We start from the raw sequence: 57,448 nt of genomic DNA on the forward strand, positions 1-57,448 counted from the left end.
GAGACCGCCAAGTGACAGCCAAGTAAGGAAACGGTCGGAAATGCGCAGAGGACGTCGGCTCTCGATCGACGTCGGGGATGCCCGGATCGGGGTCGCGTCGTGCGACCCCGATGGGATTCTCGCCACACCGGTGGAGACCGTCCCCGGCCGGGACATCCCCGCCGCCCACCGCCGGTTGCGTCAGCTGGTGGAGGAGTACGAACCCATCGAGGTCGTCGTCGGACTCCCTCGTTCCCTCAAGGGGGGCGAGGGCCCGGCCGCGGTCAAGGTCCGCGCCTTCGCCCAGGACCTGGCCAAAGGCATCCAGCCCGTACCGGTGCGCCTGGTGGACGAGCGGATGACGACCGTGACGGCCAGTCAGGGACTACGTGCCTCGGGCGTGAAATCCAAAAAGGGCCGGGCCGTCATCGACCAGGCCGCGGCCGTCATCATTCTCCAGCAGGCCCTCGAATCCGAACGGGTGTCAGGTAAAGCACCCGGCGAGGGCGTCGAAGTGGTCATCTGATCGCGATACGGTAACGTTCCGCGCGATGCGGCGGTGTTCGAACAGCCACCGCACAGCAAGAGGCGGAACGGAAGCCGGTCCACGGGTCGCGCGACCGTCGGCCTCGCGGCTCTAGGGGATCGATGACTGAGTATGGCCGGGGCGCAGGCTCCGAACCGTGGCATCCGGAGGACCCGTTGTACGGGGACGGCGGATGGGGAGGGCAGCAGACCCACGCGGGTCAGCAGCCCCCCTACGGCGGCCAGCCACAGCAGCAGTACCCGCAGCCGCAGTACGGCGACTGGACCCAGGAGCAGCAGCCCGGGTACGGCCAGCAGCAGCACCAGTACTACGACGAACAGGGCCGATCGCACTACGGCCAGCAGTACGCCGGACAGGAGCAGCAGTACGCGGCGCAGGCCCAGCAGCAGTACCCCCAGGGTGGCTGGGATGCGACCGGCACCCATGGCCATGTCCCGTACGCCGCCGACCCGGGCGACCCCTACGGCCAGCAGGCCGCGGCCTACGGTGCACAGCAGCCCGACTTCTACGGCACCGAGGACGCCTACCCGCCGCCCCAGCCGCCCGGCCGCAGGCGCCCCGAGCCGGAACCGGAGCCGGAGCCGGGCCCGCGGACGGGTCCGGGCCCCGACCCGGAGACCGGCTGGGACCCGGGCGAGGACCAGGGCGAGCACGCCTTCTTCGCGGGCGGCGGCGATGACGAGGATGACGACGACGAGGCGGAGAGCCGGTCCGGCCGTGGTGACCGCCGTGGCCGAAAACCGGTCAAGAGCAAGAAACGCCGCACCGGCTGCGCCTGCATGGTGGTGGTGCTCGTCTTCGGCGGAGGCCTCGGCACCGTCGGATATTTCGGCTACAAGTTCTACCAAAATCGTTTCGGCGCGGCCCCGGACTATGCGGGCAGCGGCACCAGCGCGAAGGTGACCGTCGAGATCCCCAAGGGCGCGGGAGGCTGGGAGATCGGCCGCCGTCTGCAGGAGGCCGGGGTCGTCAAGAGCGCCGATGCGTTCGTGCACGCACAGAAGGAGATCCCCAAAGGGGGAACCATTCAGGCCGGCGCCTATCTCATGAAGAAGGAGATGTCCGCCGCGAGTGCCGTGCAGCTGATGCTCGATCCGAGCAGTCAGAGCAATGTGCTCGTCAAGCCGGGCGAGCGCAATTCCGAGGTATACCAGGCCATCGACAAACAGCTCGACGTTTCCGCGGGTTCGACACAGAAGTTCGTCAAGACGTCCTACAAGACGCTCGGCCTGCCGAGCTGGGTACAGGCCGGCAGCGGTGTCAGGGACCCGCTGGAGGGCTTCCTCTACCCGGGTACCTATCCGGCCGCCAAGGGCATGAAGCCCGACGCCGTCCTGAAACAGATGATCACCCAGGCCAAGTCCAGGTACGCCGCCTACGACCTGCCGGGCAAGGCGAAGGCGCTCGGCCTGCAGAACGCATTCCAGCTCGTCACGGTCGCGAGCCTGGTCCAGGCGGAGGGCAAGACCCACGACGACTTCCGCAAGATGGCGGAAGTGGTCTACAACCGCCTCAAGCCCACCAACACCGAGACGAACCAGCTGCTGCAGTTCGACTCGACGTACAACTACCTCAAGGGCACGAGCAATATCCGTATCTCCGAGAAGGAGATCCACGGCAACCTGAACCCGTACAACACCTACACCCACAAGGGCCTTCCGCCCGGTCCGATCGGCAACCCCGGTGAGGACGCGATGAGGGCGGCGCTGAATCCGACGCACGACGGCTGGATCTATTTCGTGGCGACCGACGGCGTGAGCAACACCGAATTCGCCAAGACGTTGGCAGAATTCAACAAGCTCAAGGACAAGTTCAATGAAAGCTCGGGCAACTGACGCCCGCCGGGCCGCCGTGCTCGGTTCGCCCATCGCCCACTCCCTCTCGCCGGTGCTGCACCGGGCGGCCTACGACGCGCTCGGGCTCACCGACTGGTCGTACGACCGCTTCGAGGTCGACGAGGCCGCCCTGCCCGGCTTCCTCGAAAAGCTCGGTCCGCAGTGGGCGGGGCTGTCGCTGACCATGCCGCTCAAGCGGGCGGTCATCCCGCTGGTGGACGAGGTCAGCGAGACCGCCGCCTCGGTCGACGCCGTCAACACGGTGGTCTTCACCGAGGACGGACGCCGCCTCGGGGACAACACCGACATCCCAGGCATAGTTGCCGCCCTGCGTGAGCACGGCATCGAACAGGTCGACTCCGCCGCGATCCTCGGCGCCGGTGCCACCGCCTCCTCGGCGCTGGCCGCGCTCGCCCGGATCTGCACCGGCGAGGTCGTCGCCTATGTCCGCAGCGAGGCCCGCGCCGCCGAGATGCGCCGGTGGGGCGAACGGCTCGACGTCGACATCCGCACGGCGGACTGGGCGGACGCGGAGCAGGCCCTGAGCGCCCCCCTGGTGATCGCCACCACCCCCGCCGGCACCACCGACGCCCTCGCCGCCGCCGTACCCGAGCGTCCCGCCACCCTCTTCGACGTGCTCTACGACCCCTGGCCCACCGAGCTGGCCGCCCGCTGGTCCATGTTCGGTGGCGCCGTCGTCAGCGGCCTCGATCTGCTGGTCCACCAGGCCGTCCTCCAGGTCGAGCAGATGACCGGCCGCTCCCCGGCCCCCCTGGAGGCCATGCGGCACGCCGGTGAGAAGGCACTCGCGGCCCGCTGAACCCGCCTGCGCGTGCCGTCCGCGCGTCCCGCCTGCTGGACCACCGGCCGGACACCCGCCCCGGACGTGGGAGGATCGGAGGTGGCGGACCGGGGTCGCGCACCCGGTAGCGCCGTCGCCGTGCGCGAGGACGTGCGTACGCAGGGCAGTACCGGGCGCGAACACTGAGGAGCACCGTTGAGCAGGCTGCGTTGGCTGACCGCGGGGGAGTCCCACGGTCCCGCACTTGTCGCGACGCTGGAGGGGCTTCCCGCCGGCGTGCCGATCACCACGGAGATGGTGGTCGACCACCTGGCGCGGCGGCGGCTCGGCTATGGCCGCGGTGCACGGATGAAGTTCGAGCGCGACGAGGTCACGTTCCTGGGCGGCGTCCGGCACGGCCTCACTCTCGGCTCCCCGGTCGCGATCATGGTGGGGAACACCGAGTGGCCCAAGTGGGAGCAGGTCATGGCGGCCGACCCGGTCGACCCGGAGATCCTCGCCGGCCTCGCCCGCAACGCGCCGCTGACCCGGCCCAGGCCCGGCCACGCCGACCTCGCCGGCATGCAGAAGTACGGCTTCGACGAGGCCCGGCCGATCCTGGAGCGTGCCTCGGCCCGCGAGACCGCCGCCCGCGTCGCGCTCGGCGCCGTCGCCCGCTCCTACCTGAAGGAGACGGCCGGCATCGAGATCGTCTCCCACGTCGTCGAGCTGGCCGCCGCGAAGGCCCCCTACGGCGTCTACCCGACCCCGGCCGATGTCGAGAAGCTGGACGCCGACCCGGTGCGCTGCCTGGACGCCGACGCGTCGAAGGCGATGGTCGCGGAGATCGACCAGGCCCACAAGGACGGCGACACCCTCGGCGGTGTGGTCGAGGTGCTGGCCTACGGCGTCCCGGTCGGCCTCGGCTCGCACGTGCACTGGGACCGCCGGCTGGACGCCCGCCTGGCCGCCGCCCTCATGGGCATCCAGGCGATCAAGGGCGTCGAGGTCGGCGACGGCTTCGAGCTGGCCCGGGTGCCCGGCTCCAAGGCCCACGACGAGATCGTCACCACCCCCGAGGGCATCAAGCGGGCCACGGGGCGCTCCGGCGGCACCGAGGGCGGCCTGACCACCGGCGAGCTGCTGCGGGTGCGTGCCGCGATGAAGCCGATCGCCACCGTGCCGCGGGCCCTGCAGACCATCGACGTGTCCACCGGTGAGGCCGCGCAGGCCCACCACCAGCGCTCCGACGTGTGCGCCGTCCCGGCCGCCGGCATCGTCGCCGAGGCCATGGTGGCGCTCGTCCTCGCGGACGCGGTCGCGGAGAAGTTCGGCGGCGACTCCGTCCCCGAGACCCACCGGAACGTGCAGTCCTACCTCGACAGCCTCCGGATCCGGTGACCGCGATGCCTGCGGTCGTACTGGTCGGCCCGATGGGTGTGGGCAAGTCCACCGTCGGGCGGCTGCTGGCCGAGCGGCTCGGCACCGGCTTCCGGGACACCGACGACGACATCGTCGCGGCCGAGGGCCGCACCATCGCCGAGATCTTCCTGGACGACGGCGAGGACGCCTTCCGCGCGATCGAGAAGCGGGCGGTGCACGCCGCGCTCGGCGGGCACGAGGGCGTCCTCGCGCTCGGCGGCGGGGCGGTCCTCGACGCGGACACCCGCGCGCTGCTCGCAGGGCACCGGGTGGTGTACCTCTCGATGGACGTCGAGGAGGCCGTCAGGCGGACCGGTCTCAACGTGGCCCGCCCCTTGCTGGCGGTCAACCCGCGCAAGCAGTGGCGCGAGCTGATGGAGGCCCGTCGCCATCTGTACGAGGAGGTCGCCACCGCCGTCGTGCCGACCGATGGCCGTACCCCCGAAGAGGTCACCCGAGCAGCGTTGGACGCACTGGAGTTGAAGGAAGCATGAGCGAGGCAGTCACCCGGATCCAGGTCGCCGGCACCGCGGGCACCGACCCCTACGAGGTGCTGGTCGGCCGGCAACTCCTGGGCGAACTGGGCGGGTTGATCGGCCCGAGGTCCAAGCGGGTCGCGGTGATCCACCCGGAGGCGCTCGCGGAGACCGGCGACGCCCTGCGCGCCGACCTGGCCGAGCAGGGGTACGAGGCCGTCGCCATCCAGGTGCCCAACGCCGAGGAGGCCAAGACCGCCGAGGTCGCCGCCTACTGCTGGAAGGCGCTCGGCCAGTCCGGCTTCACCCGCACCGACGTCATCGTCGGCGTCGGCGGCGGCGCGACCACGGACCTGGCCGGCTTCGTGGCGGCGACCTGGCTGCGCGGGGTGCGCTGGATCGCCGTCCCCACCACCGTGCTCGCCATGGTGGACGCGGCCGTCGGCGGCAAGACCGGGATCAACACCGCCGAGGGCAAGAACCTGGTGGGTGCCTTCCACCCGCCGGCCGGAGTCCTGTGCGACCTGGCCGCGCTGGACTCGCTGCCGGTCAACGACTACGTCTCCGGTCTCGCCGAGGTCATCAAGGCCGGCTTCATCTCCGACCCCGTGATCCTCGACCTGATCGAGTCGGACCCCGAGGCCGCCCGGACCCCGGCGGGCCCGCACACGGCCGAACTGATCGAGCGCTCGATCCGGGTGAAGGCCGACGTCGTCTCCTCGGACCTGAAGGAATCCGGTCTGCGCGAGATCCTCAACTACGGCCACACCCTCGGCCACGCCATCGAGAAGAACGAGCGCTACAAGTGGCGCCACGGCGCGGCCGTCGCGGTCGGCATGCACTTCGCCGCCGAACTCGGCCGTCTCGCGGGCCGTCTGGACGACGCCACGGCGGATCGCCACCGCACGGTCCTGGAGTCGGTCGGCCTGCCCCTGCACTACCGCTACGACCAGTGGCCCAAGCTGCTGGAGGCGATGAGGGTCGACAAGAAGTCCCGGGGCGACCTGCTGCGCTTCATCGTCCTCGACGGCCTGGCCAAGCCCACCGTCCTGGAGGGCCCGGACCCCGCGGTCCTGCTCGCCGCCTACGGAGAAGTGGGCCAGTAGGTACCCCGCTGTTCCTTCCGTCCGATTCCCCTCACGGACCGGGCACTTCGGACCGCCCCCGGTCGTTTCACCAAACGACGGCCGGGGGCGGTACCGTTCGGTAGGGAGCGGGCCTCGTACCCGCCTCCCAGCACCAAATGTGTGTACGAGATGGAGTGGCAACGGATGCAGCACGCAGTGGGGCCTCCGCTGCCGCCGCCCCACCAGCCGGGGCAGGGACCGCAGGCCGGCTGGGCGCCGGCCGCACACCACCCGGGCCCGCACCCGGGAGCCCCCCAGGGTCCCGCACCCCTGCCACCGACGCCACCCGCGCCGGGCTTCCCGCCCACGCCCGACACCACCGGTCATGTACCGCTGCCGCCCGGCGGCCCGGTCGGCGTGCCCACCGCACCCCCGGCCGCCGTCCCGGTCCCGGACCCGACGACCACCACCCTGGCCGTGCTGCTGATCGGCCCGGCGGGCGCGGGCAAGACCAGCGTCGCCAAGTACTGGGCCACCCGGCGCCGGGTGCCGACCGCCCACATCAGCCTGGACGACGTACGCGAGTGGGTCCGCTCGGGCTACGCGAACCCGCAGTCGGGGTGGAACGACAATTCCGAGGCCCAGTACCGTCTCGCCCGTCGCACCTGCGGTTTCGCCGCGCGGAACTTCCTGGCCAACGGCATCTCCTGCATCCTGGACGACGCCGTCTTCCCGGACCGCCCCGTGGTCGGCCTCGGTGGCTGGAAGCGTCATGTCGGCCCCGGCCTGCTCCCGGTCGTCCTCCTCCCGGGCCTCGACATCGTCCTGGAGCGCAATGCGGAACGCAGCGGAAACCGCCGCCTCACGGACGAGGAGGTGGCCCGCATCCACGGCCGCATGGCCGGCTGGTACGGCTCGGGCCTGCCGATCATCGACAACTCCCAGCTGGACGTCCCCGGCACGGCCCAGGTCCTGGACGACGTCCTGGCGAGAGCGATAGCCAGCCCGCCGAGCTGGTGAACAGGGGCAACCGGTCCTGCACAGGCGCGCGGGGGAACGGCACGCCAAGCCCCCCGCCGGCCCGCACCCGGCGTACAACTGCACCGCCCTCCGACCCCACTCGGCCCTCACCAATACGCACAAGCCGGACAAAACTCCTACGCTCGTCTCATGTCAGAGGTGTACGCGACCCGCCGGGCCCGGCTCAGGGAGCGCTGCAACGCGGCCGGCGCCGCGGCTGCGCTCATCTCCCTCCCCGCCAATGTGCGCTATCTCGCCGGCGCGGCCCCACACAACGCCGTCCTCCTGCTGGGGCGGCGCCAGGATCTGCTGGTCTGCGCCGGCCCGCCGGAGGACCGGCCGACGGAGGGCCGTCCCGACGAGGCCCTGGCGCTGCACGTCCTGCCCTCGCCCGGCGGCGACACCGCGGTCGCGGCGGCGGGCCTCGCCGCAGGTCAGGGCGCTGAGTCCCTCGCCGTGGAGGAACATCACCTCACCGTCGCCCGGCACCGGGCCCTGTGCTCCGTCGCCCCGAGGCTGCGCCTCGCCGACCTCGGCGCGGCCGTCGAGCAGCTCAGGGTGGTCAAGGACGAGGAGGAGATCTCCTGCCTGCGGATCGGCGCCGAGATCGCCGACCAGGCGCTCGGCGAGCTGCTGGAGTCGATCCTGGTCGGCCGCACCGAGCGACACCTGGCGCTGGAGCTGGAGCGGCGCCTGGTCGACCACGGCGCCGACGGGCCGGCCTTCCCGACCTCCGTGGCCACCGGTCCGCACTCCGGCCGCCGCGGCCACCGCCCCACCGACCGCCGTGTGGAGGAGGGCGACTTCCTCTCCGTCTGCCTGGGCGCCACCTATCGCGGCTACCGCTGCGAGATCGGCCGCACCTTCGTCATCGGCACCTCGCCCGCCGACTGGCAGATCGAGCTGTACGACCTGGTCTTCGCAGCCCAGCGCGCCGGGCGCGAGTCCCTGGCGCCCGGCGCCGCCTACCGTGACGTCGACCGTGCTGCGCGCCAGGTGCTGGACTCCGCGGGCTATGCGGAAGCCCTTCCTCCGCTGACCGGACACGGCGTCGGCCTCGAAATCGACGAGGACCCGCAGCTGGCCCCCGCGGCCATGGGTAAACTGGACGCCTGCGTGCCGGTCACCGTCGAACCCGGGGTTCACCTCCCGGGCCGGGGCGGCGTCCGGATCGATGACACGCTCGTCGTGCGCCCTGAGGCGGACGGCGGACCCGAGCTACTCACCATCACGACCAAGGAGCTGCTCGCGCTCTAGCCTCGCGCTGTGCGCATGCCCCGGGGTCGTACGTCAGTCCAGGAGATTCCGCAACCGTGGCTTCCACGAACGACCTCAAGAACGGCATGGTGCTCAAGCTCGAAGGCGGCCAGCTCTGGTCCGTCGTCGAGTTCCAGCACGTCAAGCCCGGCAAGGGCCCGGCCTTCGTGCGCACCAAGCTGAAGAACGTGCTCTCCGGCAAGGTGGTCGACAAGACCTTCAACGCCGGTGTCAAGGTCGAGACCGCCACTGTCGACAAGCGCGACATGCAGTTCTCGTACATGGACGGCGAGTACTTCGTCTTCATGGACATGGAGACCTACGACCAGCTGCACATCGACAAGAAGGCTGTCGGCGACGCCGCCAACTTCCTGATCGAGGGCTTCACCGCCACCGTCGCGCAGCACGAGGGCGAGGTCCTCTTCGTCGAGCTGCCCGCCGCCGTCGAGCTGGTCATCGCCGAGACCGAGCCGGGCGTCCAGGGTGACCGCTCCACCGGCGGCACCAAGCCCGCCACGCTGGAGACCGGCCACCAGATCCAGGTGCCGCTCTTCATCACCACCGGCGAGAAGATCAAGGTCGACACCCGCACCAGCGACTACCTCGGCCGGGTGAACAGCTAACCGTGGCTGCTCGCAACACGGCCCGCAAGCGCGCCTTCCAGATCCTCTTCGAGGGCGACCAGCGCGGCGCCGACGTCCTGACGGTCCTGGCGGACTGGATCCGGCTCTCCCGGAGCGACACCCGGCAGCCGCCGGTGAGCGAGTACACGATGCAGCTGGTCGAGGGCTACGCGGAACACGTGCAGCGCATCGACGAGCTGATCGCCCAGTACGCGGTCGACTGGACGCTCGACCGGATGCCGGTCGTCGACCGGAACATCCTGCGTCTGGGCGCGTACGAGCTGATCTGGGTGGACGAGACTCCGGACGCCGTCGTCCTGGACGAGATGGTGCAGCTGGCGAAGGAGTTCTCCACGGACGACTCGCCCTCGTTCGTGAACGGCCTGCTGGGCCGTCTGAAGGAGCTGAAGCCGACGCTGCGCCGCGAGGCGTGAGCCGCGGTACGACAAACGCCGGAGGGCCTGCAGCGTGCGCTTGCTGCAGGCCCTCCGGCGTTGGTGTGCCCTGACGCCGTCCGAGTGCGGCAGAGGGGCCGCTGCGGGCCGTGCGGGGCCGTTCGCGCAGTTCCCGCGCCCCTGGAGGGTGCTCCTTCGCCACGCCGCACCGGCGAACGGCATGTGTATGCGCCGCACGGTGCACCGGCGGCCGCCGGCGTACGCGTGGGCTGCGCGGCGGCACCGGCGGTCGGTGTGCACCTGTGCCGGACGGGCGGCTCGCCTGCGCTGCGCCGCACGGCGCCCGGGCGGTCGGTGTGCACCTGTGCCGCACGGGCGGTCGGTCTGCGCAGGCGCCGCGCGGGTGCACGGCAGGCGCAAAAACGCCGCCGGGGCGCCCGGACCCCTATGGTTCCGGCCACCCCGGCGGCACGTTTCTGCTGTGGTGCTGAGCGGGCTCAGGCCTCTTCGTGCGTGGCCACGGCGCGGCGCGCGTCCGCGTCGAGAACACCCCAGCTGATCAGCTGCTCGGTGAGCACCGAGGGGGACTGGTCGTAGATGACGGCGAGTGTGCGCAGGTCGTCCTGGCGGATCGACAGTACCTTGCCGTTGTAGTCGCCGCGCTGCGACTGGATGGTCGCCGCGTACCGCTGCAGGGGACCCGCCTTCTCGGCGGGCACGGTGGCCAGCCGCTCCAGGTCGAGGACCAGCTTCGGCGGCGGCTCGGCGGCGCCGCCCGGCGTGGTGCCCGGAAGCAGCTCCTGCACCGGGACACCATAGAAATCGGCCAGTTCGGCCAGGCGCTGCACGGTCACGGCGCGGTCACCGCGCTCGTACGAACCGACCACCACGGCCTTCCAGCGACCCTGTGACTTCTCCTCGACACCGTGGAGGGAAAGGCCCTGCTGGGTGCGGATGGCCCGGAGCTTGGCCCCGAGCTGTTTGGCGTATTCGCTGGACATATAGCTCCCCGGACACTGTGTCGACGCGGTCGGCTGGGATTCCCGCCGCGCGGCTGGTAACTCACTGTGAGGTTACGCAGCGTGACTCTCCTGCGTCAAGCCGAATGGTCCACCCCGACTCTTCCGTGGTAGTGGCTGCCGATTGCGCCAAGTGGGTGATCGGGGTGCGCCGGGGACCTGCTACGGTGGATGGCGCAAATCCGACGTCCTTTAAGGTCCGTCCCGTGAGGCGGAGAAGGAGGTCCGTTTCATATGGACACGCATGCACAACAGCCCGCGTCCGATGCACGGCCCGTTCTGGAAGGCCCTGACATCGCACGGGTGCTGACCCGTATCGCCCACGAGATCGTCGAGCGCGCCAAGGGCGCCGACGACGTGGTGCTCCTCGGCATTCCGACCCGCGGCGTCTTCCTCGCCCAGCGGCTCGCCGCGAAGCTGGAGCAGATCACCGACCGCAAGGTCCCCGTCGGCTCGCTCGACATCACCATGTACCGCGACGACCTGCGCATGCACCCGCCGCGTGCGCTGGCCCGCACCGAGATCCCCGGTGACGGCATCGACGGCCGTCTGGTCGTCCTCGTCGACGACGTGCTCTTCTCGGGCCGCACCATCCGCGCCGCCCTCGACGCACTGAACGACATCGGGCGCCCGCGCGCGGTCCAGCTCGCGGTCCTGGTCGACCGCGGCCACCGCGAACTGCCCATCCGCGCCGACTACGTCGGCAAGAACCTCCCCACGTCGCTGCGGGAGACGGTCAAGGTCCAGCTCGCCGAGGAGGACGGTCGCGACACCGTGCTGCTCGGTGTGAAGCCGACCGGCCAGTAGCAAGTCGGGCGCGCACGGCCGCTTCGGCGTGCCGACACGTGTACCGGTTTGCCCCACTGTGCCCGCTGGGGACATCCCCCGGACCCCCGGATCCCGAATGAACTGCCTTACGGAGCCTGACAGATGCAGCGTCATCTCATCTCGGCCGCCGACCTCACCCGCGACGACGCCGTCCTGATCCTCGACACCGCCGAGGAGATGGCCCGGGTCGCCGACCGGCCGATCAAGAAGCTGCCGACCCTGCGCGGCCGCACGATCGTCAACCTCTTCTTCGAGGACTCCACCCGCACGCGGATCTCCTTCGAGGCCGCCGAGAAGCGGCTGTCCGCGGACGTCATCAACTTCACCGCCAAGGGCTCCAGCGTCTCCAAGGGCGAGTCCCTGAAGGACACCGCCCAGACCCTGGAGGCCATGGGCGTCGACGCCGTCGTCATCCGGCACGGCGCCTCCGGGGCCCCCTACCGCCTCGCCAACTCCGGCTGGATCGACGCCGCCGTCATCAACGCCGGCGACGGCACCCACCAGCACCCCACCCAGGCCCTCCTCGACGCCTTCACCATGCGCCGCCGGCTCGTCGGCAGGGACGCCGGCCTCGGCAAGGACCTGTCCGGCAAGCGGATCACCCTCGTCGGCGACGTCCTGCACAGCCGCGTCGCCCGCTCCAACGTGGACCTGCTGCACACCCTCGGCGCCGAGGTCACCCTGGTCGCCCCGCCCACCCTGGTGCCGGTCGGCGTCGGGACCTGGCCGTGCGAGGTGTCGTACGACCTCGACAGCACGCTGCCCAAGTCCGACGCGGTGATGATGCTCCGCGTCCAGCGTGAGCGCATGAACGCCGCCTTCTTCCCGACCGAGCGCGAGTACTCGCGGCGCTACGGCCTCGACGGCGACCGCATGGCGAGGATGCCCGAGCACGCCATCGTGATGCACCCCGGGCCGATGGTCCGCGGCATGGAGATCACCGCCGAGGTCGCCGACTCCGAGCGCTGCACCGTCGTCGAGCAGGTCGCCAACGGCGTCTCCATCCGGATGGCCGTCCTGTACCTGCTGCTCGGTGGCAACGAGCCCGCCGTCGCCCACCCGTCGCCCGCCACCGCCCCCGAATCGAGGGGCCCCGCGCCCGCCTCCGAATCCCGTACCGAGGAGAAGTAAGACCCATGAGCAAGATCCTGATCCGTGGTGCGAAGGTGCTCGGCGGCGAACCGCAGGACGTACTGATCGACGGCGAGACCATCGCCGAGGTGGGCACCGGGCTGTCCGCCGAGGGCGCCGAGGTGGTCGAGGCCGCCGGCAAGGTGCTGCTGCCGGGCCTGGTCGACCTGCACACCCACCTGCGCGAGCCGGGCCGCGAGGACTCCGAGACCGTGCTCACCGGCACCCGGGCGGCCGCGAGCGGCGGCTACACGTCGGTCTTCGCCATGGCCAACACCTTCCCGGTCGCCGACACCGCCGGTGTGGTCGAGCAGGTCTGGCGGCTCGGCCAGGAGCACGGCTACTGCGACGTGCAGCCCATCGGTGCCGTCACCGTCGGCCTGGAGGGCAGGAAGCTCGCCGAGCTGGGCGCCATGCACGAGTCCGCCGCCGGCGTCACCGTCTTCTCCGACGACGGCAAGTGCGTGGACGACGCCGTGATCATGCGGCGGGCGCTGGAGTACGTGAAGGCCTTCGGCGGTGTCGTCGCCCAGCACGCGCAGGAGCCCCGGCTGACCGAGGGCGCCCAGATGAACGAGGGCGTCGTCTCCGCCGAGCTGGGCCTGGGCGGCTGGCCGTCCGTCGCCGAGGAGTCGATCATCGCCCGGGACGTCCTGCTCGCCGAGCACGTCGGCTCCCGCGTCCACATCTGCCACCTGTCGACCGCCGGCTCGGTGGAGATCGTCCGCTGGGCCAAGTCCCGCGGCATCGACGTCACCGCCGAGGTCACCCCGCACCACCTGCTCCTGACGGACGAGATGGTGCGCACGTACAACCCGGTCTACAAGGTCAACCCGCCGCTGCGCACCGAGCGCGACGTGCACGCCCTGCGCGAGGCGCTCGCCGACGGCACGATCGACATCGTCGCCACCGACCACGCCCCGCACCCGCACGAGGACAAGGACTGCGAGTGGGCCGCGGCCGCCATGGGCATGGTGGGCCTGGAGACCGCGCTGTCGGTGGTCCAGGAGACCATGGTCGACACGGGCCTGCTGGACTGGGCCGGCGTCGCCGACCGTATGTCCGTCAAGCCCGCGCAGATCGGACGGGCCACCGGGCACGGCCGTCCCGTCTCGGCCGGTGAGCCCGCCAACCTCACCCTCGTCGACACGGCATACCGTGGCCAGGTGGACCCCGCGGGCTTCGCCTCGCGCAGCCGCAACACCCCGTACGAGGGACGCGCGCTGCCGGGCCGTGTCACCCACACGTGGCTGCGGGGCAAGGCGACGCTCGTCGACGGGAAGCTCACGTGACACCTGTAATCCTGCTGGCCGAGGCCGAGAAGTCGGCCGAGGTCACCCACTGGGGAGCCCGCATCGGCTGGCTCGTCGGCCTCGCGCTCTTCGTCGCGCTCATCTACTGGCTGATGCGCGAGGGCTGGACCTGGCGCGGCACGCTCCAGAGCGACCTTCCCGAGCTGCCCAGCGCGCCGGACGAGCCCGGTGCGGCCAGACTGACGATGAGCGGCCGCTACCACGGCTCGACCACGGCCGGGCAGTGGCTGGACCGCATCGTGGCCCATGGCCTCGGCACCCGCAGCCGCGCCGAGCTGACCCTCACGGACGCGGGCCTGGAGGTCGTACGCCCCGGGGCGAGGGACTTCTTCGTCCCCGTCGGCGCGCTGCGCGAGGCCCGGCTGGACAAGGGCATCGCCGGCAAGGTCCTCACCGAGGGCGGACTGCTGGTGGTGACCTGGGAGCACGGCGACAAGCTGATCGACTCCGGCTTCCGCTCCGACCACGCGGCCGAGCACACCGAATGGGTCGACACCCTGAACCACATGATCAACGACACGGAAGGCGCACGATGACGACCTCCACCAGGGGAGCCGCCAAGGTTCCCGCCGTACTCGTCCTGGAGGACGGCCGCACCTTCCGCGGCCGCGCCTACGGGGCCGTGGGGGAGACCTTCGGCGAGGCCGTGTTCTCCACCGGCATGACCGGCTACCAGGAGACCCTGACCGACCCGTCGTACGACCGCCAGATCGTCGTCGCGACCGCCCCGCAGATCGGCAACACCGGCTGGAACGACGAGGACGACGAGTCCCGCCGCATCTGGGTCTCCGGCTACGTCGTCCGCGACCCCGCGCGCGTGCCCTCCAACTGGCGCGCCAAGCGCTCCCTGGACGACGAGCTGGTCGCCCAGGGCGTGGTCGGCATCTCCGGGATCGACACCCGCGCCCTCACCCGCCACCTGCGCGAGCGCGGCTCCATGCGCGCCGGCATCTTCTCCGGCGAGGCGATCGCCGACACGGGCGAGCTGGTCGAGCGCGTGCAGGCCCAGCCGCACATGAAGGGCGCGAGCCTCTACGAGGAGGTCGCGACCAAGGAGGCGTACGTCGTCCCCGCGATCGGCGAGAAGAAGTTCACCGTCGCCGCCGTCGACCTCGGCATCAAGGGCATGACCCCGCACCGGATGGCCGAGCGCGGCATCGAGGTGCACGTGCTCCCCGCGACGGCCACGCCGGACGACATCTACGCCGTCGCCCCGGACGGCGTCTTCTTCTCCAACGGTCCCGGCGACCCGGCCACGGCCGACGGCCCGGTGGCCCTGATGACCGCCGTCCTGGAGCGCAGGACCCCGCTGTTCGGCATCTGCTTCGGCAACCAGATCCTCGGCCGCGCCCTCGGCTTCGGCACCTACAAGCTGAAGTACGGCCACCGGGGCATCAACCAGCCGGTGCAGGACCGTACGACCGGCAAGGTGGAGGTCACCGCGCACAACCACGGCTTCGCCGTGGACGCGCCGCTCGACAAGGTCAGCGAGACGAGGTTCGGGCGTGCCGAGGTCTCCCACGTCTGCCTCAACGACGACGTCGTGGAGGGGCTGCACCTGCTCGACCAGCCGGCCTTCTCCGTCCAGTACCACCCCGAAGCGGCAGCGGGCCCGCACGACGCCGCCTACCTCTTCGACCGTTTCGTATCCCTGATGGAGGGCCAGCGTGCCTAAGCGCACCGATATCCAGTCCGTCCTGGTCATCGGCTCCGGCCCGATCGTCATCGGCCAGGCCGCCGAGTTCGACTACTCCGGCACCCAGGCGTGCCGCATCCTGCGCGCCGAGGGCCTCAGGGTCGTCCTGGTCAACTCCAACCCGGCGACGATCATGACCGACCCGGAGATCGCCGACGCCACCTACGTGGAGCCGATCACCCCCGAGTTCGTCGAGAAGATCATCGCCAAGGAGCGCCCCGACGCCCTGCTGCCCACCCTGGGCGGCCAGACGGCCCTGAACACCGCCATCTCGCTGCACGAGAACGGTGTCCTGGAGAAGTACGGCGTCGAGTTGATCGGCGCCAAGCCCGAGGCGATCCACAAGGGCGAGGACCGCGAACTCTTCAAGGGCGTCGTCGAGGCCGTCAACGCCAAGATCGGCCACGGTGAGTCCGCCCGCTCGGTCATCTGCCACAGCATGGACGACGTGCTCGCGGGCGTCGACACGCTCGGCGGCTACCCCGTCGTCGTCCGCCCGTCCTTCACCATGGGCGGCGCCGGCTCCGGCTTCGCGCACGACGAGGAGGAGCTGCGCCGCATCGCGGGCCAGGGCCTCACCCTCTCGCCGACCACCGAGGTGCTCCTGGAGGAGTCCATCCTCGGCTGGAAGGAGTACGAGCTGGAGCTGATGCGCGACAAGCACGACAACGTTGTGGTCGTCTGCTCCATCGAGAACTTCGACCCCATGGGCGTGCACACCGGCGACTCGATCACCGTCGCGCCCGCGATGACGCTCACCGACCGCGAGTACCAGGTGCTGCGCGACGTCGGCATCGCGATCATCCGCGAGGTCGGTGTCGACACCGGCGGCTGCAACATCCAGTTCGCGGTGAACCCCGAGGACGGTCGCGTGATCGTCATCGAGATGAACCCGCGCGTCTCGCGCTCCTCGGCGCTCGCCTCCAAGGCGACCGGCTTCCCGATCGCCAAGATCGCCGCCAAGCTGGCCGTCGGCTACACCCTGGACGAGATCCCGAACGACATCACCAAGGAGACCCCGGCCTCCTTCGAGCCCACGCTCGACTACGTGGTCGTCAAGGCCCCGCGCTTCGCCTTCGAGAAGTTCCCGCAGGCCGACTCCACGCTGACCACCACCATGAAGTCGGTCGGCGAGGCCATGGCCATCGGCCGCAACTTCACCGAGGCCTTCCAGAAGGCGCTGCGCTCGCTGGAGAAGAAGGGCAGCCAGTTCACCTTCGTCGGCGAGACGGGTGACAAGGACGCCCTGCTGCGCGAGGCCGTGCGTCCCACCGACGGCCGGATCAACACGGTCATGCAGGCCATCCGCGCCGGTGCCACGCCGAAGGAGGTCTTCGAGCACACGAAGATCGACCCGTGGTTCGTGGACCAGCTCTTCCTGATCAAGGAGATCGCGGACGAGCTGGCCGAGGCGCCCGAGCTGACCGCCGGCCTGCTCGCCGAGGCCAAGCGGCACGGCTTCTCCGACCAGCAGGTCGGCGAGATCCGCGGGCTGCCCGAGGACGTCGTCCGCGAGGTCCGGCACGCCCTCGGCATCCGCCCGGTCTACAAGACGGTCGACACCTGCGCCGCCGAGTTCGCCGCGAGGACGCCGTACTTCTACTCCTCCTACGACGAGGAGAGCGAGGTCGCGCCCCGCGAGAAGCCCGCGGTGATCATCCTGGGCTCCGGCCCGAACCGCATCGGCCAGGGCATCGAGTTCGACTACTCGTGCGTCCACGCCTCCTTCGCGCTGTCCGACGCCGGGTACGAGACCGTGATGGTCAACTGCAACCCGGAGACCGTCTCCACCGACTACGACACCTCCGACCGGCTGTACTTCGAGCCGCTGACGCTGGAGGACGTGCTGGAGATCGTCCACGCGGAGTCCCTCGCGGGCCCGATCGCGGGCGTGGTCGTGCAGCTGGGCGGCCAGACCCCGCTGGGCCTCGCACAGGCCCTGAAGGACAACGGCGTGCCGATCGTGGGCACCTCGCCCGAGGCGATCCACGCCGCCGAGGACCGCGGCGCCTTCGGCCGCGTCCTCGCCGAGGCCGGCCTGCCGGCGCCCAAGCACGGCACGGCGACCACCTTCGCCGAGGCCAAGGCCATCGCCGACGAGATCGGCTACCCGGTCCTGGTCCGCCCGTCCTACGTCCTGGGCGGGCGCGGCATGGAGATCGTCTACGACGAGACCCGCCTCGCCTCCTACATCGCCGAGTCGACCGAGATCAGCCCCTCCCGGCCGGTCCTCGTCGACCGCTTCCTGGACGACGCCATCGAGATCGACGTCGACGCCCTGTACGACGGTGAGGAGCTGTACCTCGGCGGCGTCATGGAGCACATCGAGGAGGCCGGCATCCACTCCGGCGACTCGGCGTGCGCCCTGCCCCCGATCACGCTGGGCGGCTTCGACATCAAGCGCCTGCGCGCCTCCACCGAGGCCATCGCCAAGGGCGTCGGCGTGCGCGGCCTGATCAACATCCAGTTCGCGATGGCGGGCGACATCCTCTACGTCCTGGAGGCCAACCCGCGCGCCTCCCGGACCGTCCCCTTCACCTCGAAGGCGACCGCGGTGCCGCTCGCCAAGGCCGCCGCCCGCATCTCGCTGGGCGCGACCATCGCCGAGCTGCGCGCCGAGGGCCTGCTGCCGCGGACCGGCGACGGCGGCGAGCTGCCGCTGGACGCGCCGATCTCCGTCAAGGAGGCCGTCATGCCGTGGTCGCGCTTCCGCGACATCCACGGCCGCGGCGTCGACACCGTCCTGGGCCCGGAGATGCGCTCCACCGGCGAGGTCATGGGCATCGACTCCGTCTTCGGCACGGCCTACGCCAAGTCGCAGGCGGGCGCCTACGGCCCGCTGCCCACCAAGGGCCGCGCCTTCATCTCCGTCGCCAACCGCGACAAGCGCTCGATGATCTTCCCGGCCCGCGAGCTGGTCGCGCACGGCTTCGAGCTGCTCGCCACCTCCGGCACGGCCGAGGTCCTCAAGCGCAACGGCATCAACGCCACCGTCGTGCGCAAGCAGTCCGAGGGCACGGGCCCGAACGGCGAGCGGACCATCGTCCAGCTCATCCACGACGGCGAGGTCGACCTCATCGTCAACACCCCGTACGGCACCGGCGGCCGTCTCGACGGCTACGACATCCGTACGGCGGCCGTGGCGCGCTCCGTGCCCTGCCTCACGACCGTCCAGGCGCTCGCGGCGGCGGTCCAGGGCATCGACGCCCTCAACCACGGCGACGTGGGCGTCCGCTCGCTGCAGGAACACGCGGAACTCCTGACCGCGGCCCGCGACTAACGCGTCGCCCAGAGGACGATTGCACACCGCGGGCCGTCTGCGGCCGGTCGCGCCCACGCGGCGAAGCCGCATGCCGAGCCCGCCCCGCGCCCCCAGGGGCGCGGATCCCGCTCCGCTGCCTACGAGGGGGGACTCCGGAAACGGTGTCCCCCCTCCGTGTGAGGACATTCGATGTACCACCTCTTCTTCCGCCTCGTCTTCCGGAGGATGGACCCGGAGCAGGCCCACCACCTGGCCTTCCGCTGGATCCGCCTCGCCGTCCGCATCCCCGTGCTGCGCACCTTCGTCGCGGCCGTGCTCGCCCCCCGGTACAAGGAACTGCGCACCGAGGCCTTCGGGCTGCGCATGCACGGCCCCTTCGGGCTGGCCGCCGGCTTCGACAAGAACGCGGTCGCCGTCGACGGCATGTCGATGCTGGGCTTCGACCACGTCGAGATCGGCACGGTCACCGGCGAGGCCCAGCCCGGCAACCCGAAGAAACGGCTGTTCCGGCTCGTCGCCGACCGGGCGCTGATCAACCGCATGGGCTTCAACAACGACGGCTCCCTCACGGTCGCCGCGCGTCTGGCTTCCCGCGAGGCCGTCTTCAGGACCGTCGTCGGCGTCAACATCGGCAAGACCAAGGCCGTCCCGGAGGCGGAGGCCGTCGGCGACTACGTGAAGTCCGCCGAGCGGCTCGCGCCGTACGCCGACTACCTGGTCGTGAACGTCTCCTCGCCGAACACGCCGGGCCTGCGCAACCTGCAGGCCACCGAGGCGCTGCGCCCGCTGCTCGGCGCCGTCCGCGAGGCCGCCGACCGTACGGTGGCCAACCGGCGCGTCCCGCTGCTGGTGAAGATCGCCCCCGACCTCGCCGACGAGGACATCGACGCGGTCGCCGACCTGGCCGTGGAGCTGGGCCTGGACGGCATCATCGCCACCAACACGACCATCGCCCGCGAGAGCCTCGGCCTGAAGTCCGGCCCCTCGCTGGTGAAGGAGACCGGCGGGCTCTCCGGCGCGCCCCTGAAGGCACGCTCCCTGGAGGTCCTGCGCCGCCTGTACGCGCGCGTGGGCGACCGGATCACCCTGGTGGGCGTGGGCGGCATCGAGACCGCCGAGGACGCCTGGCAGCGCATCCTGGCCGGTGCCACGCTGGTCCAGGGCTACAGCGCCTTCATCTACGAGGGCCCGTTCTGGTGCCGCGCGATCCACAAGGGCCTCGCCGCGCGCCTGCGCACCAGCCCGTACGCCACCCTCGCCGACGCCGTCGGCGCCGACGTGAGGAAGCCCGCATGACCTCGTACGAGCCCTTCGGAGCCCGTTTGCGCCGCGCGATGGACGAGCGCGGCCCGCTGTGCGTCGGCATCGACCCGCACGCCTCGCTGCTCGCCGAGTGGGGTCTGAACGACGACGTGGCCGGTCTGGAGCGGTTCAGCCGCACGGTCGTGGAGGCGGTGGCCGACCGGGTCGCCGTCATGAAGCCGCAGAGCGCCTTCTTCGAGCGGTTCGGCTCGCGCGGCGTCGCCGTCCTGGAGAAGGCGGTCCAGGAGGCGCGGGCAGCCGGCACCCTGGTCGTCATGGACGCCAAGCGGGGCGACATCGGCTCGACCATGGCCGGGTACGCCGAGGCCTTCCTGCACCCGGACGCCCCGCTGTTCTCCGACGCCCTGACCGTCTCGCCCTACCTCGGCTACGGCTCGCTCAGCCCTGCGGTCGCGCTGGCCAGGCAGAGCGGCGCCGGGCTGTTCGTCCTGGCCCTGACCTCGAACCCGGAGGGCCCAGAGGTCCAGCACGCGGTCCGTGCCGACGGGCGCACGGTGGGCGCGACCATGCTCGCCCACCTGGCCGCCGAGAACGCGGGCGAGGAGCCGCTGGGCTCCTTCGGAGCAGTCGTCGGCGCCACCGTGGGCGACCTGTCCACGTACGACCTGGACATCAACGGTCCGCTGCTGGCGCCCGGAGTCGGGGCACAGGGGGCGACCCCGGCCGACCTTCCCAAGGTCTTCGGAGCCGCGGTGCGCAACGTCGTCCCGAACGTCAGCCGGGGTGTGCTGCGGCACGGTCCCGACGTCGGGGCGCTGCGCTCGGCCACGGAGCGCTTCGCGGAGGAGATCCGGACCGCCGCCACCGGCGGCTGAGGTGTCCGCGGGACGCCCCGGCGGGAGGGTGCCGGGGCGACTTGAGTGTGAATACATCCTCAAATCGAGGGCAATTTGTCTCAAATGTCCGTCCTGACGGCGGCTGACCAGTACTTTTCCGGAGTTCTCGCTGACTCTGGCGGACTTGCCCGCTAGTCTCCGAGCAGTGGGGGCACCTCCCACGCCCTCAAGGCAGTGGGGGAGAACGGGCAGCGTGTTGCTCGTAGCTCCCCAGGTGTGGGGCGACTAGGTTCCTCACCGGTCCGTATCCGACAGTTCGACATCCGAGGTGACGTAGGCGTGGCTCTTCCGCCCCTTACCCCTGAACAGCGCGCAGCCGCGCTCGAAAAGGCCGCCGCGGCTCGCCGGGAGCGGGCCGAGGTCAAGAATCGACTCAAGCACTCCGGCGCCTCCCTGCACGAGGTCATCAAGCAGGGCCAGGAAAACGACGTCATCGGCAAGATGAAGGTCTCCGCCCTGCTCGAGTCGCTGCCGGGCGTGGGCAAGGTCCGCGCCAAGCAGATCATGGAGCGTCTGGGCATCTCCGAGAGCCGCCGCGTGCGCGGTCTCGGTTCCAACCAGATCGCTTCGCTGGAGCGTGAGTTCGGCAGCACCGGCGCCTGAGTCCGGCCGCAGCCGGACCGGGAGTCCCGGGCACTCCGGGATTGCTGGAATAATCGCTGCATGAGTGAACGTCCGCGGCTGACCGTGCTCTCCGGCCCCTCCGGGGTCGGCAAGAGCACGGTCGTCGCCCATATGCGCAAGGAACACCCCGAGGTCTGGCTCTCGGTATCGGCGACCACCCGCAAGCCGCGACCCGGCGAGCGGCACGGAGTCCACTACTTCTTCGTCACCGACGACGAGATGGACAAGCTGATCGCCAACGGCGAGCTGCTGGAGTGGGCCGAGTTCGCCGGCAACCGCTACGGCACGCCCCGTGCGGCCGTGCTGGAGCGGCTGGAGAAGGGCGAGCCCGTCCTGCTGGAGATCGACCTCCAGGGTGCCCGCCAGGTCCGCGAGTCGATGTCCGACGCGCAGCTGGTGTTCCTGGCTCCGCCCTCCTGGGAGGAGCTGGTGCGCAGGCTCACCGGCCGGGGCACCGAGCCGCCCGAGGTCATCGAGCGCCGCCTGGAGGCGGCCAGGACCGAGCTGGCGGCCGAGCCGGAGTTCGACGAGACCCTGGTCAACACCTCCGTCAAGGACGTGGCGAGCGAGCTGCTAGCCTTGATGGACGTTGTGTGATCGTGACTGCTGCACGCAAGTGCACGTACACCGGTCCCACCGACTGATTCTTTCCCATCCATCGGAAGGTAGAGCGTGTCCTCTTCCATCACCGCGCCCGAGGGCATCATCAACCCGCCGATCGACGAGCTTCTCGAGGCCACCGACTCGAAGTACAGCCTCGTGATCTACGCGGCCAAGCGTGCCCGCCAGATCAACGCGTACTACTCGCAGCTCGGCGAAGGTCTCCTCGAGTACGTCGGTCCGCTCGTGGACACCCACGTGCACGAGAAGCCGCTCTCGATCGCCCTGCGTGAGATCAACGCGGGTCTGCTGACCTCCGAGGCCATCGAGGGCCCGGCGCAGTAGTACTTTCAGAACGCAGTAGCTTTATCCACAGGCCCGGCAGCACGTCTGCCGGGCCTGTGGTGTGTGATGGTCTCGTAGGTGTGGTCTCGTACGCCGCCGAGCGTGCCGAGCAGGGGAGAGACGGTGGACAAGCCGAGGGTCGTGCTGGGGGTCAGTGGCGGAATCGCCGCGTACAAGGCCTGTGAGCTGCTCAGAAGGTTCACGGAGTCGGGCCATGACGTGCGCGTGGTGCCCACCGCCTCCGCGCTGCACTTCGTGGGCGCCGCCACCTGGTCGGCCCTGTCCGGCAACCCGGTCTCCACCGAGGTCTGGGACGACGTCCACGAGGTCCCGCACGTCCGCATCGGCCAGCAGGCCGACCTGGTCGTGGTGGCCCCGGCCACCGCCGACATGCTCGCCAAGGCCGCCCACGGCCTCGCCGACGACCTGCTGACCAACACACTCCTCACCGCCCGCTGCCCGGTCGTGTTCGCGCCCGCGATGCACACCGAGATGTGGGAGCACCCCGCCACCCAGGAGAACGTCGCCACGCTGCGCCGCCGCGGCGCCGTCGTCATCGAGCCCGCCGTCGGCCGCCTCACCGGTGTCGACACCGGCAAGGGCCGGCTGCCCGACCCGACGGAGATCTTCGAGGCCTGCCGCCGTGTGCTCGCCCGGGGTGTCACCGAGCCGGACCTCGCCGGCCGCCACGTCGTCGTCTCGGCAGGCGGCACGCGCGAGCCCCTCGACCCCGTCCGCTTCCTCGGCAACCGCTCCTCCGGCAAGCAGGGCTACGCCCTCGCCCGTACGGCCGCGGCCCGCGGCGCCCGGGTGACCCTGATCGCGGCCAACGCCGGACTGCCGGACCCGGCCGGAGTCGACGTCGTCCCCGTGGGTACGGCCGTTCAACTGCGTGAAGCGGTCCTGAAGGCCGCGGCGGACGCCGACGCCGTCGTCATGGCCGCCGCCGTGGCCGACTTCCGCCCGTCGACGTACGCGGCCGGGAAGATCAAGAAGAAGGACGGCCAGGACCCCGCCCCGATCGTGCTGGTGCGGAATCCGGACATCCTCGCGGAGATCTCGGCCGACCGGGCCCGCCCGGGACAGGTGGTCGTCGGGTTCGCCGCCGAGACGGACGACGTCCTGGCCAACGGCCGCGCAAAGCTGGCCCGCAAGGGCTGTGACCTGCTCGTGGTGAACGAGGTGGGGGAGCGCAAGACCTTCGGTTCCGAGGAGAACGAGGCCGTCGTGCTGGGTGCCGACGGCAGTGAGACCCCCGTACCGCATGGCCCGAAAGAAGCCCTCGCCGACATCGTCTGGGACCTGGTGTCCGCCCGGCTGGGCTGATCGGGTTCCGCCGTCCGGGGCGAAGAGTTTCGGCCGTTCGGCGGGTGTTTCCCGCAGGCCGTCGGACCCGGCAATGTCGCGTGGTGCCCTCTGGCCAAGGTCACCGGCATTGTGCAGAATGCCCGTGCCGCAGGTCACAGCGCTCCCGAGAGGCGAGACAGGTGGGCCGGTGGCACGGTGCGACCCGTAAACTGTTCTCGGACGACGCCAGGCGCAGCCCTGTGCCCGTCCGCAAATGATCAGCCAGCAGCCGCTGCAACCCCAGGGAGCGTTGTGTCCCGTCGCTTGTTCACCTCGGAGTCCGTGACCGAGGGTCACCCCGACAAGATCGCTGACCAGATCAGCGACACCATTCTCGACGCGCTTCTGCGCGAGGACCCGACCTCCCGGGTCGCCGTCGAAACCCTGATCACCACCGGCCTGGTGCACGTGGCCGGCGAGGTCACGACCAAGGCCTACGCGGACATCGCGACCCTGGTCCGCAGCAAGATCCTGGAGATCGGCTACGACTCCTCGAAGAAGGGCTTCGACGGCGCCTCCTGCGGCGTGTCGGTGTCGATCGGCGCACAGTCCCCGGACATCGCGCAGGGCGTCGACACGGCCTACGAGAACCGGGTCGAGGGTGACGAGGACGAGCTCGACCGCCAGGGCGCGGGCGACCAGGGCCTGATGTTCGGCTACGCCTCCGACGAGACGCCGACCCTGATGCCGCTGCCGATCTTCCTGGCGCACCGTCTGTCGAAGCGGCTGTCCGAGGTCCGCAAGAACGGCACGATCCCCTACCTGCGCCCGGACGGCAAGACGCAGGTCACCATCGAGTACGACGGCGACAAGGCCGTGCGTCTCGACACCGTGGTGGTCTCTTCGCAGCACGCCAGCGACATCGACCTGGAGTCGCTGCTGGCTCCCGACATCCGCGAGTTCGTCGTCGAGCCGGAGCTGAAGGCGCTCCTGGAGGACGGCATCAAGCTGGACACCGAGGGCTACCGTCTGCTGGTCAACCCGACCGGGCGTTTCGAGATCGGCGGCCCGATGGGTGACGCGGGTCTGACCGGCCGGAAGATCATCATCGACACCTACGGCGGCATGGCCCGTCACGGTGGCGGCGCCTTCTCGGGCAAGGACCCGTCCAAGGTGGACCGTTCCGCGGCGTACGCGATGCGCTGGGTCGCCAAGAACGTCGTGGCGGCGGGGCTGGCCTCGCGCTGCGAGGTCCAGGTCGCCTACGCCATCGGCAAGGCCGAGCCGGTGGGTCTGTTCGTGGAGACCTTCGGTACCAACAAGGTCGAGACCGAGAAGATCGAGAAGGCGATCGACCAGGTCTTCGACCTCCGTCCGGCCGCGATCATCCGCGACCTCGACCTGCTGCGCCCGATCTACGCCCAGACGGCGGCGTACGGCCACTTCGGCCGCGAGCTGTCCGACTTCACCTGGGAGCGCACGGACCGCGTGGACGCCCTGCGTGAGGCCGTGGGCCTGTAGGCACGGCACGGCTCTTCTCGTCGAGGCCCGGTTCCCCCTCGGGGAGCCGGGCCTCGACGTGTCCCGGGGTGTTTCCGGCGTCCGTGGCATCTCCGGCGTGTCCGGGGCATCCCCGGCAGGACCGGAAAACGGCTCGCACCGGGGGCCGCCGGCCCTCTACGGTGATGATCTCCCGGTGCGCCGGCTGCGGTTACTTCGGTGGAGCGCGCCTCGTGCGTGCGGTGAATCTGGAACGTGCTCGCCGCTGCCGAACAGATCTCGGGAGGCCGACGCCCGCCCGGTGCGAAGGACGCGGGTACTTCCGGGTTGTCCCCTCGCAGGTTCGAATCCTGCTGCCGGCCCCATGCGGACCGGTATGGCCGAGCGGCCCAAGGCAGAAGCGCCGAACGGCACCCCGCTGCCGACCGGGATCTCGGGCGGGCGTCGGCGGCCGGCTCCTCTGTCAGTGCCGTTTGGTAAGAATGCAAGCGTGAGCAGCGAGAACGGGCAGGGGGACCGCGGCGCCGAGGGCGCGCCGCCGGAACAGCTCGCGCTCATCCGCGAGAGCGTGCGCGAGGCCAAGGTGCCGCGGGCCAAGCCGCGCACCTGGCGCGGCGCCGCCCTCGCCAAGGACCGGCCCGTCGCCCGCGTGCTCGTGGACAAGGGCGTGCTGCACTTGGATCGGTACTTCGACTACGCCGTGCCCGAGGAGCTGGACGCCGAGGCGCAGCCCGGGGTCAGGGTGCGGGTGCGGTTCGGGGCCGGGCGGCACCGGGTGCGCGAGGGGCGCCGCGAGGGCGGCGGGCTCATCGACGGATTCCTCATCGAGCGCCGGGCCGAGTCCGACTACTCGGGGCCGCTGGCCGCTCTCGCCCAGGTCGTGTCGCCCGAGCCGGTGCTGAGCGAGGAGTTGCTCGGGCTCGCGCGGGCCGTCGCCGACCGGTACGCGGGAAGCCTCGCCGATGTGCTCCAGCTGGCCGTGCCGCCGCGCAGTGCCCGCGCCGAGCGGCGGCCGTCGCCCGCACCCCTGCCGGCACCGGCCGCCCCCGGCACCGGATCCTGGGCGCGGTACGAGCACGGAGCCGCCTACCTGGAGTCGCTGGCCTCGGGGGGAGCACCCAGGGCCGTGTGGAACGCCCTGCCGGGGCCGCTGTGGAGCGAGGAGCTGGCCCGGGCCGTCGCGGCGACGCTCGCCTCGGGACGCGGCGCGCTCGTCGTCGTACCGGACGGACGGGCCGCCACGCGGGTCGATGCCGCGCTCACCGAGCTGCTCGGCGAGGGGCGGCATGTGCTGCTCACGGCGGACGCCGGCCCCGAGAAGCGGTACGCGCAGTGGCTCGCGGTGCGGCGGGGAGCCGTACGGGCCGTGGTCGGGACGCGGGCGGCCATGTTCGCCCCCGTGCAGGACCTGGGGCTCGTCGCCATCTGGGACGACGGGGACGACAGCCACAGCGAGCAGCACGCTCCTCAGCCGCACGCGCGCGATGTGCTCCTGCTGCGGGCGGGCCTGGACAAGTGTGCGTTCCTGGTGGGGAGCTGGAGCTGCACCGTCGAAGCCGCGCAGCTGGTGGAGAGCGGCTGGGCGCGGCCCCTGGTCGCCGCGCGGGAGCAGGTGCGGCGGGCCGCGCCCGTGGTGCGTACGGTCGGGGACGACGACCTGGCCCGCGACGAGGCCGCCCGTGCGGCCCGGCTGCCCACCCTCGCCTGGCAGGTGGTCCGTGAGGGGCTCCAGCACGGGCCGGTGCTGGTGCAGGTGCCCCGGCGGGGCTATGTGCCGCGCCTGGCCTGCGCCCAGTGCCGGGCGCCCGCCCGCTGCCGGCACTGCGCCGGACCGCTGCAGGCCCAGGACGCGGGCGCGCTGCTGTGCGACTGGTGCGGTCGCGAGGAGAGCGCCTGGCACTGCCCCGAGTGCGGGGGCTTCCGGCTGCGGGCGCAGGTCGTCGGGGCGCGCCGGACCGCCGAGGAGCTGGGGCGGGCCTTTCCCGCCGTACCGGTGCGCACCTCGGGGCGGGAACACGTACTGGACACCGTGCCGGGCGCGCCCGCCCTGGTCGTGAGCACCCCAGGGGCCGAGCCCGTCGCCGAGGGCGGTTATGCCGCCGCCCTGCTGCTGGACGGCTGGGCGATGCTCGGGCGGCCCGATCTGCGGGCCGGAGAGGACGCGCTGCGCCGGTGGATCGCGGCCGGGGCGCTGGTGCGGCCGCAGACGGAGCGCGGGACCGTGGTCGTCGTCGCCGAGCCGACCCTCAGGCCCGTGCAGGCGCTGGTGCGCTGGGACCCCGTGGGGCATGCGGTGCGCGAGCTGGCCGAGCGGGCCGAGCTGGGGTTTCCGCCGGTGTCGAGGATGGCGGCCGTGTCCGGGACGCCGACCGCGGTCGCCGAGTTCCTGTCGGCTGTCGAACTGCCGCCGGACGCGGAGGTGTTGGGTCCTGTGCCGGTGCCGCCCACGCTGCCGGGCCGGGCCCGCAGGCCCGGTGCGCCGCCCCCCGGGGAGCACTGGGAGCGGGCACTCGTCCGGGTGCCGCCGGGCAGCGGGACCGCGCTGGCCGCTGCCCTGAAGACCGCTCAGGCGGCACGGATGGCGCGGGGGAGCGGGGAGCCGGTGCGGGTGCGGGTCGATCCACCGGACATCGGCTGAGGGCTGCCCGCGGACGAGCGGGGGGCCGACAGGCGGGAACGGTGTACGGCTGCCACCAGTGACGGTGGTTCGGCAGGCAGGAGCGGCGTACGGTTGCCCTCCCGGAGGACTCCCGGGAGGGCAGGGTGTGCGGGCGGGTCAGCCGTTGCGCGGGCCGGGGAAGGCCGTCGGCCGTGCCTCGTCGCGGAGCGTCGGGCTGCCCGCCGTCGGCTGCGTCGGCATGGAGCGGGCCGCGGGGACCGTCGGCACCGTCGGCATCGTGGGCAGGCCGGCGGTCACGTTGAGCGTGCGCGTGCCGTTGGGCTCCGTGGCGCGGTCGGCCTCGGCGGCAGCCTGGGTCGCGGCGCGACGGGCGCCGTAACGGCGGTGCACCGCCTGCTTGGTGACCCCGAGTGCCGAGCCCACCGCGTCCCAGGAGAAGCCGAGTGAGCGGTCGAAGTCCACGGCGGCCGTGACCAGGGTTTCGACGCTGTCCCGGAGTTCCTGGGCGAGGCGGACCGTCGGGGCGGGCGCGCGCCCGTAGACGACGAAGCCCGTGGACGGGCCGGAGCGGCGCGGGCGGTAGACGTTGCCCAGCTGGGCGGTGAGCGTGCGCAGCGCGTCCACCTGGCGGCGGACCCGCTCGATGTCCCGCACCAGCAAGTGCAGGCTGGCCCGGGCCTGGGCGTCGTGGGTTGCGTGGTCGGCCATGAACAAGCCTCTCGAACCGGCGTTGAAAGGAATTGGGCCGCGAAAGCGGCCCTATGTGGTCAACTTTTTCTTGACCAACGCGTGGGCGCTCGGCTGGTCACGGTGTGGGGGCGTATGGGCATATGCGTACGCCGTCCTCGCGCCCGCGCACCACCCGTTCCCGCGCGGCATACAGGCCGGACGACCTGCGAGGGAGTTCGCCGGCGGCGGCCCTCCCCCGCCGTCGTCCGTATCGCCGGCGCAGGTGTCATCCGTGGCTGTCATGGCACGAGCGTTGTGGCGTAGGTGCCGCCCGGGGTGGTCAATCTGCCGGTGCAGTTTCCCTCCGCCGTTGCGTCGGCGCGTCGGCGTTCGGTGCGGGAGGCACCTCGGGTCGTCACGTCGCCGGTGCGGGTGGCACCTCGGGTCGTCACGTCGCCGGTGCGGGAGGCGGCCGCGGTCGCCATCTCCTTGTCGGCGCTGCCGTCATAGACTGGTGCGCTGCCCGTCCAACCCCCGTCCGAGAGGCCCGATCCCGCATATGAAGCTTGTCTTCGCCGGTACCCCCGAGGTCGCCGTTCCCGCTCTGGACGCCCTGATCGCCTCCGGACGGCACGAGGTGGCCGCCGTCGTCACGCGGCCCGACGCGCCGGCCGGGCGGGGGCGCAGGCTGGTCGCGTCGCCCGTGGCCGAGCGGGCGGAGGAGGCCGGTATCGAGGTGCTCAAGCCCCTCAAGCCGCGCGACCCGGAGTTCCTGGAGCGGCTGACGGAGATCGCCCCCGACTGCTGCCCCGTCGTCGCCTACGGCGCCCTGCTGCCCCGGGTGGCCCTGGACATCCCCGCGCACGGCTGGGTCAACCTGCACTTCTCGCTGCTGCCCGCCTGGCGGGGGGCCGCGCCCGTGCAGCACGCCCTCATGGCCGGCGACGAGATCACGGGCGCCGCCACCTTCCTCATCGAGGAGGGGCTCGACTCCGGGCCGGTCTACGGCACCGTCACCGAGGAGATCCGGCCCACCGACACCAGCGGCGACCTGCTCACCCGGCTCGCCTTCGCGGGCGCAGGCCTGCTCGCCGCGACCATGGACGGCATCGAGGACGGCACCCTGAAGGCCGTTCCCCAGCCCGCCGAGGGCATCACCCTCGCGCCGAAGATCACTGTCGAGGACGCCCAGGTGGACTGGGCGACGCCCGCACTGCGGATCGACCGGGTCGTGCGCGGGTGCACGCCCGCGCCGGGCGCCTGGACCACCTTCCGCGGGGAGCGGCTCAAGCTGATCCACGTCACACCGGTGCCCGAGCGGACCGACCTCGCCCCGGGGCAGCTGGTGGTCGGCAAGAACAGCGTGCACGTGGGCAGCGGGTCGTACGCCGTCGAGCTGCTGTGGGTGCAGGCGCAGGGCAAGAAGCCGATGCGCGCCGCCGACTGGGCGCGCGGGGTGCGCATCTCGGAGGGCGAGCGGCTGGGCGGCTGAGGCCCCGAAAGGCGGGGGTGACGGTGTTCCGACGTACGCTGGGATGCGCACCCCCTTCTTCACATCCGGAGCACCTTTTCGTGAGCGAGCAGTCCCGGCGGCCGCGCAGGCCCGCCAAGCCCTACCGCCGTCCCCAGAAGGACCCCGTGCGCATCCTCGCCTTCGAGGCACTGCGCGCCGTGGACGAGCGGGACGCGTACGCCAACCTCGTGCTGCCGCCGCTGCTGCGCAAGGCGCGGGAGAAGGAGGGACCCGAAAAGTTCGACGCGCGGGACGCCGCCCTCGCCACCGAGCTGGTCTACGGGACGCTGCGCCGGCAGGGGACGTACGACGCCGTGATCGCCGAGTGCGTCGACCGGCCGCTGCGTGAGGTGGACCCGCCGGTCCTCGACGTGCTGAGCCTCGGCGCGCATCAGCTGCTCGGGACGCGGATCCCGACACACGCCGCCGTGTCCGCCTCCGTCGAGCTGGCGCGGGTGGTGCTCGGCGACGGGCGGGCCAAGTTCGTCAACGCCGTGCTGCGCAAGATCGCGCAGCACGACCTCGACGGATGGCTGGAGAAGGTCGCGCCGCCCTACGACGAGGATCCCGAGGACCATCTCGCCGTCGTGCACTCGCATCCCCGCTGGGTCGTCTCCGCGCTGTGGGACTCCCTCGGCGGCGGCCGGGCCGGTATCGAGGACCTGTTGCAGGCGGACAACGAGCGGCCCGAGGTGACCCTAGTGGCACGGCCGGGCCGGGCCACCACCGAGGAACTGCTGCGCGAGGACTCGGCCGTTGCGGGCCGCTGGTCGCCCTATGCCGTGCGGCTCGCCGAGGGCGGTGAGCCGGGCGCCGTCGACGCCGTGCGCGAGGGGCGGGCCGGTGTGCAGGACGAGGGCAGCCAGCTGGTCGCCCTCGCGCTGGCCAACGCCCCGATCGAGGGTCCCGACGAGAAGTGGCTCGACGGGTGCGCCGGTCCCGGCGGCAAGGCCGCGCTGCTGGCCGCCCTCGCCGCCGAGCGCGGGGCCGCACTGCTCGCCTCCGAGAAGCAGCCGCACCGTGCGGGCCTGGTGGCGAAGGCCCTGGACGGCAACCCGGGGCCGTACCAGGTCATCGCCGCCGACGGGACCCGGCCGCCGTGGCTGCCCGGCACCTTCGACCGCGTGCTGATGGACGTGCCGTGCACCGGCCTCGGCGCGCTGCGCCGGCGCCCCGAGGCCCGGTGGCGGCGGCGCCCCGAGGACCTGGACAGCTTCGCGCCGCTCCAGCGCGCCCTGCTGCGCACCGCGCTGGACTCGGTACGCGTCGGCGGGGTCGTCGGCTACGCCACCTGCTCGCCGCACCTCGCCGAGACCCGGTCCGTCGTCGCCGACCTGCTCAAGCAGTACCCGGACGCCGAGCTGATCGACGCCCGGCCGCTGCTGCCCGGCGTCCCCGCGCTCGGCGACGGCCCGGACGTCCAGCTGTGGCCGCATGTGCACGGCACGGACGCGATGTACCTGGCGCTCCTGCGCCGCACCGGCTGACGGCACGAACGAACGGCGGCCCCGGGAAGGTACCGGCGGCGGCCTCCGTGAGTACGGGCGGACGGCTCCGGGAGGTACGGGCGCCGGCCTCCGCCTACGCTCGGGGGGTCCGCACACGCTGGGGTCGCCATGGTCCTCGATCTGCTGCTGATCGCCCTTGCCATCACGCTCGATCCGCTGCCGCTCACCGCGTTCGTCCTGGTGGTGGCCTCGGCGAAGGGCGTGTGGAAGGGGCTCGTCTTCATCCTGAGCTGGCTGGCGTGCCTGGTCGCCGTGATCGCCATGGTCCTGGCGCTGACCGGCGGACATCCCCCGGCACCGAGATCGACGCCGTCGACGGCCGTGCTGGCGGCGAAGCTGGCGATCGGGGTGGGACTCGTCGTCTACGGCGAGTACCGACGGCGGCGGATGGTCGCCGAACGTTCCCACCACCGCGCACCGGAGCCGCCCAGCCTGACGTCCGAACTCGACCGCAGCACGGTGTGGACCTCGGCGGGCCTGGCCGTGCTGCTGCAGCCCTGGGGCATGGTCGCGGCGGGGGCGACGACGGTGGTGTCCGCGGACCTGTCCCACCCGGTGACCTGGCTCGTCCTCTTCTCCTTCTGCCTGCTCGCCACGGCGAGCCTGCTGGCCGTCGAACTGTACGTGGTGCTCGCGCCGGAGCAGGCCAAGCCCCGTCTGCTCAAGCTGCGTGCCTGGATGAAGGAGCACCAGCAGCAGGCGATCGTGATCCTCTGTCTCGGCCTCGGGCTCTGGCTCACCGGAAAGAGCATCTACCAGCTCACCGCGTGAGGGAGTGCGCCGCGGGCCGTTGTCCACAGGCGCCCGCCAACCGTCCGATAAATGTGATGAAAGGGCCTCACCTGTGGACAGGCGCGAACATCAGTGCCCCGGACATGGCAGTCTTGGGTCATGGCCGCGCAGATCAACCCCAGCATCCTGTCCGCCGACTTCGCCCGTCTCGCCGACGAGGCGAAGGCGGTCGAGGGAGCCGACTGGCTCCACGTCGACGTCATGGACAACCATTTCGTCCCGAACCTCACGCTCGGCGTGCCGGTGGTGGAGTCGCTGGCCCGTGCGACGGGTACGCCGCTGGACTGCCACCTGATGATCGAGAACCCCGACCGCTGGGCGCCGCAGTTCGTGGAGGCGGGCGCGTCCTCCGTCACCTTCCACGTGGAGGCCGCCGGTGCGCCCGTGCGACTCGCCCGGGAAATCCGCGCCAAGGGTGCCCGCGCCTCCATGGCGCTCAAGCCCGCGACGCCGATCGAGCCGTACGAGGACCTCCTCCCGGAGCTCGACATGCTGCTGATCATGACGGTCGAGCCGGGCTTCGGCGGCCAGGCCTTCCTGGACATCATGCTTCCCAAGATCCGCCGCACCCGTGAGCTGATCTCCAAGCACGGTCTCCAGCTGTGGCTGCAGGTCGACGGCGGTGTCTCCGAGTCCACGATCGAACGGTGCGCGGAGGCGGGAGCGGACGTCTTCGTCGCGGGCTCGGCGGTGTACGGGGCCCAGGACCCGGCTCAGGCAGTGCGTGCCCTGCGCGCCCAGGCGGACGCGGCCACCGCCAAGGCGTCCTGGGCATGCGACCACTGAGCCACAGCTACGTGAACGCTTGAAGGAGCGGCGCCCATCAGGGCGGATCAGTTGCGCCGAATCTGCAAGGATGAACGGCGAATCCAGAATGTGAACAGCAGTGAGGAGATCGCCGTGTCGGGTATGTCGGCGGGCCGGTCAGCCATGCGGATGGGACCCGCTGAGCTGGTGCAGGCGGCGGCCATGGCCCGCCGCTTCTACCTCGAGGGGAAGTCCAAGATCCAGATCGCCGAGGAGTTCGGCGTGAGCCGCTTCAAGGTGGCCCGGGTCCTGGAGACGGCCCTCGAACGGGATCTCGTACGTATCGAGATCCGTGTGCCGGCCGAGCTGGACGCCGAGCGCTCCGACGCGCTCCGCGCCCGCTACGGCCTCAGGCACGCCGTCGTGGTCGAGTCCCCGGCCGAGGCGGAGGAGACTCCCGACCCCGAGAACCTCGGCGAGGTCGCCGCCGACCTGCTCGGCGAACTCGTCAACGAGGGGGACGTGCTCGGGCTGGCCTGGGGCCGGTCCACCATCCACATGGCAGCGGCCCTCGACCGGCTGCCGCCGTGCACGGTGGTGCAGCTGACGGGCGTGTACGACGCGGGGACCGCCGAACGCGGCTCGGTGGAGGCGGTGCGCCGCGCCGCCCAGGTGTCGGGGGGCGACGCGCACCCCATCTACGCGCCGATGCTGTTGCCGGACGCGGCCACCGCGGTGGCGCTGCGCCACCAGACCGGGATCGCCCGGGCCTTCGAGTACTTCGACAAGGTCACGGTCGCCTGCGTCTCCATCGGCTCCTGGGAGCCGGGCATCTCGACGGTGCACGACATGCTCAGCGACGAGGAGCGCGCGCACTACGCCTCGCTCGGCGTCGCCGCCGAGATGTCCGCGCACCTCTTCGACGCCGAGGGGCGCCGGGTCGGGCGGGACCTGGGGGAGCGGTGCATCACGGTCAAGGCCGACCAGCTGCGCCGTATCCCGGAGGTCGTGGCGATCGCCGGCGGGCAGCGCAAGGCGACCGCGATCGATGCGGTGCTGCGCTCCGGGCTGGTCACCAGCCTGGTCACGGACACCTCGGCCGCGGACTACCTGATGACGGCGGGACCGACGCCGAAGCCCGCGCTCAGCCGCGCGGATCCCGACGGGGTCTGAGAGTGGGTCGCGGCGACGCCGTGACGGGACGGCCGTGGCAGCATCGACGCCATGCTGCTGCGGTTCGTCCCCCCGCCGGTGCTGCGCCGCGTCCCCCGGGCGCTCGCGGGGCTGCTGGTCTGTCTCTGCGTCCTGCTGACGGGGTGCTCGGCGCACACCGGCACCGCGACGGCCCCGAGCGTGTCCACCCCGTCGTGGGCCCGGGGCATGGCCACGGTCGAGGCGTCCGGGCTCCCGGCCGAGGCCCGGCAGACCCTCGCCCTGATCGACCGGGGCGGGCCCTATCCGTACGCCAGGGACGGGATCGTCTTCGGCAACTTCGAGCGGCTGCTGCCCGAGCACCGGCGCGGCTACTACCACGAGTACACGGTGAAGACACCGGGCTCCCACGACCGCGGGGCACGGCGCATCGTCACCGGGCAGGGCGGGGAGATCTACTACAGCGATGATCACTACAAGTCGTTCCGGGCGGTGCTGAGATGAGCGAAGACCTGGCGGGCCGGCTCACGGTCACCCTCGACCTCGCGGGGGTCACGGACAAGACGGGCCTGATGGACCGGACGGCCCGGGCCCTGGCACTGCCCGACTGGTTCGGGCGGAACTGGGACGCACTGGTCGACTCCCTCTCCGACCACACGGTGTGGCCGCAGGACGCCGTCGAGCAGGGGCTGCTGGTCGTCGTGCGCGGCTGGCGGCCGTACGCCGAGGCGCAGCCGGCCGAGTGGCGCACCGCGCAGGACGTGTTCGCCGAGGCGGTCGACCGCACCCCGGCGCTGACCGTCGTCCTGGCTCTTGGAGGATCCTCCTAGACCGCCTCCGACCAGCCTGGATGTTCTGTGGGGGCGTGACACGGCCCCGGCCATGGGAGAATGAAGTACGTGCTCTTTTCCCCCTGGCGCACCCGTCGGGGGGGTCGCCTCTGATCGACTGGGATGTGCAGCACGTGCGATTCCTCAATGACATCCAGCCCGCGTACGACCTGACGTACGACGACGTGTTCATGGTGCCGAGCCGCTCCGCGGTCGGCTCGCGTCAGGGCGTGGACCTCGGCTCGCCGGACGGCACGGGCACCACGATCCCGCTCGTCGTCGCCAACATGACCGCCATCGCCGGCCGCCGGATGGCGGAGACGGTCGCCCGGCGCGGCGGCCTGGTGGTCATCCCGCAGGACATCCCGATCGACGTGGTCACCGAGGTCGTCTCCTGGGTCAAGAGCCGCCACCTGGTGCTGGACACCCCGATCGTGCTGGCCCCGCACCAGACCGTCGCCGACGCCCTGGCCCTGCTGCCCAAGCGGGCGCACAACGCGGGTGTGGTCGTCGACGAGGAGAACCGGCCCGTCGGTGTCGTCACCGACGCGGACCTGAGCGGCGTGGACCGCTTCACCCAGCTCGAAGTGGTCATGTCCCGGGACCTGCTGCTGCTCGACGCCGGCATAGAGCCGCGCGAGGCCTTCAACACCCTCGACGCGCACAACCGCCGCTACGCCCCCGCGGTCGACGAGGACGGCAGGCTCGCCGGCATCCTCACCCGCAAGGGCGCGCTGCGCGCCACGCTGTACACCCCGGCCGTCGACGCGCGGGGCAAGCTGCGCATCGCCGCTGCCGTCGGCATCAACGGCGACTTCGCGGGCAAGGCCAAGCAGCTGCTCGACGCGGGCGTGGACACGCTCGTCATCGACACCGCGCACGGCCACCAGGAGTCGATGATCAGCGCCATCAAGCTGGTGCGCGCCCTGGACCCGCAGGTGCCGATCGCCGCCGGCAACATCGTCTCCGCCGAGGGCGTCAAGGACCTCATCGACGCGGGCGCGGACATCATCAAGGTCGGTGTCGGCCCCGGCGCCATGTGCACCACGCGCATGATGACCGGCGTGGGCCGCCCGCAGTTCTCCGCCGTCCTGGAGTGCGCCGCCGAGGCGAAGAAGTACGGCAAGCACGTGTGGGCCGACGGCGGCGTCCGGCACCCGCGCGACGTGGCCATGGCCCTCGCGGCCGGCGCGTCCAACGTGATGGTCGGCTCCTGGTTCGCGGGCACCTACGAGTCCCCGGGCGACCTCCAGCAGGACGCGGGCGGCCGCCTCTACAAGGAGTCCTTCGGCATGGCCTCCGCGCGTGCCGTGGCCAACCGCACCTCGGACGAGTCCGCGTACGACCGGGCCCGCAAGGCGCTGTTCGAGGAGGGCATCTCCACCTCCCGGATGTTCCTCGACCCGGCCCGCCCGGGCGTCGAGGACCTGATCGACTCGATCATCGCGGGCGTCCGCTCCTCCTGCACCTACGCCGGTGCCGGTTCGCTGGAGGAGTTCGCCGAGAAGGCCATCGTCGGCATCCAGAGCGCGGCCGGCTACGCCGAGGGCAAGCCGCTGCACGCCAGCTGGAACTGACCCGGCCCCCCTTCCTCGCGGCCCCCGCCGTTCCCCTTCCGGGAACGGCGGGAGCCGTCTGCGTGCACGGGGTCGCGGGGAGTCCGAAAAGAGGTGAACCGTGGCCTGAAGAGATGTACGTGCAACGGTCGACAGCCCACGCGCAACGATTTGTCATACGGGCCCGATGAACGCAATGATCATGCAGGGACGCGCAAGGTTGCTGCATTACGCCCGTGAAGGCCCGCCTCATAGGGTGCTGCGCTGTACGTGGTGTGGCGGGGACCCCGCTCGGTGGGTTCCTGCCCTTGCAGGCCTCTGCCGGTCCCCACCCGTCCTGACCGGCATCGAACAAGGAGCCAGCGCGTGCTCGACCAAGGCGCACCCCCGCAGAACCGGACAACGGCCGCCCCCGCATCCCCGGGCGTGGCCGCGCGGCTGATGCGTCGCAAACCCGTGGAACGCCTGGTCGCAGAGGGCGGCCAGGGCGAGGGAGGGTCGCTGAGGCGTTCTCTCGGGCTGTGGCAGCTGACCATGATCAGCATCGGTGCCACCCTCGGAACCGGCATCTTCGTCGTCCTCGGCAACGCCGTTCCGGAGGCTGGTCCCGCGGTCACCCTGGCCTTCGTGATCGCCGGCCTCACGGCGCTGTTCTCGGCCCTGTCGTACGCCGAGCTGGCGGGCAGCATCCCGGTCGCCGGTTCCTCGTACTCGTATGCGTACGCAACGCTGGGTGAGCTGGTCGCGTGGGTCTGCGGCTGGTGCCTGGTGCTGGAGTACGGCGTCTCGGTGGCCGCTGTCGCGGTCGGCTGGGGCGAGTACCTGAACGAGCTGCTCGACGGCACCATCGGTGTCACCATCCCGAGCGCCCTGTCCTCGGCCCCGGGTGAGGGTCACGGCATCATCAACCTCCCCGCGCTGATCGTCGTCCTCCTGGCGATGGTGTTCCTGCTCGGCGGCGCGCGTGAGTCCGCCCGCGCCAACACGATCATGGTCTGCGTGAAGATCGCTGCCCTGGTGCTGTTCTGCGCGGTCGGTTTCATGGGCTTCAAGTCCGGCAACTACCGCGACTTCATGCCGCTCGGCATGTCCGGGGTCAGCGCCGCCGGTGCCACGCTGTTCTTCTCGTACATCGGCTTCGACGCCGCCTCCACCGCCGGTGAGGAGGCGAAGAACCCCAAGCGGGACCTGCCGCGGGCGATCATGCTGTCGCTGATCATCGTGACCGCGCTGTACGTGCTCGTCGCGGGCGTCGCCGTCGGCGCCTGGAACTGGAAGAAGTTCGACGGTTCGGAGGCAACCCTCGCCGCGATCATGAACGATGTGACCGGCCAGACCTTCTGGGGCACCCTGCTCGCGCTCGGTGCGGTCATCTCCATCGCCAGCGTGGTGCTCACCGTGCTCTACGGCCAGACCCGCATCCTCTTCGCGATGTCGCGCGACGGCCTGGTGCCGAAGGCGCTCGGCAGGGTCCACCCGAAGACCGGCGCTCCTCGCCTGAACACGGTGGTCGTGTCCCTCTTCTGCGGTGTGCTCGCCGCCCTCATCCCGCTGGGCAAGCTCGTCGACGCCACCAGCATCGGCACGCTGTTCGCCTTCGGCCTGGTCAACATCGCGGTCGTCGTCCTGCGGTACAAGCGGCCGGAGCTGGAGCGCACGTTCAGGGTGCCGTTCGGACCGGTCCTGCCGGTGCTGGGCTTCGTGTTCTGCGCGTACAACATGTTCAGCCTCGACACCGTCACCTGGGCCGTCTTCGGATGCTGGATGGCCGTCGGGCTCGTGTTCTACTTCGTATACGGCTATCGCCGTTCCCGTCTCGCGACCGCTGAGGACGTCGCGGCGGCAGAGAAGTGACCGACCCGAAGAAGTGAACCACCCCCTGTGCTGAACGATCTCGACGAACGCATCGTGCACGCCCTCGCCGAGGACGCCCGCCGCTCCTACGCGGACATCGGGCAACTGGTCGGCCTGTCCGCGCCCGCCGTCAAACGGCGCGTGGACCGGCTGCGGGCCACCGGAGCCATCACCGGATTCACCGTGCGGGTGGATCCGGCGGCACTCGGCTGGGAGACCGAGGGCTACATCGAGATCCACTGCCGGCGCAACACCTCGCCGGAGACCATCCAGCGGGGCCTGGAGCGGTACCAGGAGGTCGTGGCCGCGTCGACCGTCACCGGCGACGCGGACGCGATCGCCCAGGTCTTCGCGTCCGACATGCGTCACTTCGAGCGGGTCCTGGAGCGGATCGCCGGGGAGCCGTTCGTCGAGCGGACCAAGTCGGTGCTGGTGCTGTCGCCGCTGCTGCGCCGGTTCTCCTCGGGGGCGCCCGGCTGAGGGCTGATGTCAGCGGCGGATTCCAGCTCGTGGGGCACCGGCCGTCGCCGGGTGCGGGTCCGTCGTGGTTTCTCGCGCAGTTCCCCGCGCCCCTGAGGTGCTGCGGCACAGCGCCCCCGACGGGCGGGGGAACTGCGCGACCAGCCACGGAGCACCCGCGCCCGGCGACGGTCAGTGCCCCGCCCACTGCGGCTGCCGACAGTGCCTGCCCGCTCCGGCGACAGCCAGTGGCTCGCCCGCTGCGGCGGCCCTGCTGCCCTACTCCGCGGTCTTTCTCGCCAGCGCGTTGTTCCCGATCGAGTTGTGCACGCTGAAGGTCACCGCGTCCGAGCGGTAGCGGTCGTCCGACCACTCCACCGGGCGCCCTTCGCGGGTGGTCGTCACCCGCCGCACCCGCAGCAGTGGGCTCGTGCGCCGGACGGCGAGCAGCTCGGCGTCCTGGGCGCCCGCCGCCACCGCGTCGATGACGTGCTCGCCGTAGGCGAAGACCAACCCCGTGTCGTCGTACAGCCGTTGGGTGACCGACGGGCAGTCGGGCTCGATCAACTCGACCGCCGGAGCGATCCAGTCGGCGTAGACCGTGCGCTCCAGCAGCACCGGCTCGCCGTCCAGACCGCGCACCCGCAGTACCTGCAACACCCGTGTTCCGGATGTCAGTTGGAGCCGTACGGTGTCCTCCTGCGTGGCCGGGCGGTACTCCTGCGCCACCACGTGCCCGGTGGCCTCGCGGCCCATGGCCCGTGCCCACTGGGCGAAGCTGCGCAGTTCCTCGAAGCTCTGGCTGCGGCGGCTGGCCAGCACCACGCGCCGGGCGCCCTGGCGGGAGCCGATCAGGCCCTCGGCGGTGAGGGTCGCGACGGCCTGGCGGACCGTGCCGCGCGAGACGCCGTAGTGCGCCGCAAGCTCCGACTCCGAGGGCAGCCGGCTGCCGACCGTGTACTCCTCGCGGTCGATCGCACGCCGCAGCTCGTCGGCGATCTCCTCGTGTCGTGCGGTCATGCTTCCCCTCTGCTCAGGTAGCTGTGCACAGCGTGACCAGCCTAATCGAGACCTGAGTGTGATCTGTAGCGGTCTGGATTGTGCAGACAAGTTGGGGCCAAAGTTTCGTCACGGTTTACGGACAGGACACCTGCGACGGGCGTACTGTGACGCAACTTGTTCAGACAAGTTCTCCGTACTTCTCGCTTCGCACCGCATCGAACCCCGTGCGCACCCCTGGAGAGACCGTGACCGTGTCCCTGCCGAGAAACGCCGTCCTCGGCGGCTCCCTCGCCGTCGTCGCCGCCCTCGCGCTGAGCGCCTGCGGCGCCGCCCCCGACAACGCGTCCAGCAAGACCAAGGACGGCAAGAACGCCGCCACCGCCACCTCGGCCGCCGACTTCGGCGGCGTCGACGCCCTCGCCAAGGCCGCCAAGAAGGAGGGCACGCTGCACATCATCGCCGTGCCCCGTGACTGGGCGAACTACGGCGCCATCATCGACGGCTTCCAGAAGAAGTACGGCATCAAGATCGAGGACGAGAGCCCCGACGGCTCCAGCCAGGACGAGATCAACGCCGTCACCTCCCGCAAGGGCCAGGACCGCACCCCCGACGTCCTGGACCTCGGCAGCTCCTTCGCCCTCAGCGCCGCCCAGCAGGGCCTGCTCGCGCCCTACAAGGTGGCCTCCTACGGCGACATCCCCGAGGGCCAGAAGGACCCGCAGGCCCGCTGGTTCAACGACTACGGCGGCTACATCTCCATCGGCTGCGACGCCAAGCGCGTCAAGGCCTGCCCGACCAGCTTCAAGGACCTCCTCAAGCCCCAGTACAAGGGCCAGGTCGCGCTCAACGGCAACCCGACCAAGTCCGGCTCCGCCTTCGGTGGTGTCTACGCGGCCGCGCTCGCCAACGGCGGCTCCTTCGACAGCATCCAGCCCGGCCTCGACTTCTTCGCCAAGCTGAAGAAGAACGGCAACTACACGCCGGTCGAGTCCACCCCGGCCACCGTCGAGAAGGGCGAGACGCCCATCAGCATCGACTGGGACTACCTGAACGCCGGCTACGCCGACGAGTTCAAGTCCAAGGGCGTGGACTGGAAGGTCACGATCCCGAGCGACGGCCAGTACGCCCAGTACTACTCCCAGGCCATCAACAAGGACGCCCCGCACCCGGCGGCCGCCCGCCTGTGGCAGGAGTACCTCTACAGCGCCGAGGGCCAGAACCTGTGGCTCAAGGGCTACGCCCGCCCGGCGCTGATGGCCTCGCTGGAGAAGGCCGGCACGCTCGACAAGACCTCCGCCGCCAAGCTGCCGAAGGTCACGGGCACGCCGTCCTTCCCGACCGAGGCCCAGCAGAGCAAGGCCAAGACGGTCATCGCTCAGGGCTGGGGTAAGGCCGTCTCCGGATGACCGCCGCTCTCCCGCGTGCGGACGTGGCGCCCGTCGCTTCGGCGAAGCGGCGGCGCCGCGCCCCCGGCTGGCTCGCCGTGGTGCCGCTGCTGGTCTTCACGGCGGTCGCCTTCGGCCTGCCCGCCTTCGCGATCCTGGACGGCGCCTTCACGGTCAAGGACCAGACGACCGGTGCCACCTCCTACACGGCCGCGAACCTGAGCACCTCGCTGCAGGGACCGTACCTCACCGCGCTGCTCGGCAGCGTGAAGCTCTCCGCGATCTCCGCCGCCCTCGGCGCCCTGTTCGGGCTGCCGCTCGCCCAGGCCGTGGTCAGCTCCCGCTCGCGCGCGCTGCGCGAGGCCGTGCTGACCGCCTCCGGCGTGCTCGCCAACTTCGGCGGCGTCCCGCTGGCCTTCGCCTTCGTCGCCACGCTCGGCAACGCGGGCGTGCTGACCATGCACCTCGGCCTCAAGGACAGCGGCTGGGACCTCTACAGCTTCTGGGGCCTGGTCCTGGTCTACCTGTACTTCCTGATCCCGCTGATGGTCCTCACCATCACCCCGGCCCTGGACGGCCTGCGCGTCCAGTGGCGGGAGGCCGCGCTGAACAACGGCGCCACCGGTGTGCAGTACTGGCGGCACGTGGCCCTGCCCGTCCTTGCGCCCTCCCTGCTCGGCGGTCTGGTGCTGCTGTTCGGGAGCGCCTTCGCCGCCTACGCCACCGCGGCCGCCATGGTGGGCAGCGCGGTCCCGCTGGTCACCCTGCAGATCGCCGACGCCCTGTCCGGCAACGTGCTCGTCGGCCAGGAGAACGTGGCCCTCGCCCTCAGCCTCGACATGGTGCTGGTGGCGGGCCTGGTGATGGCCGTGTACCTGCCCCTGCAACGACGGAGCGCCCGATGGCTCGACGCCTGACCCCCTGGCGCTGGGCCGTCCTCGGCCTGGCCGCGCTGTACTTCCTGGTGCCGCTCGCCGCGTCCGTGATCTTCACGGTCGACGTGCCCGGCCAGGGCATCACCTTCGACGCGTACACCCGGATCCTGTCCACCGCCGGCTTCACCTCCAGCCTGCTGCTCTCGCTGGAGCTGGCCGTGGCCACCATCGCGGTCGTGCTGCTGCTGATGGTGCCCGCCGTGGTCGCGCTGCGCCTGGGCGCGCCCCGGCTGCGGCCCGTGGTGGAGGTGGTCTGCTCGCTGCCGCTGGTGGTGCCGCCGATCGCCTTCGTCGCGGGGATCGTGACCGTGCTGAAGTGGGGCCCGGAGCATCTGTCCCGGACCCCGCTGTTCCAGACGTTCGTGGTGATCCAGAACGAGAACTTCCCCGTAGTGCTGGTCCTCGCCTACGTCGTGATGGCGCTGCCGTTCGTCTACCGCGCCCTGGACACGGGCCTGCGCGCCATCGACGTGCGCACCCTCGTCGAGGCCGCCCGCAGCTGCGGTGCCTCCTGGCCGCAGGCCCTCGTCAGGGCCGTGCTGCCGAACCTGCGCGGGGCGCTGCTGAACGCGACCTTCCTCACGCTGGCGCTGGTGCTCGGCGAGTTCACCGTCTCGCACCTGCTCGGCTACGAGCCCTTCGCCGTGTGGATCTACAACGTCGGCGGCTCGCAGGCCCAGATGTCCGTCGCCGTGTCCGTGCTCAGCCTGCTCCTCACCTGGGCCCTCCTGCTCGCGCTCGCCGGCGCCGGCGGACGCACCCGAACCGCTTCCTCCCGGGGATGAACCATGACCGTCACCACGCTTGAGAAGGCGACCGCCGAAAAGGCCGCCACCGTCGAATTCCGGGGCCTCAGAAGGGAGTTCGGAGCCACCGTCGCCCTCGACGGGCTCGACCTGACCGTCCGCCCGGGGGAGTTCCTGGCCCTGCTCGGCCCCTCCGGCTGCGGAAAGACCACCGCGCTGCGCATGCTCGCCGGGTTCGAACATCCCGACTCCGGTGCCGTGCTGGTGGACGGCGAGGACGTCACCCACGTCCCGGCCCACCGCCGCGACGCCGGGATGGTCTTCCAGTCGTACAGCCTCTTCCCGCATCTGAACGCCGTCGACAACGTCGCCTTCGGGCTGCGCATGCGGGGCGTCCGCACCGCCGAACGGCGCTCCCGCGCGGCCGAGTTGCTGGACCTGGTCGGCCTGGGCGACAAGGGGGAGCGGTTCCCGCACCAGCTCTCCGGCGGACAGCAGCAGCGCATCGCGCTCGCCCGCGCGCTCGCCCTGCGCCCGCGCGTCCTGCTGCTCGACGAGCCGCTGTCGGCGCTCGACGCCAAGGTGCGTCTGACCCTGCGCGAGGAGATCCGCCGGCTCCAGCAGGAGCTCGGCATCACCACCCTCTTCGTCACCCACGACCAGGAGGAGGCCCTCTCGGTCGCCGACCGGGTCGCCGTCATGCGCGCCGGGCGGCTCGAACAGTGCGCCGAACCGGCCGAGTTGTACGGCCGTCCCGCCACCGCCTTCGTCGCCGAGTTCGTCGGCACCATGAGCCGGATCCCGGGCGAGCTGAAGGACGGCACGGTCGAGGTGCTCGGCCAGCGGCTGCCGGCCGACGGCGAGGCCGCGAACGGCACGGTCGACGTGCTGGTGCGGCCGGAGTCCGTCCACGTGCGGGCCGACGAGCAGGGCAGCGCCCGGGTCGTCGCCACCGCCTTCCTGGGCGCCGTCGTCCGCGTCACCGTACGGCTCGCCGACGGCACCGAGGCCAAGGCCGACCTGCCCGCGCACGAGGCCGCCGGGCTCGGCGCCGGATCCGCCGTCGGCGTGTCACTGCCCGAGCGGCCGGTCCTGGTGGCCGAACGTATCCAGAAGTGAGGAACGACAACAACGTGACCCCCCACACCCTCGCACGCCCGCTGCAGGCCGTCCTGTTCGACATGGACGGCACGCTCGTCGACACCGAGCGCCTGTGGTGGGAGGCGGTCGAGCAGGTCGCCGGACGTCCGCTGACCGAGGCCGACCAGCCCGAGGTGCTCGGCCGGCCGGTCGAGCACACCGCCGCCTGGCTGGGCACCGCCGACGGCAGGCCCGAAGCCGACCTCGCGGCCGAGCTGCACCGGGAGTTCGCCGTCCGCGTCCGCACCGGGATCGTGCCCCGCCCCGGCGCGCTCGCCCTGCTGGACGCCCTCTCGGACTCCGGCGTCCCCACCGCCCTGGTCACCGCGTCGCCGCGCGCGGTCGCCGACGTGGTGCTCGACGCCCTCGGCGCCGGACGGTTCGCCGTCTCCGTCACCGCGGACGACACCGACCGCACCAAGCCCGCCCCCGATCCCTACCTCGCCGCCTGCACGGCCCTCGGCGTCGACCCGGCCGCCTGTGTGGCCGTCGAGGACACCGCGACCGGGGTGGCCTCCGCGGAGGCCGCCGGATGCGCCGTCCTGGCCGTGCCCTCGCTCGCGCCGATCGACGCGGCACCCGGGCGGACCGTGCGGGACAGCCTGGCCGGTGTCACCCCGCAGGAGCTGGGCGACATGGTTGCGCCCGGACTGCGGGTGATGAGCTGGAACCTGTGGCTCGGCGGCAGCAAGGTCGACGATCACCGGGCCAAGCAGGTCAAGGCCGTCCTGGAGAGCGGCGCGGACGTCGTCGGGCTCCAGGAGACCGCCGGTACGGCGGCCCGGGAACTGGCCGAGGCGCTCGGCTGGCACCACCACCGGGCCGGGGAGAACCTCGGCGTCATCAGCCGGTACCCCATCACCGCCCGCTTCGGGGACCCCGACGTCGGCTTCTACGGGGCCGCCGGCGTGCGGATCGAGGTCGCACCCGGCCGTGAGGTCGACGTCTGGACGGCCCATCTGCACTACACGCCGTACGGCCCCTACGAGGCCGCCTTCGACGGACTCGGGGCCGGCGAGCTCATCGCCCACGAGGACGTGCGGCTCTCGCAGATGCGCGACGCGCTGCGCCGGATCGCCCAGTCGTCCGCCGACGGCGTCCCCGTCGTCCTCGTCGGCGACTTCAACTGCCCCTCCCACCTGGACTGGCCGGACGTGGCCTGGCCGGTCACCGAGGCGGCGGCACAGGCGGGCTTCGCCGACTCCTACCGGCAGGCCCATCCCGACCCGGTGGCCGAGCCGGGGCACACCTGGTCACCGATCCACCCGGTGCACGAGGACGGCAGCGGACGGCCCGAGCCGCAGGACCGGATCGACTACGTGCTGCACCGGGGCCTGACCGTGCGGGACGCGAGGACCCTGGTGACCGGCATCCCGCGTCCGTGGCCCGATGTCGCGGGCAACGACTGGCCCTCCGACCACGCGGCGGTCGTCACCACCTTTGCCCTGCCTGTGAAGTGACCCGGGGTTACCGCAGGTCACCATTGCGGACCAGGTGATGATCCCGTAGGTTGTGCCCGCTCTTACTGACTGGTAATACCGGCAGGTACCCCATGCGCTGGCCCGTCGGCCGTCCCACCACCGTCCGCGCGAGGATCGTTGCACTCGCCCTCGCCCCGGCCGTCGCCCTCATGGCTCTGTGGAGCTTTGCCATGGTGTCGGTCACCGCCGAACTGCGCGCGCTGATCCGGGTCCAGGGGGTGTACGAGGACTTCGGCACCCCCGTGGACACGGCGATCGGGCAGATCCAGATCGAGCGCCGGATGTCCGCCGCCTATCTGGGCGCCGGCCTCAACACTGCCACGGCGAGCGGCCTGCTCGCCCAGCAGCGCCGCACCGACCGGGCCGTCGACGCCCTGCGGCAGGCGGTCCGGGACGGGGACCGGGGGCGGCTCAGCGACCGGCAGCGCCAGGCACTGGACAGCGCGGTCGCCGCCACCGGGAAACTGGAGGGGCTGCGCCAGCAGGTGCTGTCCCGGAAGATCTCCTGGGACCGTGCGGTCGACGCGTACAGCACGCTCGTCGAGCCCGGCTTCGACGTGCAGTCCACGCTGACCGCGCTCCAGGCCGGGCAGCTCGCCCGGGAGGCACAGGTCGTCATCGAGTTGGTCCGGGTACGGGAGTTCGTCTCCCGGGAGGACGCCCTGGTCGCCGGGGCGCGGGCGGCCGGGACCCTGACCGACCGCCAGTACGACGCCCTGACCGCGACCATCGAGGACCGGCGCGTCTTCGAGCGGACGTATGTGGCCGACCTGCCCGCCGACTCGCGCGGCCTGTTCGAGGACTTCCAGCGCGGGGACCTGTACCGCTCGCTGGCCGGCGGAGAGGACGCGCTGCTGCGCGCCGGAGCCGGGCGGGCCGGGCAGGCCGTCGAGGCGGACACCTGGCGGACCACCACCGACCGGGCCGTCAAGCGCTACATGCAGCTGTGCACCCGGTCCGCCGAGAACTCCGCCGCACGCGGCCGGGCCTTCGCCTACCACGAGCTGACCAAGGCCGCCGTCGTCGGCGGGGTGGGGCTGGCCGCCGTCGCCCTGTCGCTGTGGTTCGCCGTACGCGGCGCGCGGCGCATCTCGCGCCGGCTGGAGACCCTGCGGGACGCCGCCGACGTGCTGGCCACCCGGCAGCTCCCGGACGTCATGCGCCGGCTGAGCGCCGGTGAGGAGGTCGACGCGCTCGCCGAGGCGCCGCCGCTGGCCGCCGGCGAACTCAGGGACGACGAGATCGGCCAGGTCGGCCGGTCCTTCAACACCGCGCGCCTGGCCGCCGTGGACGCAGCCGTCACCCAGGCCACCCTGCGCCGGGGCCTGTTCGCGGTCCTGCTCAACATCGCGCGCCGCAACCAGGCGCTGGTGCACCGCCAGCTCAAGCTCGTCGACACACTGGAGCGGCGTACCGACGATCCGGACGTTCTGCGCCAGCTGTTCCGCATCGACCATCTGACCACCCGGATGCGCCGCCACGCGGAGAGCCTGATCATCCTCTCCGGCGCGGTGCCCGGGCGCCGCTGGCGCCGGCCCGTGCCCGTGGCGGACGTCGTCGCCTCGGCGGTGAGCGAGATCGAGGACTACGCGCGCGTGGTCGTGCCGACGATGTCCGAGGTCGGCGTCGCCGCGGACGCGGTCGCCGACGTCGTCCACCTGATCGCCGAACTCCTGGAGAACGCCACGGTGTTCTCGCCGCCGCACACCCAGGTGACCCTGCGCACGGGGCGGGTCGGCAGCGGCTTCGTCCTGGAGATCGACGACCGCGGTCTCGGCCTCGACGCCGATCAGCTGGCCGAGGCGCGGCGCACCCTCACCGACGCCGACGCCTTCGACCCCACCCGGCACGACCGGCTCGGCCTCTACGTCGTCGGCCGCCTCGCCGCCCGGCACGGCATCGAGATCAGCCTGAGGGACTCGCCCTACGGGGGTACGACGGCCGTGGTGCTGCTCCCGGAGGGCATCCTCGCGCAGCCGGACCCGGCGGGGACGCCGGCCACCGGGACCGAGGGGCGGGAGAGGGCGGCACTCGGGAGCGAGGGGCGGGAGAAGGCGGCACTCGGGCCGAGGCCGGTCGAACCGCCGAGGCCGGTGGAGCCCCTGGGACCGGACGAGCCCATGGCGCCGGCCGAGCGGTCGCACCGGGCCGAGTGGCCGGAGCGGTCGCAGCGGGGCGAGCGGTCGCAGCGGGGCCAGCAGGCGGAGCGCGCCGAGCGGTCGGAGCCGAACGTGCCGCTGGAGTCTGCCGAGCGGCCGGAACCGGCGGAGCGGCTGGAACAGAACGAGCGCAGGGCGCCGGTGCTGGAGCTGCCCACCAGGAGGCGGTCCGCACCCCCGCTCACCTCCGTACCGGGACCCGCACGACACGAGCCCTCCGCACCGGGGGTCCCCGGTCCGCAGGCCTCGCCCGAGGGCCCTGGTGCGCAGGCCGCGCCGGACGTTTCGGGATCGCGGGCCACGCTCGACGGCTCCGGTACGCAGGTCCCGTCGCAGATCCCGGGTGCGCAGGCCGCGCCGGAGGTCACGGGTGCGGAGCCCGCGCGTGACGTTGCGGGTTCGCGGGGCACGCCGGACGCCCCCGGCCCGGGGACCATGCCGGGTCTGCCCACCCGTACCCGCCAGGCCTCCCTCGCCCGGGAGCTGCGCGACGATCCGCCACCGCGGGCGACCGCTCCGGAGCGCGAGATCGACCCCGACGAGATGCGGGCGATCTTCGGCGCCTTCCAGCGCGGTCTGGACCGTGGCCGCAAGGGCCTGCCGGCCGCGGCGGGGACAGAGAACGGAACGGGCAGGGCCGAGGCCCGGACCGACAGGGGTGAGGGACCGGCCGGCAGGGCCGACGGCTCGACCGGTGGGGCCGACGCCCCGACGGACGGAGCCGGCCGTCCCACCGCCGTGCCTGCGGACTCGACCGCTGTTCCCGCGGACCTGGCCACCACACCCGTCGACTCGACCGCCGCGCCCAGCCGTTCCACCGTCGGGCCCGACCACCGGGGCCTGGCAGCGTTTGCGCCGGGCGCCGTACCCGAGGCTTCGGCCGGCGAGCCGCTCGCGCCGGGCGCCGTACCCGGGGCCTCGGCCGTCGAGCCGCACGCCCCTGACCCCGCACCCGGGGCCTCGGCCGTCGAGCCGCACTCCCCGCCGCACCACCCGGCCGCCGCGTCCGACGACGCCACGGCCCACGCCGACGAAGGGACGGACACCGACGATGCACGGTGACGACCAGAACCCCGTGAACCCGGCCCCGGCCCCGGCCGCCGGAACGCCCGGCACGGACCTCGGCTGGCTGCTCGACGACCTCGTGGCCCGTACCGACCACGTCCGTCAGGCCGTGCTGCTCACCGCCGACGGTCTTCCGCTGAGCTGCTCGGAGGGCATGCGCCGCCGGGACATCGAGCACCTGTCCGCCGTCTGCTCCGGCTTCCACGGCCTGGCCCGCTCGGCGGGGGAGCGGTTCGACGCGGGGGAGGTGCGGCAGACCATGGTCATGCTGGAGGACGCCTATCTCTTCATCACCCCGGCCGGTCACGGCAGCCGTCTCGCCGTGCTGAGCGAGGCGCGGACCGACGTCGGACAGCTCGCCCACGAGATGGCCCTGCTCGTCCGCCGCCTCGGCCGCCACCTGGACGCCGCCACCCGTCCGGCCCGATGATCCCGCGGTGAGCGACGAGCACTGGTACGAGGACGAGACCGGGTCGATGGTCCGTCCCTACACCGTGACCCGGGGCCGTACCCGGCCCTCGGAGCGGCATACCGCCGACCTGATGTCCCGGGTCACCGCCCTGGAGCCGGACGACGCGGCGCACCCGGACCTCGACCACGCACGCGCCTCGCTGCTCGACCTGATCCGGCGCGGCGCGCGCCCCGTGGCCGAGCTGGCCGCGGACGCCGACCTGCCCCTGACCGTCGTCCGGGTCCTGCTCGGCGATCTGGCCGAGGCGGGGCTGATCCGCATCGACGCGCCGCGGCACCTGCCGGTCGCCGGTCCGGCCGCCGATCCCGTGCTGCTGCGGGAGATCGTGGAGCGGCTGAGGGAGCTGTAGCACCGGCGCCGGCGGACTCACCGACAGGGCGGCCGTCCGCCGCGTCGGACGGCAGGAACGCCCCCCGGTAGGCCGAGCCGCGGAGGCACCCGGCCGTCATCCGAGCCGGCTCCGCCGGTTCTCCCCGGCGGCACCCGGCTCTCCCTCCGGGCCTGCTCCCGCGGTGCTTGCCGGTGGCGCCCCCCTGTGTTCCCAGGCGGCGCCCCGGGAAGGACCGTCGGTGACGCCCCCAGGAAGGGCCGTCACCGAAGCCGGGCGAGTGGCGGGTGTGCGGTGCTCAGAGCGCCGGGTTCCACGGGACGACCTTGAAGTCGCCCGTGCCCTGCTTCACCTTCTCGAACGGCGCCGACGACACGCACGGCGGCAGGTCCTTGGTGTCCCTCGGGCTCCCGGTCCCCGCCCAGCTGTAGCCCAGCCGGTCGTGCCCGCCGAGGTCGTGGACCGTGACACCGACCCGCTTGCCCTTGGCCCCCGGCAGGTCCGAGGCCGTGATCACACCCGAGACGACCGCGACCTTCCCGCCCGTGACCAGGCAGTCCACCTTCGCCTTGGCCCAGGCGCCGTTCCCGTGCAGGTAGTGGCTGAACCTGAACGTTCCGGTGGCCTTCTGCGGGTTCCGGTTGTCCTTCGGCGCCAGATGCGCGTCGAAGGAGAAGGTGATGTCGTCCCCGGCCGACCGGTACAGCTTGGCCGTGCCGGTGAGCGCGGCGGCCTCGCGTTCGGGACGGGGTGTTCCACCACCCGAGGCCATGGCCGCACCCGCCGTCCCGGCGGTGATCAGCAGGGCAGTGGCCAGGGTGACGGCGGCGATCTTCGTACGACGCTGCATGGCGGTCCTTTCCGCAGGTCAAGCGTGTGAACTGAACGATCACCACTCTCCCGGCGCCACGCCCTGCGCACATCGGCCCGCGGGCGGCACCCCGCCTCCCCCGTCCGGCGGGGAAGCCCGGTCGTGACCTGCGTCTCAGGGAGGACGGGAACCGCCACGGGGGGCGCGCAACGAATCGCCGTGCGACCCCCACTCCACGCAACGAACCGCGCACCGGCACGCAACGGCTCCCGCTTGTCCGTCCGAGCGCGCCGACCGTACCTTCTAACTGGCCCCCAAACCCCTCTTTCCGGTGAGGATCCCCGCATGCGCACCGCCCTGCTCCAGAGCTCCGGCCGCCCCGGCTCCGTCGTCGAGAACCTCAAGGTCCTCGACGAGGCCGCGGGCCGGGCCGCCGCCGCGGGCGCCGCGCTGCTGGCCGCGCCGGAGATGTTCCTGACCGGGTACGCGATCGGCGACGCCATCGGCCGGCTCGCCGAGCCCGCCGACGGCGACTCGGCCGACGCGATCGCCGAGATCGCCACCCGGCACGGCCTGGCGATCGCCTACGGCTACCCGGAGCGCGACGGCGGGACCGTCCACAACTCGGCCCAGCTGATCTCCGCCGACGGCACCCGGCTCGCGAACTACCGCAAGACCCACCTCTTCGGCTGCTTCGAGCGCGACCACTTCACGCCGGGCGAGCAGCCGGTCGTCCAGGCCGAGCTGAACGGTCTGACCGTCGGCCTGATGATCTGCTACGACGTCGAGTTCCCGGAGAACGTCCGCGCCCACGCCCTGGCCGGCACCGACCTGCTGATCGTGCCGACCGCGCAGATGCACCCCTTCCAGTTCGTCGCCGAGTCCCTGGTGCCGGTGCGGGCCTGGGAGAACCAGATGTACGTCGCGTACGTCAACCGGGTCGGTCCCGAGGAGGAGTTCGAGTTCGTCGGACTGTCGGTCCTCGCCGGCCCCGACGGCATCGCCCGCGCCCGCGCCGGCCGCGGCGAGGAGCTGGTGTGGGCCGACGCCGACCCCGGCTTCCTGGCCGCCTCCCGCGAGGCGAACCCGTACCTGAAGGACCGCCGCCCCGGTCTGTACGGGTCTCTCGTCTGACCCCCCGAGCCCTCACCCGTACCACCCCCGCGCAAGGAGTCCGTACCCCATGACGTCCACGGTGCCCAACGCCGTCGAGCACGCCGACGAGCAGCAGCCGCCGATCACCATGTTCGGCCCGGACTTCCCCTACGCCTACGACGACTTCCTCGCCCACCCGGCGGGCCTCGGCCAGATCCCCGCGACCGAGCACGGCACCGAGGTCGCCGTCATCGGCGGCGGTCTGTCCGGCATCGTGGCCGCCTACGAGCTGATGAAGATGGGCCTCAAGCCCGTCGTCTACGAGGCCGACCAGATAGGCGGCCGGCTGCGCACCGTCGGCTTCGAGGGCTGCGACGAGTCGCTGACCGCCGAGATGGGCGCGATGCGCTTCCCGCCGTCCTCCACGGCGCTGCAGCACTACATCGACATGGTCGGTCTGGAGACCGTTCCCTTCCCGAACCCGCTGGCCGAGGCCACCCCGTCCACCGTCGTGGACCTCAAGGGCGAGTCGCACTACGCCGAGACCGTCGACGACCTGCCCCAGGTCTACCGGGACGTCGCCGAGGCCTGGAACAAGTGCCTCGACGAGGGCGCGGACTTCTCCGACATGAACCAGGCCATGCGTGAGCGCGACGTCCCGCGCATCCGCGAGATCTGGGCGAAGCTCGTCGAGAAGCTGGACAACCAGACCTTCTACGGCTTCCTCTGCGACTCCGAGGCCTTCAAGTCCTTCCGGCACCGCGAGATCTTCGGCCAGGTCGGCTTCGGCACCGGCGGCTGGGACACCGACTTCCCGAACTCCATCCTGGAGATCCTGCGGGTCGTCTACACCGAGGCCGACGACCACCACCGCGGCATCGTCGGCGGCTCCCAGCAGCTGCCGCTGCGCCTGTGGGAGCGCGAGCCGGAGAAGATCGTCCACTGGCCCTACGGCACCTCGCTGAAGTCCCTGCACGTGGACGGCGAGCCGCGCCCGGCCGTGACCCGGCTGCACCGCACCGCGGGCAACCAGATCACCGTGACGGACGCGAACGGTGACATCCGCACCTACCAGGCGGCGATCTTCACCGCCCAGTCCTGGATGCTGCTGTCCAAGATCGCCTGCGACGACTCGCTCTTCCCGATCGACCACTGGACCGCGATCGAGCGCACCCACTACATGGAGTCCAGCAAGCTCTTCGTGCCCGTGGACCGGCCCTTCTGGCTGGACAAGGACGAGGAGACGGGCCGGGACGTCATGTCGATGACGCTCACCGACCGCATGACCCGCGGCACCTACCTGCTGGACGACGGCCCGGACAAGCCCGCCGTGATCTGCCTGTCCTACACCTGGTGCGACGACAGCCTGAAGTGGCTGCCGCTGTCCGCGAACGAGCGGATGGAGGTCATGCTGAAGTCGCTCGGCGAGATCTACCCGAAGGTCGACATCAGGAAGCACATCATCGGCAACCCGGTGACCGTCTCCTGGGAGAACGAGCCCTACTTCATGGGCGCGTTCAAGGCCAACCTGCCCGGCCACTACCGCTACCAGCGGCGCCTGTTCACGCACTTCATGCAGGACCGGCTGCCCGAGGACAAGCGGGGCATCTTCCTCGCCGGCGACGACATCTCCTGGACGGCCGGCTGGGCCGAGGGTGCGATCCAGACCGCGCTGAACGCGGTCTGGGGCGTCATGCACCACTTCGGCGGCGAGACCGACGCGGCCAACCCGGGTCCGGGCGACGTCTACGACGAGATCGCCCCGGTGGAACTGCCCGAGGACTGACCGGGCCCCGAGCGGGGCGCGGGCGGCCGGACTCAGACTCCGGCCGCCCGCGCCTTTTCAAACACCTGCGCGGCGACGTCCTTCAGCTCCTCGGCGTCGCGCGCGCTGCCCTGCAGGTCGACGAGGATCTCCTCCAGGCCGATCCGCGCGTGGTCGGCGAGGTCCTCGACGATCTGGTCCACGCTGCCCTGGAAGGGCCGGCGGTCGGCGCCGTCGTACGCCTTCGGCAGCAGCTCCGTGTTCACCCTGAGCACTGTCTGGAGGGGCTCCTTTCGGCCGCGCTCCTCGGCCAGCTCCTGCAGGGCCCGCCACTGCGCCGCGATCTGCTCGGCGCCCATGCCCACCGGCAGCCAGCCGTCGGCGTGGTCCACGAGCCGCTGCTGCGCCTTCCTGTTCATCGCCGCCAGCAGGATCGGGATCGGCCGGGCGGGCTTCGGTCCGACCACGGCGGAGGCGATCTTCGTGATGCTGCCGTCGTAGACGACCGGATCCGGGCCCCAGACCGCGCGGCACACCCCGATGATCTCGTCCAGCACCCGGCCGCGCTCCTCCATCGGCCGGATCCCCGCGGCCGCGTACTCGTCCACCGACCAGCCGGTGCCGAAACCCGCGAGCACCCTCCCGCCGCTCGCCGCGTCCAGCGAGGCGAGCGCCTTCGCCAGCTGGAACGGCTGGTGCAGCGGCGCGATCAGCACGCTGGAGCCCAGCCGGGCCCGCTCGGTGGCCGCGGCGGCGAGGGTGAGCGTGATCAGCGGGTCCGCCACGCTCCGGTACTGGTCGGGCCAGGGGACGCCCTCCATGCCGTACAGGCCCTGGGTGGCGGGCTCGGGGAACAGGGGCCGCTCGAAGACCCACAGACTGTCGTAGCCGATCTGCTCGGCGGCGCGTGCCACGTCGGGCACGTCCTTGCCGATGGAGTACTGCCGCATCTGGGGAAGACTCAGACCGAGCCTGGTCGCCATACCGCTGCTCCTTCGCCATCGGGTGTCGGTCCGACAACGTACAGCGATCACAAGGGTGTTCCCCCGGCGGCTCGCGCGAGGGCAGGATCAGGCCATCTCAGTGGGGCAGCGGCGTGAGCAGCATGCGGCTGGCGAAGCCCACTCCCGCGTCCAGGCGTTCGGTGAACTCCTCGACGACGTCGTCGCAGTGGCGCAGCGCCCACAGCGCCCTGGCCGCCGCCCAGGTCGCGTCGCGCGCCCGCTCCAGGCTCCAGGAGCCCAGCAGATGGGTGAGCGGGTCGGCGATCTGGAGCAGGTCGGGACCCGGCATCAGGTCCTCGCGGATGCGCTCCTCCAGCGAGACGAGGAGATCGCCCACGCGGTCGAACTCGTCCTCCAGGTCGGCCGGTTCGCAGACGAGCGTACGACAGGTGTCCACCACGGCGAGCGCCAGATCGTGCCCGATGTGCGCATTGATGCCCGCCAGCGCGAACTGCAGCGGACGTACGCCGGGATGGCGGCGGAACTGGAACAGCGGACGCCAGCAGGCGGGCGGACGGCGGCCCCGGGCCACCGTGTCGGCCGCCGCCAGATAGCGCTCGGCGAACCGCACGTCCAGGGCGCTCGCCGCCCGCGCGTCCGGGAACTCCCCGGCGTCCAGGCGCCGGTCGACCTCCGCGGTGACGGCGAGGTAGACGCGGTTGAACACGGCGACCCCGTCCCGCGCGGGCCACTGGGCGTCGAGGGCGCGCATCCGCACGAGGACGGCATCGACGGGCGGGGTGAAGTGTTCCGGCTGCGCCATGGGGGAAGGGTCCCAGCCCTGGGCCGACCGGCGCGCCGACCGGCCGGGTGCTTCGCCGGAACGGGGGAACGCAGGGGCGGGGCACAGCGCTTGGGGAGGGGGAGCGACACCGTGTCAGGCTTACGGGTCCGGCGTCTTGCCGCGCGCAGGGCCGCCCGCCGAAGGGCCCTGCGGCGCGCGGCGATGGTCGCGCTCGCCTCGGCCGTCACCGTGGCCGGCGCCGTGACCGGGACGATCTCCGCGCTGGACCACGGCCGCGGTTCCGACCAGGCCCTGCGGCCCGAGGTGACCCGCACACCGACTCCCGCGCCGCTGCCCGCCGTCCCCTCGCCCACGTCCTCGCCGCCGTCCCCGTCGAGGACCACGGGGACTCCCACGGCCGACCCGGAGCACCGGGTCCCGGCCCCCGCCCCGACCCGCACCGCCGCGAGGAAGCCGCGGACCACCACCGCGACGCCGCTGCTGTACCGCCTCCCCGGCTCCCAGGTGCTGGACTGGGTGCGCGCCCATCCCGACGACCCGCGCACCGCCCTCATCGTGTCCCGGATCGCCGACCGGCCGGCCGCGGTCTGGTTCACCGACCCCGCCCCGGACACCGTCGCCGCCCGGGTGCGCGCGGTCACCGCGGGGGCGGCGGCCGAGGGCAGGGTCCCGGTGCTGGTGCCGTACGCGATCCCCGACCGCGACTGCGGCGGCGCCTCGGGGGGCGGGGCGCCGGATCTCGCGGCCTACGACGCCTGGATCGACGCCTTCGCCCGGGGCCTGGGGTCCGGCGAGGTGATCGTGATCCTGGAGCCGGACTCGATCGCGCTGTCCGGCTGCCTGTCGGACGCCGCCCGCGCCGCCCGTCTCGCCTCGCTGGCCCGGGCGGGCCGCACCCTGAAGGCGGCGAACCCGCGCGCGCGGGTCTACTACGACGCCGGCCACTCCGGCTGGAACCCGCCCGAGAAGCAGGCCGCCCTTCTCCGGGAGGCGGGCGCCGCGTCCTTCGACGGCATCTTCAGCAACGTCTCCAACTTCCGCACCACCGCCGACGAGATCGCCTACGACCGGCGGGTGCTCGACGTCCTGGGCGGGCCGGCGTCGCTCGGCGCGGTGATCGACACCAGCCGCAACGGCAACGGCGCCGCGCCGGACGGCCAGTGGTGCGACCCGGCGGGGCGGAGGATCGGCAGGGCGCCGACCCTCGACACCGGCGAGGCTCGGATCGACGCCTACCTGTGGGTGAAGCTGCCGGGGGAGTCGGACGGCTGCAAGGGCACGGCCGGCACGTTCACCCCGTCCTACGCCTACGACCTGGCGCGCGGGCCGTCCTCGTCGTCGTAGGCGGAGGTGCCCTCGTCCAGCAGCGGCTCCTCGGTCCTGAGATGGGCCGGAGCGAGGAAGCGCAGGGCGTGGTAGCCGGTGATCACGACCAGGGTGCCGAGGGCGATGCCGCTGAGGGAGAAGGTGTCGGTGAACTTCATGCTCACGTTGCCGACGCCGATGATGATGCCCGCCGCGGCCGGGACCAGATTCAGCGGATTGCGCAGGTCCACCTTGGCGTGCAGCCAGATCTGCGCGCCGAGCAGGCCGATCATTCCGTAGAGGATGACCGTGATGCCGCCGAGGACACCGCCGGGGATCGCGGCCACCACCGCGCCGAACTTGGGGCAGACACCGAAGAGCAGGGCGAAGCCGGCCGCGGCCCAGTAGGCGGCGGTCGAGTAGACGCGGGTCGCGGCCATCACGCCGATGTTCTCGGAGTAGGTCGTGTTGGGCGGGCCGCCCAGCGCCGTCGACAGCATCGAGCCGACGCCGTCCGCGGAGATGGCGGTGCCCAGCTTGTCGTCCAGCCGTTCGCCGGTCATCTCGCCGACCGCCTTGACGTGGCCCGCGTTCTCCGCGACCAGGGCGATGACGACCGGCAGCGCGACCAGGATCGCCGACCACTGGAAGGACGGCCCGTGGAAGGAGGGCAGCCCGATCCACTCGGCCTTGGAGACGCCGGAGAGGTCGAGGCGCCAGTGGTCGGTGACCTTGCCGCCCGGGCCCATGGAGTGGATCTTCCCGAAGACCCGGTCGAAGGCCCAGGAGATGCCGTACCCGAAGACCAGGCCGAGGAAGATCGCGATGCGGGACCAGAAACCACGCAGGCAGACGACCGCCAGACCGGTGAAGAGCATCACCAGCAGGGCGGTCCACTGGTCCTGGGGCCAGTAGGTGGAGGCGGTCACCGGGGCCAGGTTGAACCCGATCAGCATGACCACCGCGCCGGTGACGACGGGCGGCATGGCGGCGTGGATGATCCGGGCGCCGAACCGCTGGACGGCGAGGCCCACCAGGAACAGCGCGACGCCGACGACGAAGACCGCGCCGGTCACCGTCGCGCTCGTGCCGCCCTGCGCGCGGATGACGGCGGCCACCCCGACGAAGGACAGTGAGCAGCCCA

General features: G+C 71.9%; 53 protein-coding genes (2 of these 53 running past the window's edge). 46 read left to right on the forward strand and 7 right to left on the reverse strand.

The features are described 5' to 3' along the window. The 11 genes from alaS to nusB form a co-directional block, all read left to right on the forward strand. Positions 1 to 15 carry the 3' end of an alanine--tRNA ligase gene (alaS, locus tag ACFZCP_RS15275; RefSeq protein WP_391427492.1) on the forward strand. 2,658 nt of this gene lie to the left of the window's left edge, so 15 of the gene's 2,673 nt are visible here — the last part of the coding sequence; its start codon lies off the left edge, out of view; it ends in the stop codon at positions 13 to 15. A 25-nt stretch (positions 16 to 40) separates the two neighbouring features. Next, positions 41 to 505, forward strand: coding sequence for a Holliday junction resolvase RuvX (ruvX, locus tag ACFZCP_RS15280; RefSeq protein WP_362686812.1), 465 nt, complete (start codon positions 41 to 43; stop codon positions 503 to 505). 122 nt (positions 506 to 627) lie between these two features. Beyond that, positions 628 to 2,361 carry an endolytic transglycosylase MltG gene (mltG, locus tag ACFZCP_RS15285; protein ID WP_391427495.1) on the forward strand — a complete coding sequence of 578 codons (1,734 nt, stop codon included), beginning with the start codon at positions 628 to 630 and terminating at the stop codon, positions 2,359 to 2,361. Continuing rightward, positions 2,342 to 3,181 carry a shikimate dehydrogenase gene (locus ACFZCP_RS15290; RefSeq protein WP_391427497.1) on the forward strand — a complete coding sequence of 280 codons (840 nt, stop codon included), beginning with the start codon at positions 2,342 to 2,344 and terminating at the stop codon, positions 3,179 to 3,181. Before mltG ends, ACFZCP_RS15290 begins: the two co-directional genes overlap by 20 nt. A 177-nt stretch (positions 3,182 to 3,358) precedes the next feature. Next, complete coding sequence (gene aroC / locus ACFZCP_RS15295) at positions 3,359 to 4,543, forward strand: chorismate synthase (protein WP_391427499.1); 1,185 nt, start codon at positions 3,359 to 3,361, stop codon at positions 4,541 to 4,543. A 5-nt stretch (positions 4,544 to 4,548) separates the two neighbouring features. Continuing rightward, on the forward strand, positions 4,549 to 5,058 hold the full coding sequence (locus ACFZCP_RS15300) for a shikimate kinase (protein ID WP_391427615.1): 510 nt from the start codon (positions 4,549 to 4,551) through the stop codon (positions 5,056 to 5,058). Further along, positions 5,055 to 6,146 carry a 3-dehydroquinate synthase gene (aroB, locus tag ACFZCP_RS15305; protein WP_391427501.1) on the forward strand — a complete coding sequence of 364 codons (1,092 nt, stop codon included), beginning with the start codon at positions 5,055 to 5,057 and terminating at the stop codon, positions 6,144 to 6,146. The genes ACFZCP_RS15300 and aroB overlap by 4 nt, the downstream gene beginning before the upstream one ends. A gap of 165 nt (positions 6,147 to 6,311) precedes the next feature. Continuing rightward, positions 6,312 to 7,127 carry a Pro-rich N-terminal domain-containing protein gene (locus tag ACFZCP_RS15310; protein WP_391427504.1) on the forward strand — a complete coding sequence of 272 codons (816 nt, stop codon included), beginning with the start codon at positions 6,312 to 6,314 and terminating at the stop codon, positions 7,125 to 7,127. A gap of 150 nt (positions 7,128 to 7,277) precedes the next feature. Continuing rightward, positions 7,278 to 8,384, forward strand: a complete 1,107-nt coding sequence (locus ACFZCP_RS15315) for a M24 family metallopeptidase (RefSeq protein ID WP_391427506.1) — start codon at positions 7,278 to 7,280, stop codon at positions 8,382 to 8,384. Positions 8,385 to 8,440: 56 nt separating this feature from the next. After that, the gene (efp, locus tag ACFZCP_RS15320; RefSeq protein ID WP_391427508.1) at positions 8,441 to 9,007 is read left to right on the forward strand and encodes an elongation factor P; all 567 of its coding nucleotides are present in this window, start codon (positions 8,441 to 8,443) and stop codon (positions 9,005 to 9,007) included. Between the two features lie 2 nt (positions 9,008 to 9,009). Further along, positions 9,010 to 9,441, forward strand: a complete 432-nt coding sequence (nusB, locus tag ACFZCP_RS15325) for a transcription antitermination factor NusB (RefSeq protein WP_362686837.1) — start codon at positions 9,010 to 9,012, stop codon at positions 9,439 to 9,441. Positions 9,442 to 9,899: 458 nt separating this feature from the next. Here nusB and bldD read toward each other — a convergent pair whose 3' ends face one another. After that, entirely contained in the window at positions 9,900 to 10,403 is a 504-nt protein-coding gene (bldD, locus tag ACFZCP_RS15330) for a transcriptional regulator BldD (RefSeq protein WP_014671524.1), read from the reverse strand. 252 nt (positions 10,404 to 10,655) lie between these two features. On the opposite strand from bldD, the gene pyrR reads away from it, so the two are divergent. The 14 genes from pyrR (at position 10,656) to ACFZCP_RS15400 (ending at position 27,804) form a co-directional block, all read left to right on the forward strand. Further along, entirely contained in the window at positions 10,656 to 11,228 is a 573-nt protein-coding gene (gene pyrR / locus ACFZCP_RS15335; RefSeq protein ID WP_391427511.1) for a bifunctional pyr operon transcriptional regulator/uracil phosphoribosyltransferase PyrR, read from the forward strand. Positions 11,229 to 11,351: 123 nt separating this feature from the next. After that, complete coding sequence (locus tag ACFZCP_RS15340) at positions 11,352 to 12,380, forward strand: aspartate carbamoyltransferase catalytic subunit (protein ID WP_391427513.1); 1,029 nt, start codon at positions 11,352 to 11,354, stop codon at positions 12,378 to 12,380. Between the two features lie 5 nt (positions 12,381 to 12,385). Next, entirely contained in the window at positions 12,386 to 13,672 is a 1,287-nt protein-coding gene (locus ACFZCP_RS15345) for a dihydroorotase (protein WP_391427515.1), read from the forward strand. Then, a complete protein-coding gene (locus tag ACFZCP_RS15350) occupies positions 13,669 to 14,229 on the forward strand; it encodes a hypothetical protein (protein ID WP_391427517.1) in 561 nt (186 codons plus the stop codon). Before ACFZCP_RS15345 ends, ACFZCP_RS15350 begins: the two co-directional genes overlap by 4 nt. After that, complete coding sequence (carA, locus tag ACFZCP_RS15355) at positions 14,226 to 15,368, forward strand: glutamine-hydrolyzing carbamoyl-phosphate synthase small subunit (RefSeq protein WP_391427519.1); 1,143 nt, start codon at positions 14,226 to 14,228, stop codon at positions 15,366 to 15,368. The genes ACFZCP_RS15350 and carA overlap by 4 nt, the downstream gene beginning before the upstream one ends. Continuing rightward, positions 15,361 to 18,669: a carbamoyl-phosphate synthase large subunit gene (gene carB / locus ACFZCP_RS15360; protein ID WP_391427521.1), complete on the forward strand. Its 3,309-nt coding sequence runs from the start codon at positions 15,361 to 15,363 to the stop codon at positions 18,667 to 18,669. The genes carA and carB overlap by 8 nt, the downstream gene beginning before the upstream one ends. Before the next feature lie 171 nt (positions 18,670 to 18,840). After that, positions 18,841 to 19,947, forward strand: coding sequence for a quinone-dependent dihydroorotate dehydrogenase (locus ACFZCP_RS15365; protein ID WP_391427523.1), 1,107 nt, complete (start codon positions 18,841 to 18,843; stop codon positions 19,945 to 19,947). Beyond that, positions 19,944 to 20,789, forward strand: a complete 846-nt coding sequence (gene pyrF / locus ACFZCP_RS15370) for an orotidine-5'-phosphate decarboxylase (protein WP_362686862.1) — start codon at positions 19,944 to 19,946, stop codon at positions 20,787 to 20,789. Before ACFZCP_RS15365 ends, pyrF begins: the two co-directional genes overlap by 4 nt. 300 nt (positions 20,790 to 21,089) lie before the next feature. Further along, positions 21,090 to 21,413 (forward strand): integration host factor, encoded by a 324-nt coding sequence (locus ACFZCP_RS15375; RefSeq protein WP_026246651.1) that lies wholly within the window; start codon positions 21,090 to 21,092, stop codon positions 21,411 to 21,413. Between the two features lie 60 nt (positions 21,414 to 21,473). Beyond that, positions 21,474 to 22,031, forward strand: coding sequence for a guanylate kinase (gene gmk, locus ACFZCP_RS15380; RefSeq protein WP_362686865.1), 558 nt, complete (start codon positions 21,474 to 21,476; stop codon positions 22,029 to 22,031). Positions 22,032 to 22,106: 75 nt separating this feature from the next. Next, the gene (gene rpoZ / locus ACFZCP_RS15385) at positions 22,107 to 22,379 is read left to right on the forward strand and encodes a DNA-directed RNA polymerase subunit omega (protein ID WP_005319902.1); all 273 of its coding nucleotides are present in this window, start codon (positions 22,107 to 22,109) and stop codon (positions 22,377 to 22,379) included. Positions 22,380 to 22,502: 123 nt separating this feature from the next. Further along, on the forward strand, positions 22,503 to 23,705 hold the full coding sequence (gene coaBC / locus ACFZCP_RS15390) for a bifunctional phosphopantothenoylcysteine decarboxylase/phosphopantothenate--cysteine ligase CoaBC (protein WP_391427527.1): 1,203 nt from the start codon (positions 22,503 to 22,505) through the stop codon (positions 23,703 to 23,705). 273 nt (positions 23,706 to 23,978) lie between these two features. Next, positions 23,979 to 25,187, forward strand: coding sequence for a methionine adenosyltransferase (gene metK / locus ACFZCP_RS15395; protein WP_391427529.1), 1,209 nt, complete (start codon positions 23,979 to 23,981; stop codon positions 25,185 to 25,187). A gap of 469 nt (positions 25,188 to 25,656) precedes the next feature. Further along, a complete protein-coding gene (locus ACFZCP_RS15400; RefSeq protein WP_391427531.1) occupies positions 25,657 to 27,804 on the forward strand; it encodes a primosomal protein N' in 2,148 nt (715 codons plus the stop codon). Positions 27,805 to 27,942: 138 nt separating this feature from the next. Here the strand turns inward: ACFZCP_RS15400 and ACFZCP_RS15405 are convergent, their stop codons facing one another. Continuing rightward, a complete protein-coding gene (locus tag ACFZCP_RS15405; protein ID WP_391427533.1) occupies positions 27,943 to 28,494 on the reverse strand; it encodes a hypothetical protein in 552 nt (183 codons plus the stop codon). A 520-nt stretch (positions 28,495 to 29,014) separates the two neighbouring features. Here ACFZCP_RS15405 and fmt point away from each other — a divergent pair. The 10 genes from fmt (at position 29,015) to ACFZCP_RS15455 (ending at position 38,887) form a co-directional block, all read left to right on the forward strand. After that, the gene (gene fmt / locus ACFZCP_RS15410) at positions 29,015 to 29,947 is read left to right on the forward strand and encodes a methionyl-tRNA formyltransferase (protein WP_391427535.1); all 933 of its coding nucleotides are present in this window, start codon (positions 29,015 to 29,017) and stop codon (positions 29,945 to 29,947) included. Between the two features lie 80 nt (positions 29,948 to 30,027). Beyond that, positions 30,028 to 31,455: a transcription antitermination factor NusB gene (locus ACFZCP_RS15415; RefSeq protein WP_362686882.1), complete on the forward strand. Its 1,428-nt coding sequence runs from the start codon at positions 30,028 to 30,030 to the stop codon at positions 31,453 to 31,455. Between the two features lie 129 nt (positions 31,456 to 31,584). Beyond that, positions 31,585 to 32,247 (forward strand): GAP family protein, encoded by a 663-nt coding sequence (locus ACFZCP_RS15420; protein WP_391427537.1) that lies wholly within the window; start codon positions 31,585 to 31,587, stop codon positions 32,245 to 32,247. 120 nt (positions 32,248 to 32,367) lie between these two features. After that, entirely contained in the window at positions 32,368 to 33,054 is a 687-nt protein-coding gene (rpe, locus tag ACFZCP_RS15425) for a ribulose-phosphate 3-epimerase (protein ID WP_362686885.1), read from the forward strand. Positions 33,055 to 33,144: 90 nt separating this feature from the next. Continuing rightward, positions 33,145 to 34,188 carry a sugar-binding domain-containing protein gene (locus tag ACFZCP_RS15430; protein ID WP_362686888.1) on the forward strand — a complete coding sequence of 348 codons (1,044 nt, stop codon included), beginning with the start codon at positions 33,145 to 33,147 and terminating at the stop codon, positions 34,186 to 34,188. 51 nt (positions 34,189 to 34,239) lie between these two features. Beyond that, positions 34,240 to 34,671 (forward strand): ribonuclease domain-containing protein, encoded by a 432-nt coding sequence (locus ACFZCP_RS15435; protein WP_391427538.1) that lies wholly within the window; start codon positions 34,240 to 34,242, stop codon positions 34,669 to 34,671. After that, positions 34,668 to 34,997, forward strand: coding sequence for a barstar family protein (locus ACFZCP_RS15440; protein ID WP_391427539.1), 330 nt, complete (start codon positions 34,668 to 34,670; stop codon positions 34,995 to 34,997). Before ACFZCP_RS15435 ends, ACFZCP_RS15440 begins: the two co-directional genes overlap by 4 nt. A gap of 134 nt (positions 34,998 to 35,131) precedes the next feature. Then, positions 35,132 to 36,574 (forward strand): GuaB1 family IMP dehydrogenase-related protein, encoded by a 1,443-nt coding sequence (locus ACFZCP_RS15445; RefSeq protein ID WP_391427540.1) that lies wholly within the window; start codon positions 35,132 to 35,134, stop codon positions 36,572 to 36,574. A gap of 345 nt (positions 36,575 to 36,919) precedes the next feature. Beyond that, the gene (locus tag ACFZCP_RS15450; RefSeq protein ID WP_391427541.1) at positions 36,920 to 38,407 is read left to right on the forward strand and encodes an amino acid transporter; all 1,488 of its coding nucleotides are present in this window, start codon (positions 36,920 to 36,922) and stop codon (positions 38,405 to 38,407) included. 27 nt (positions 38,408 to 38,434) lie between these two features. Then, positions 38,435 to 38,887, forward strand: coding sequence for an Lrp/AsnC family transcriptional regulator (locus tag ACFZCP_RS15455; protein ID WP_067129751.1), 453 nt, complete (start codon positions 38,435 to 38,437; stop codon positions 38,885 to 38,887). 258 nt (positions 38,888 to 39,145) lie between these two features. On the opposite strand, the gene ACFZCP_RS15460 is transcribed toward ACFZCP_RS15455, so the two are convergent. After that, the gene (locus tag ACFZCP_RS15460) at positions 39,146 to 39,886 is read right to left on the reverse strand and encodes a UTRA domain-containing protein (protein ID WP_391427542.1); all 741 of its coding nucleotides are present in this window, start codon (positions 39,884 to 39,886) and stop codon (positions 39,146 to 39,148) included. A 227-nt stretch (positions 39,887 to 40,113) separates the two neighbouring features. Between ACFZCP_RS15460 and ACFZCP_RS15465 the strand changes: the two genes are divergently transcribed. From ACFZCP_RS15465 to ACFZCP_RS15500, 8 genes are all read left to right on the forward strand, one after another. Further along, a complete protein-coding gene (locus ACFZCP_RS15465) occupies positions 40,114 to 41,274 on the forward strand; it encodes an extracellular solute-binding protein (RefSeq protein WP_391427543.1) in 1,161 nt (386 codons plus the stop codon). After that, entirely contained in the window at positions 41,271 to 42,170 is a 900-nt protein-coding gene (locus tag ACFZCP_RS15470; protein ID WP_391427544.1) for an ABC transporter permease, read from the forward strand. Before ACFZCP_RS15465 ends, ACFZCP_RS15470 begins: the two co-directional genes overlap by 4 nt. After that, positions 42,155 to 42,973 carry an ABC transporter permease subunit gene (locus ACFZCP_RS15475; RefSeq protein WP_391427545.1) on the forward strand — a complete coding sequence of 273 codons (819 nt, stop codon included), beginning with the start codon at positions 42,155 to 42,157 and terminating at the stop codon, positions 42,971 to 42,973. The genes ACFZCP_RS15470 and ACFZCP_RS15475 overlap by 16 nt, the downstream gene beginning before the upstream one ends. A gap of 3 nt (positions 42,974 to 42,976) precedes the next feature. Further along, entirely contained in the window at positions 42,977 to 44,053 is a 1,077-nt protein-coding gene (locus ACFZCP_RS15480) for an ATP-binding cassette domain-containing protein (protein ID WP_391427546.1), read from the forward strand. A gap of 14 nt (positions 44,054 to 44,067) precedes the next feature. Then, positions 44,068 to 45,534, forward strand: coding sequence for an HAD-IA family hydrolase (locus tag ACFZCP_RS15485; protein ID WP_391427547.1), 1,467 nt, complete (start codon positions 44,068 to 44,070; stop codon positions 45,532 to 45,534). A 92-nt stretch (positions 45,535 to 45,626) separates the two neighbouring features. Further along, complete coding sequence (locus ACFZCP_RS15490; RefSeq protein WP_391427548.1) at positions 45,627 to 48,776, forward strand: nitrate- and nitrite sensing domain-containing protein; 3,150 nt, start codon at positions 45,627 to 45,629, stop codon at positions 48,774 to 48,776. Next, a complete protein-coding gene (locus tag ACFZCP_RS15495; protein WP_362686927.1) occupies positions 48,766 to 49,209 on the forward strand; it encodes a roadblock/LC7 domain-containing protein in 444 nt (147 codons plus the stop codon). The genes ACFZCP_RS15490 and ACFZCP_RS15495 overlap by 11 nt, the downstream gene beginning before the upstream one ends. Before the next feature lie 7 nt (positions 49,210 to 49,216). Continuing rightward, positions 49,217 to 49,600, forward strand: a complete 384-nt coding sequence (locus ACFZCP_RS15500) for a DUF742 domain-containing protein (RefSeq protein ID WP_391427549.1) — start codon at positions 49,217 to 49,219, stop codon at positions 49,598 to 49,600. A gap of 277 nt (positions 49,601 to 49,877) precedes the next feature. Here the strand turns inward: ACFZCP_RS15500 and ACFZCP_RS15505 are convergent, their stop codons facing one another. Next, positions 49,878 to 50,429, reverse strand: a complete 552-nt coding sequence (locus ACFZCP_RS15505) for a Repetin (protein WP_391427550.1) — start codon at positions 50,427 to 50,429, stop codon at positions 49,878 to 49,880. A gap of 306 nt (positions 50,430 to 50,735) precedes the next feature. On the opposite strand from ACFZCP_RS15505, the gene ACFZCP_RS15510 reads away from it, so the two are divergent. After that, positions 50,736 to 51,524, forward strand: a complete 789-nt coding sequence (locus tag ACFZCP_RS15510) for a nitrilase-related carbon-nitrogen hydrolase (RefSeq protein ID WP_391427551.1) — start codon at positions 50,736 to 50,738, stop codon at positions 51,522 to 51,524. Positions 51,525 to 51,573: 49 nt separating this feature from the next. Then, positions 51,574 to 53,271 carry an FAD-dependent oxidoreductase gene (locus ACFZCP_RS15515; RefSeq protein ID WP_391427552.1) on the forward strand — a complete coding sequence of 566 codons (1,698 nt, stop codon included), beginning with the start codon at positions 51,574 to 51,576 and terminating at the stop codon, positions 53,269 to 53,271. Between the two features lie 32 nt (positions 53,272 to 53,303). Here the strand turns inward: ACFZCP_RS15515 and ACFZCP_RS15520 are convergent, their stop codons facing one another. Then, positions 53,304 to 54,233 (reverse strand): TIGR03619 family F420-dependent LLM class oxidoreductase, encoded by a 930-nt coding sequence (locus tag ACFZCP_RS15520; protein WP_391427553.1) that lies wholly within the window; start codon positions 54,231 to 54,233, stop codon positions 53,304 to 53,306. Positions 54,234 to 54,330: 97 nt separating this feature from the next. Next, a complete protein-coding gene (locus ACFZCP_RS15525) occupies positions 54,331 to 55,017 on the reverse strand; it encodes a DUF5995 family protein (protein ID WP_391427554.1) in 687 nt (228 codons plus the stop codon). A 183-nt stretch (positions 55,018 to 55,200) separates the two neighbouring features. Here ACFZCP_RS15525 and ACFZCP_RS15530 point away from each other — a divergent pair, with 183 nt between their 5' ends. Then, positions 55,201 to 56,343: a glycoside hydrolase family 6 protein gene (locus tag ACFZCP_RS15530; RefSeq protein WP_391427616.1), complete on the forward strand. Its 1,143-nt coding sequence runs from the start codon at positions 55,201 to 55,203 to the stop codon at positions 56,341 to 56,343. On the opposite strand, the gene ACFZCP_RS15535 is transcribed toward ACFZCP_RS15530, so the two are convergent. Next, positions 56,307 to 57,448, reverse strand: partial view of a solute carrier family 23 protein gene (locus tag ACFZCP_RS15535; protein ID WP_391427555.1) — the 3' portion only. It continues 253 nt past the right edge of the window; the window shows 1,142 of its 1,395 coding nt (coding positions 254-1,395); its start codon lies off the right edge, out of view; its stop codon occupies positions 56,307 to 56,309. The two genes, ACFZCP_RS15530 and ACFZCP_RS15535, sit on opposite strands and share 37 nt — an antisense overlap.

The organism is Streptomyces sp. NPDC007971 (assembly GCF_042958635.1).
Lineage (GTDB): Bacteria > Actinomycetota > Actinomycetes > Streptomycetales > Streptomycetaceae > Streptomyces.

Bases quoted from the DNA above. Each gene is read 5' to 3' on its own strand.
- ACFZCP_RS15405 (WP_391427533.1), bottom strand. From the start codon at position 28,494: ATGGCCGACCACGCAACCCACGACGCCCAGGCCCGGGCCAGCCTGCAC.
- ACFZCP_RS15490 (WP_391427548.1), top strand. From the start codon at position 45,627: ATGCGCTGGCCCGTCGGCCGTCCCACCACCGTCCGCGCGAGGATCGTT.
- ruvX (WP_362686812.1), top strand. From the start codon at position 41: ATGCGCAGAGGACGTCGGCTCTCGATCGACGTCGGGGATGCCCGGATC.
- ACFZCP_RS15365 (WP_391427523.1), top strand. From the start codon at position 18,841: ATGTACCACCTCTTCTTCCGCCTCGTCTTCCGGAGGATGGACCCGGAG.
- ACFZCP_RS15420 (WP_391427537.1), top strand. From the start codon at position 31,585: ATGGTCCTCGATCTGCTGCTGATCGCCCTTGCCATCACGCTCGATCCG.
- ACFZCP_RS15340 (WP_391427513.1), top strand. From the start codon at position 11,352: ATGCAGCGTCATCTCATCTCGGCCGCCGACCTCACCCGCGACGACGCC.
- ACFZCP_RS15520 (WP_391427553.1), bottom strand. From the start codon at position 54,233: ATGGCGACCAGGCTCGGTCTGAGTCTTCCCCAGATGCGGCAGTACTCC.
- ACFZCP_RS15310 (WP_391427504.1), top strand. From the start codon at position 6,312: ATGCAGCACGCAGTGGGGCCTCCGCTGCCGCCGCCCCACCAGCCGGGG.
- pyrF (WP_362686862.1), top strand. From the start codon at position 19,944: ATGACCTCGTACGAGCCCTTCGGAGCCCGTTTGCGCCGCGCGATGGAC.
- ACFZCP_RS15300 (WP_391427615.1), top strand. From the start codon at position 4,549: ATGCCTGCGGTCGTACTGGTCGGCCCGATGGGTGTGGGCAAGTCCACC.
- ACFZCP_RS15495 (WP_362686927.1), top strand. From the start codon at position 48,766: ATGCACGGTGACGACCAGAACCCCGTGAACCCGGCCCCGGCCCCGGCC.
- ACFZCP_RS15440 (WP_391427539.1), top strand. From the start codon at position 34,668: ATGAGCGAAGACCTGGCGGGCCGGCTCACGGTCACCCTCGACCTCGCG.
- pyrR (WP_391427511.1), top strand. From the start codon at position 10,656: ATGGACACGCATGCACAACAGCCCGCGTCCGATGCACGGCCCGTTCTG.
- fmt (WP_391427535.1), top strand. From the start codon at position 29,015: ATGAAGCTTGTCTTCGCCGGTACCCCCGAGGTCGCCGTTCCCGCTCTG.
- rpe (WP_362686885.1), top strand. From the start codon at position 32,368: ATGGCCGCGCAGATCAACCCCAGCATCCTGTCCGCCGACTTCGCCCGT.
- ACFZCP_RS15525 (WP_391427554.1), bottom strand. From the start codon at position 55,017: ATGGCGCAGCCGGAACACTTCACCCCGCCCGTCGATGCCGTCCTCGTG.
- ACFZCP_RS15460 (WP_391427542.1), bottom strand. From the start codon at position 39,886: ATGACCGCACGACACGAGGAGATCGCCGACGAGCTGCGGCGTGCGATC.
- ACFZCP_RS15315 (WP_391427506.1), top strand. From the start codon at position 7,278: ATGTCAGAGGTGTACGCGACCCGCCGGGCCCGGCTCAGGGAGCGCTGC.
- ACFZCP_RS15505 (WP_391427550.1), bottom strand. From the start codon at position 50,429: ATGCAGCGTCGTACGAAGATCGCCGCCGTCACCCTGGCCACTGCCCTG.
- bldD (WP_014671524.1), bottom strand. From the start codon at position 10,403: ATGTCCAGCGAATACGCCAAACAGCTCGGGGCCAAGCTCCGGGCCATC.
- ACFZCP_RS15480 (WP_391427546.1), top strand. From the start codon at position 42,977: ATGACCGTCACCACGCTTGAGAAGGCGACCGCCGAAAAGGCCGCCACC.
- ACFZCP_RS15510 (WP_391427551.1), top strand. From the start codon at position 50,736: ATGCGCACCGCCCTGCTCCAGAGCTCCGGCCGCCCCGGCTCCGTCGTC.
- ACFZCP_RS15345 (WP_391427515.1), top strand. From the start codon at position 12,386: ATGAGCAAGATCCTGATCCGTGGTGCGAAGGTGCTCGGCGGCGAACCG.
- ACFZCP_RS15470 (WP_391427544.1), top strand. From the start codon at position 41,271: ATGACCGCCGCTCTCCCGCGTGCGGACGTGGCGCCCGTCGCTTCGGCG.
- aroB (WP_391427501.1), top strand. From the start codon at position 5,055: ATGAGCGAGGCAGTCACCCGGATCCAGGTCGCCGGCACCGCGGGCACC.
- ACFZCP_RS15475 (WP_391427545.1), top strand. From the start codon at position 42,155: ATGGCTCGACGCCTGACCCCCTGGCGCTGGGCCGTCCTCGGCCTGGCC.
- mltG (WP_391427495.1), top strand. From the start codon at position 628: ATGACTGAGTATGGCCGGGGCGCAGGCTCCGAACCGTGGCATCCGGAG.
- ACFZCP_RS15290 (WP_391427497.1), top strand. From the start codon at position 2,342: ATGAAAGCTCGGGCAACTGACGCCCGCCGGGCCGCCGTGCTCGGTTCG.
- gmk (WP_362686865.1), top strand. From the start codon at position 21,474: ATGAGTGAACGTCCGCGGCTGACCGTGCTCTCCGGCCCCTCCGGGGTC.
- carA (WP_391427519.1), top strand. From the start codon at position 14,226: ATGACGACCTCCACCAGGGGAGCCGCCAAGGTTCCCGCCGTACTCGTC.
- ACFZCP_RS15530 (WP_391427616.1), top strand. From the start codon at position 55,201: ATGGTCGCGCTCGCCTCGGCCGTCACCGTGGCCGGCGCCGTGACCGGG.
- ACFZCP_RS15435 (WP_391427538.1), top strand. From the start codon at position 34,240: ATGCTGCTGCGGTTCGTCCCCCCGCCGGTGCTGCGCCGCGTCCCCCGG.
- ACFZCP_RS15515 (WP_391427552.1), top strand. From the start codon at position 51,574: ATGACGTCCACGGTGCCCAACGCCGTCGAGCACGCCGACGAGCAGCAG.